Consider the following 55,076-nt stretch of genomic DNA (forward strand, 5'->3'; position numbering starts at 1 on the left):
CTTGAACAACCGTCCGAGGTGACGAAGAGTTATCGGGGTGGTCCTCTGCCTCGGTGGAAGTGTCATCAGTTAAGAGCATGGGCTGTTTAGTTTCTTTTTCCTCATCAAAGAGATTTTTTTGAACAACCATCCGAGGTGGCGAAGAATTATCGGGGTGATCCTCTGTCTCGGTGGAAGCGTCATCAGTCAAGAGCATGGGCTGTTCAGCTTCTTTTTCTTCATCAAAGGAGCTTCCTTGAACAACAATTTGAGGTGGAGAAGAGATATTGGAGTGGTTGTTTGCCTCGGTATAAGCATCATCAGTCACGACTGGTGACTGTTTAGTTTCTTCATCATCAAAACTATTTTCTTGGGAAAAATTTGCTGTGGGTTCTATATCCAGAAACAGTTCAATTTTTTCAAGGATTTCTTGTTGGCCAATCTCATTGATTTTCTGTGGTATTTTCTCATTTTCTTCTAGTATGCTTTTATCTAATGTTAATGCCGCTTCCTCTGTCTCAAAGGTTTTTTCCATAGAGTGTTGTGGCTGTTCTTCTATCATTTCTAACGGTTCTATAGTATTGCTCTTTAAAGCCTGGTGTTTTACAATTTTTATTTCCGAAAGAAATTCTTGTACAACCTCAACGATTTTGGGTGTTGGGCAGGTTCGATAAACACGGTCAAACATCGATTCAACCTCCTTACCTATAGATTTCTTTCATCCTATTCAGTAGGGACTTACTAGGTTATCATAAATAAAAAAAAACTCCTGTGAGGAGGTTCTAATTTCCGGCAGACTTGGTAATTAAGGTAAGATGTTGTTGGACAGCAATAATTTACCGTTTTTATAAAGGGTTACCGGTTGGGATTTAAATAAACCTAGCCCAGTATGATGCCAGATAAGGGAGTTACTGGTAAACCATTGTTCTTTGAAGGTAATAGCAATTATTCGATAGTACAATATAACTTTTGTCTAGTATAATAAAGATAAAATGTAGCAGTAGGTGAGAGAATGGCAAAGGGCAATATTAAAAAGAATCTTAGCGATCAAGAGATGATGGCGGGCTATCAAGAGGACCTAACCTTTGAAAATGCCTGGCTGGAGGAGGAAGCTGTTAGCAAACCTAAGGTGAAGACAGTGAAAAAGGCTGGGGAAAAGGAAAGCGTTAGCTCTTTCTTTACACCGGAGCTCCAAGAGCAAGTGGGGAGGGTCCTGCTGGAGTTAAAATTAGACCTGTATAAACAGGGTATTATCGATTATCGCTTGGAAGTAAGTCGGCAGGGCAACTCAGTGGTTCTCACGGCCGTTAATGCGGTGAGTAAAAAGAAAGACCCAGCAAAAAGTACTGGCAAACGCAGGTAATTTAGGCTGTCGGCCCTTCGGGCTGGCAGCCTAATCCTCTTTTTCAGGATATTTAATGAGAGGGATTCAGGTTTGGTTAGCGAAATTACTGATAGTAAGTAAGAGCCAGTAGGCAGACCCAGTCTTGTAGTTTTTCAAAGGGGGACACTTAGTGAGCCTGAGATTTATTATCGGCAGGGCTGGCAGTGGCAAGAGCCACACCTGCCTGGAACAAATTCAGGAGAAATTACGGTATAGCCAGGAAGGCACCTCCATCATTCTTTTGGTGCCGGAGCAGGCCACTTTTCAATACGAATATATGGTAGCCACCACGCCCGGTCTGAAAGGCACCATGCGAGCCCAAGTATTGAGCTTCCGACGTTTGGCCTGGCGCGTGCTGCAGGAAGTAGGCGGTGCAGCCCGGGCCCATATCGGAGAATTGGGGAAACGAATGGTGCTGCGGCGCATTTTGGAACAGCGCAAATTGGAACTGAAAGTTTTTCATCGGGCAGCCCGGCAGCCTGGTTTTTCCAATAGTTTGGCTACCACCCTAGCCGAATTTAAAGCCTATCGGATCAAACCGGGAGATTTAGAAAGGGGAATTACGCAGCTTGAGGCCCAGGGAGAAGGTACTGCCCTGGATAAACTGCAGGATTTGCACCTGTTATATGGTGACTTGGAGAACTTTTTAGCGGAACGGTTTACCGACCCGGATGATTATCTGAATCTGTTGGCCGAAAGGTTACTTGGTTCTCCTACGGTGCAAGGAGCAGACGTATACATAGACGGTTTTACCGGTTTTACTCCTCAAGAGTACGCAGTCATAGAGGGAATCCTAACCACAGCGCAGAGGGTGCAAATTGCCCTCTGCTTTGACCCGACCCACGTAAAAGTGCCCTGCAGTGAGGAGGAAATGTTTTATCTAACGGTGGAGACTTACAACCGGTTACAGGAGATGGCTGGTTCATTAAGGCTGGAGATGGAACCACCGGTATTGTTAGAGACCCCTGTACCACAGCGTTTTCAAGCTTCTCCTGCCCTGGCCCATGTAGAGAAATACTATTTTTGCCATCCCGCGGCAGCCAATGAGGATCAGGCAGGGATAAAACTGGTGGCTTGTGCTAACCGTCGGGCGGAAGTGGAAGCCGCAGCCAGAGAGATTGTTCGATTGTCCCGGGATAAAGGGCTACGTTGGCGAGACATGGTGGTGCTGTTGCGGGATTTGCAGGAATACCATCATGTTATTATGAATGTGTTTGAGGATTATGACATACCTGTGTTCATTGATCATAAACGATCGGTGCTCCATCATCCTCTGGTGGAGCTGATTCGCAGTGCCTTGGAAACAGCTGTGGAGAACTGGTCCTACGATCCTGTCTTCCGGTACTTAAAAACCGATTTGATCCCACTACTGCAGCGAGAGGAAATAGACCGCCTGGAAAACTATGTTTTAGCGCATGGCCTTCGGGGTTCCCGTTGGATCGATGGCCGGGACTGGACCTATCGCAGAAAATATACCCTGGAGGAAGACCAAGAGTTGTCCGAGCAAGAGGACAAGGAACTCGATCAAATCAACAATATTCGTTATCGGGCCATTGCCCACTTAAAAAACTTTACCACGGCTTTGTCCCAGTCCAAGCAGGTACGGCAGATTACCATCGCATTATTTGAACTGTTGCAAGCCCTCCAGGTTTCAGAAACGCTGGAAGGCTGGGCTAAAGAACTGGAATTGCAGGGATGTTTAAGCGAGGCCCGGGAGTATGCTCAGTTGTGGAATAACGTGTTGCTACTGCTGGATGAAATTGTGGAGGCTCTCGGGGAGGAGGAGATTTCCCTGGAGGAATATTGCCGCGTACTGGAGGAGGGACTGGAAAATCTTAAGCTGGGGATTATACCACCGGGGTTGGATCAGGTGGTGGTGGGTACCTTAGAGCGTTCCCGTAATCCCAACGTCAGGGCTGCCTTGGTACTAGGGATCAGCGACGGAGTGTTACCGGCTCGGTTGTCCGATGAAGGCTTGATTAGTGATTACGAGCGAGAGACCTTACGGGAGATGGGTCTAATCTTGGCTCCAGGTACCCGGCGCAAACTCTTTGATGAGCAGTTCCATATCTATACGGCCTTGACGAGAGCCAGTGAAGAACTGTATCTAAGTTATCCCCAAGCCGATGATGAGGGCAAAGGGCTGGCCCCCTCCCAGGTGATTGCCAGAGTGAAAGAACTTCTGCCCCGGTTGGTAGAACAAGTGATGCCGGTAGAACCTTCGGGAGCCTCCAGGGATCTGGAATTTATCGCCTCTGCCGGACGCAGCATGTCTTATCTGGCAGCCAAGTTCAGGGAAATGAAGACAGGTCAACCAGTGGACCCTATCTGGCAGGACGTCTATTCCTGGTTTACTCGTCAACCAAAGCAGGGTCAACGCTGTGGCAAAATTTTAGCCGGCCTGTATCATGTCAACCAGGAGCCCCGGTTGGCCAAGGGCTTGGGCCAGCGGCTTTACGGCAGCAGCTTAAAAGCCAGTGTTTCCAGACTGGAGAAGTTTACTGCCTGCCCCTTTGCCCATTACCTTTCCCACGGTTTACGGTTAAAGGAGCGTGGGCAGTTTCAATTAGGGGCACCGGATTTGGGTCAATTTTTCCATGCTGCTCTCAAAACCTTTGTGGAACGTATCAAAGAGCAAAATTTGGACTGGGGACAATTGCCCCAGGATCAGGCAGTGGCCTTAACCGGAGAAATTGTCGATGAATTGGCTCCTCGGCTGCAAAACGAAATATTACTGAGCACGGCCCGCCACCGTTATCTAATTAGAAAACTGAAAAGAACCTTGGCCAGGGCGGTTTCTACCTTAACTGAACATGCCAAAAAGGGGAGCTTCCGTCCATTGGCAGTGGAAGTAGGCTTCGGTGAACAGGGAGAACTGCCGCCGCTTAGTATTAACTTGGGTGAAAACGGTGCCCTGCAGATGTCCGGGCGCATCGACCGCATTGACTGTGCCTGGGAGGGTGGACAGCCGTATTTGACCATTATGGATTACAAATCCGGGTTAGCAGACCTAAAGCTTTCGGATATCTACCACGGTTTAAAATTGCAACTGCTCACGTATTTGGATGTGGCCCTAAGAAACGCCGGACAATTGGTGAACCACCCGGCTTTGCCGGCGGCTATGCTTTATTTCGGGGTAAGGGACCCCTTATTTAGCAGTTCCGGTCCGGTGTCAGAGCAAAAGGCAGCGGAAGAAATGCTCAAGCAGTTAAAAATGAAGGGACTGCTGCTGGCCGATCAAGCAGTGATCGGGCTGCTGGACGGCGACCTGGCAGGCACCTCCCTGCTATTGCCTGTTGGCTATAAAAAGGACGGCACTTTTACCAGTGCTTCCAGGGTGATCTCGGAAGAGCAGTTTGCGCAACTAAGAAGTTACCTGCAGTCTCAATTAGGAACCATTGGTCAGCGGATTGTGAGCGGGGAGATTGCCATTAGCCCCTATCAACAAGGACAGGAGAAAGCCTGCCGCTTTTGTGTATTCAAGCCGGTCTGCCAGTTTGATCCTTTGCAGGAAGGTAACCTGTTCCGCTTGTTGACTAACTGGGATGAAGAGGCCATTTGGTCGCTGATCAGGGAAAGTCTGGGTGATAACCATGAGTGATAAAAAATGGACGGATGAACAACAGCTGGCCATCACCAAGCGAGACACTAATTTATTGGTCGCTGCAGCGGCTGGTGCCGGCAAGACTGCGGTTTTGGTGGAGCGAATTATTCAACGCATTATGGACCCAGAGCGTCCGGTTGATGTAGATCAGTTATTAATTGTTACCTTTACCAATGCGGCGGCGGCAGAAATGCGGGAGCGTATTGGTCAGGCGCTGGGCAAGGCTTTGAATGAAAATCCCCACTCCAAACGACTGGCAAAACAACTTACCATGCTAAACAGGGCTTCCATTACCACCTTGCACTCCTTTTGTTTGGATTTGGTACGCCGGTATTTTTACCTGCTGGATTTGGACCCGGCCTTTCGGGTGGCCGACGATATCGAAGCGGAGCTTTTACGGTTGGAAGTATTGGAGGCCCTCTTTGAGGAGCAGTATCATCGGGAAGAAACCGGCTTGTTCACCGCCCTGGTGGATATTTATGGTGGTCAGCGGGATGATAGTAAATTGCAGGATATGGTGCTGGGACTTTATCGTTTTGCCGGCAGTCATCCTGCTCCGAAGGCTTGGCTGGAGCAGGTAGCGGAAAAATTCTCTATCCCTGAGGCAGTGGGCTTGGACCAACTGTCCTGGGTTGATCAGGTTAAGGAAATCCTGGCAGGGGAAATGGGCAGTGTGCTGGGTCTTTTAAAACAATCGGCCTGGCTGGCTAAACAGCCTGGGGGTCCGGCACCTTACAGTACGACGTTGGAGATGAATATAGTTGACCTGGAAACCCGACAGAATTGCCGGCAGGTTGGCTGGGATGAACTGTATCACTCCTTTAATTCCATGGACTGGGGCAAGTTGAAGGCCTGTCGGGGTAGTGACTTTGATGACGGGCTAAAGAAGAAAGCCAAGTCCCTGCGGGATAAAGCTGTGAAAAAATTTGAAGATATGAAGAAAACTTATTTTAGTGCGGAGCCAGAGGTAATTCTGGCAGACTTACGTTCCCTGCATCCATTAATGAAAGAGTTGATCAATCTTACCCGGGAGTTTATGGACAGCTATCAAAAGAAAAAGCAGTCCAAAGGATTGGTGGATTTTGCCGACCTGGAGCACTTTTGTTTGGCTATCCTGCTACAGCAAGATGAATCAGGCCAAGGGATGCCTTCTGCCGTTGCCCAGGAGCTAAAACAAAAATTTGCCGAGGTGCTGGTGGATGAATATCAGGATATCAATGCCGTACAGGAAACCGTGTTGCAACTGGTTGCGAAACAAGATAATCGTTTCATGGTTGGTGATGTAAAACAAAGCATTTACCGTTTCCGACTGGCAGAACCAGGACTCTTTCTGGGGAAATATCTACGCTATAGCGTGTCCGATAACACCGAAGGCTGTCTGATCGAACTAAGTAAAAACTTCCGCAGCCGCTTGTCGGTGGTACAGGCTGTAAACTTTGTTTTCCGGCAGATGATGACTACCTCTGCGGCAGAAATCGATTATAATGACGCAGCTGAGCTAAAATGTGGTGCCAGTTACCCGGAGGTGGCAGAGGTTACCACCGCTGAAGGGGCAGTGGAGCTGCATATTCTGGACCGTAAGGAACTTGCCAAAGAGGATGCGCCTGCTGCCGGGGGTTCAGAGGAACCGGACCTCCTGGGTCGGGAAGACGAGCAAGAGGTCTTGAATAAGGACCAAACCGAGGCCAGACTGGTGGGTCGGCGTATTCTGGAACTGGTTCAGGGGAAAGGTTCTATTAGCCCTCCTCTGACCGTGTGGGATAACCATCTAAAACAGTACCGGACCGTGACCTACCGGGACATTGTTATTTTATTGCGTGCTACCTCCGGTAGGGCCAACACCTTTTCCGAGGAACTGAGAGCCTTAGGCATTCCTTCCTATGCTGAATTAGGGACGGGTTACTTTGAGGCAATGGAAGTGGAGACTTTTCTATCCCTTTTAAAGATCATTGATAATCCTCGACAGGATGTGCCGCTGGTGGGTGTTCTTAGATCACCAATGGTGGGTTTGACAGCCGGGCAGTTAGGAGAAATCAGATTACATTGTAAAAACGGAGATTTTTACGATGCTGTTCTAGCAGCGGCCCAGGCCGCAGATGAAACAGCCAATATAGTAACGGATTGGCTGCAGCGGCTGGAGGACTGGCGTTCCCGGGCCAGACGGGGTCCTTTAGCAGATTTAATTTGGCTGTTGTACCGGGAAACCGGTTACTACGATTATGTGGGGGGGATGGTTGGAGGTACCCAGCGACAAGCCAACCTAAGGGTTCTTTATCACCGGGCTAGGCAGTTTGAAGCCACTGCCTTTCGGGGGTTATTTCGCTTCCTGCGCTTTTTGGAGCGGCTGAAGAATTCCAGCAAGGATTTTGGTGCCGCCCGAGCTCTTAGCGAAAATGAAGATGTGGTGCGGATTATGAGTATTCACAAGAGTAAGGGACTGGAATTTCCGGTGGTATTTGTGGCGGGACTGGGTAATAAATTTAACCTTCGTGATTTAGCCAAAGATATGCTGATGCATAAAGAACTTGGCCTAGGCCCCCAAATTATCAATATGACAACCAAGGTTTCTTATCCTAGTTTACCTAAGTTGCTGTTGCGGCAGCAAATACGGAAAGAATCTGTGGCCGAGGAAATGAGGGTTCTTTATGTGGCTCTAACCAGAGCCAGGGAAAAGCTGGTGTTGGTGGGTTCGGTGGCGGATTTGGCGAAGTCTTTGGAAAAATGGTCTACCCCTGCGGGACAAACCGGTTGGTCCCTGCCTACAGCTGAACTGACATCGGCCAACCATTATCTGGATTGGCTTGGGCCGGCAGTGATGCGGCATCAGGACGGTCAGCATCTGCTGTATCTCACGGGGACCGATGTACAGCCCTTCCCAGAGGTGGCCGCGGACCCCTCTCGCTGGCAAGTTTATTGTACCCATAGTTCAGAAATGCAAAGCCTGTCCCCGGACAACCCTGACCAGATAGCAGAATTGCTGGAAAAAGTGAGGAGCCTATCGCCCCTGGAGCCCTGCGGTCAGCAAGAAGAAATAGAGCGGCGTCTGGGCTGGAGCTACCCCTTTGCCGAGGCAGCAGCAAAGCCTGCCAAAACCAGCGTAACCGAAGTAAAGCGGCGTTTTGCTGAATTGGCCTTGCAGGAAGAAGGAGTTAGCTTCCGACCTCAACTTACGAACAGACCCAGGTTTTTGCAGCAAGATCAGGGCCTAAGTTCTGCGGAAAAGGGTTCTGCTATTCACTTGGTGATGCAGCACCTGACGCTTGGGGCGATCCCTACCGTGGAAGATGTTGCTTGGCTGCTCCGCCAGTTGGTGGAGAGGGAAATTCTCACGGAGGAACAAGCCGCCGTTATTGACCCCCGGTGGATCACCGCCTTCTTCCAAAGTTCCCTGGGGCAGCGGGTGCTGCAAGGAAAGGAAGTACAGCGGGAATTGCCCTTTAGCCTAGCACTGTCAGCAGAGGAAATCTATCCAGAGCTGTCTACCCAGGGTACGGGTGAGTTTGTTTTGTTACAGGGTGTTATTGACTGCCTGGTGGACGAGGGAGACGGCTTGTTGTTAGTTGATTATAAATCCGATGCAGTGAGGCCTGGAGATACGGCACCGGCAGAACGCTATCGGCAGCAAATCAACCTTTACACCCGGGCGGTTGAAGAAATTCTAGGAAAAAAGGTGAAGGAAAGGGCTATTTACCTGTTTGCCAACGGGGAGACAGTGTATTTATAGGATTATGATGCAGAACGATAGCAGAAATGTAATCTTAAAGGCAGCCTATTTATCTCAATTGATTATCCTGCTCTGTGGTCTGGCTGCCCTGTGGTTTTTTTATGTACGACAGGGCACCACTTGGCAGGCCATCTATCAGATGGACAAATTTTGGCTGGTTTTTGGCTATGGCAGTCTAACGGCGGCAGTCTTAGTAGTTATGCAGGTTCTCTTGGTAACCTTGGTACCCCCTCGGTTTCTAATGGATGATGGCACCAATCGGGTGTTATATACCTTTTCTTATCCCAACATCCTTTTATTAATGGGGTTCGGAGCCTTTGCTGAGGAAACGTTGTTTCGGGCTGCTCTACAACCTAAGTTGGGCATTTTTCTAACCAGCGTCTTGTTTGCGCTTATTCATACCCGCTACGTAAAAAAGTGGGTTCTACTGCTGGTTACCCTGATTATGAGTAGCGTGTTGGGCTGGCTTTACGATAAAACCCAGATTATTTGGACCCCCATTTGGGCCCATTTCTTGATAAATGTTACGATGATTTCCTTTGGCAAGAAAGGCTGGTTTGTACCACAGGAGGAACAGGCTAAAGAGGGAGAATAAGTATATGTCCAAAACAGAATTGCATTCATGAGCATGGCCCGTGAGCCATGCTCATGGCTTTCTGGGACCATCGTTTACATGTAATTGAATAGATCACACCAACTTCTGATTTTCAATATACTCTTGGATTATTTCTATAGAAATTATTATTTTCAATTGATTCACTCCGTGAATACGGTAAAATTAGGGATAGTAGGGATGAATAGGGGGGATGGAACATAATGCGGCAGCTCAAAACTTTAGCCACATTAGCAGTGATGGTTGTGTCCTTAACCTTTGCCAATCTGGCTGCAGCGTCTTAGGTAATTGTAGATGGAAAACCTTTGAGTGTTTCGGCAGTTATTGAAAACGGAACAACCCTAGTGCCGATTCGCAGCATTTTTGAATCGCTGCAGGCAGAAGTTACCTGGGATCAAACTACGCAAACCGTAACTGCGGTGAAGGATAATTTTACACTGCAGCTTCAGGTAGGCTCGCTGGTAGCCTTACGTAACGGACAACCTATTTCTTTACAGGTGCCGGGTAAAATTATTGAAAGTAGCACCATGGTACCCCTGCGCTTTGTTTCCGAGTCCCTGGGGGCAGAGGTACGATGGGATGAACCCAGCAAAACCGTAGTGATTCAATCAAAGGATTTGGGAAGTCAGGAAATTATCATACAATCCGCTCCCGAGAATGCAGACCCACTTTACAATAAGATACTCCAGGCTTTGCTGAAAGCTGATGAGAGCATTACCTTTGACACCACGAACCGGAACCAATATGGCAGTACCGAAAAAGTAATCGCAGTGGCTGAAAAAGTTCTGCAGGATCATCCTTATTTAAATCATACGGAATCCTTTGAAATACGCATTAACTCCGGTAATTCACAGCAGATAAAGATTACCTTTCATTATAATTTCCCTTCCCGGGATGTGCGGGAAATGAATCAGGCCGTCGATGAGAAAGCAAGAGAGATTATCAAGCGTGTTATCCAGCCCGGCATGACCGAGCTGGAAAAGGAAAAGGCGCTGCATGACTATGTGGTGCTTAATACCAAATTTGATTACGAAAATTATCAAAAGGGCACCATTGCTAAAGAGTCTTACACCGCCTACGGTGTGCTGGTAAAGGGAGTAGGGGTATGCCAGGGGTATGCCTCGGCGATGTGTAAGCTGCTGCCTATGGTGGGAATTGAGTGTCGCATGATGGTCGGCACCGGCAAGACAGCTAGGGGTGCAGAAGAGCCCCACGGCTGGAACTTGGTTAAAATCGAAGGCCAATGGTACCACCTGGATGTCAACTGGGATGACCCAATACCCGATCAGCCTGGTGCTATACGATATACTTATTTTAATTTGAGTGATCAGGAGATCAAAAAAGATCACAGTTGGAGTGAACAACCGATTACTTAAAATGGATCGCTAACAAAAGGAGTGTCGCAAAACTACCATTTTATGTAGTCAGCGGCACTCCTTTTTTGCCATAAGCTTTAGGCGTGGTTAGTTTAAATAGACACACTTACTCTATTTTGCAAGATTATCTTTTGCTCGTCCGAATGAACTTCCTGCAGACAAAACAACTTATTGACAAACAGCGGCAGCGATGGCTGCACCCGTGCCCGAACCATCCTTGACCAGTACCAGAGAAATATGCCGGGCCTTTTCTTGAAAAATATCTACCAGAGCTTGTTGCATATTTGCTTGGTAATGGGGCATCTTTTCGAATAAAGAGCCATCCACGGCAATAACGTGCTGGTGGCTCAGTTTCGGATCGATGTGCTGCAGTACACCAGCATAAGTAGCTGTGATTAATCTGGCTGAACGGGTACTCACCAGACTGGCTACTGTTTTTAGGGCACTGCATTCTTCTAAAGCAGGCTTGGGGATACGACAATTTTTTTGCAGCCAAGAGCTAATGACAGCTAACTGCGGCGTGCTGTCCTCCAGAAAGTTTGCCAGATCGCGGGTTTTTAAGGAGTAGGGTTGATGGAATACTTGCTTTCCGAAATTGGCAAAGAGTAGGCCTTGTTGCCATAAGTCGAATAAAAGTAAGCGGGCAATTTCTCCTAAATAATGCCCGGCTACCGCCTTCTCCAAGGCTTGTTGAGCGGTTTTTTCACTGCTTTGGTCTAAGACTTTGTCATAGGGAGACAAAAAGAATTTATTAAAATTGCCGGATTCCATATTGATGATCATGGGCTTGCCGGTGGTAGGTTCCCAGGGTTCCAAGTAGCAGGTATTATGGCCGGTGCCGCAAATGGAGCCAATGGTAGCCCGGGGATTTCGGTAGGAAGCCGTTAGCAGTGTACCGGTAGTGTCATTGATGATGGCCACAGGAATCACCCGGTGCAGGTTCGCCCGTTGTAGTGCTGCCTTCAGTAAGGTAGTAATCTCCTGACCTTCCATGCCCGAAGTTTTAATCTCCTTGGTCCAACTAAGCAGGCTGGCCCGGTTAACAGAAAGTTGCTGGCAGGGAAAAGAAAAGGTATGACCCAAGAGGTAAGATTGATTGGTTTCTATCAGTTTGCCGATTTGAGCGGCGATAAAATCAAATAATTCTTCCGCCGTGGCAGAAGGGGAGGTATAGTCGTAGTTAGCTGTAGGATTTTTCAAGGGAAATAGCAGTTGTTCTTTAATTCTTGTTTTGCCTACACCCAGCAATTCAACAACCTGGATACGAATGTTAGTTCCACCAAAATCGATGGTGATGTAAGTGCCTTTTTCTTGACCTGTGGGACTTGGCAGAAAGGATCGGAGCATCTTAAGGCAGCCTTCGCCAGAGAGACCCTTTGTCATTTCCTTTTTAAACTGATCAGCAATTTCCGATAGCTCTGCCGCAGGGGGTAGGAATTGACTGGTTATATTTTGGAGTTTTTCCGCAAGTGAATCATTCATCTAAAGCAGCTCCTATTTGTCTTTTAAAGAGAACACTTTGACTCATTATACCTTGAAATGTTTTTGAAAATTAACCTCAGATAATTTTACCATTTGTAATTCCTTGAAATGATGATATAAAAGTGATATCATATACATATAATTATAATATATTTAGGAGGTATTCAGATGACAGAAACTCAGGCGTTTAAAATGAATGGGTTCCTTGCTTTACTGCTTCTCTTAGCATTACTTGCCGGGTCCGTCTACTTATTTATTAATTTGCAGTTTATTGTTGCTGCATTCATGATCTTTGCCGTGGTTGTTCTTGCCAGTGGCATGCTGATTGTACAGCCAAACCAGGCAAAGGCCGTAACTTTTTTTGGTCGCTACCTGGGCAGTATTCGAGAGGCAGGCATTTGGTTTACAGTTCCTTTCTCTACGAATAAAAAGGTCTCCTTACGGGTACGTAATTTTAACAGTGCTAAGTTAAAGGTCAATGATGTTGAAGGCAATCCGATAGAGATTGCAGCGGTAGTGGTTTTTAAGGTAGTGGATTCAGCCAAGGCTTTATTTGAGGTTGACAACTATGAGCAATTTGTGGAAATACAAAGTGAAACAGCTCTGCGCCATGTAGCGACTAAATATCCCTACGATAATTTCGAAGATATTGGTTATTCACTGCGGGGAAATACCGAAGAAATTGCTGCGGAACTAGCCAGGGAGTTGCAATCCCGCTTGACAGTGGCCGGTGTAGAGGTCATAGAGGCCCGTCTTACACACTTAGCCTATGCCACAGAAATTGCCAGTGCTATGCTGCAGCGTCAGCAGGCATCTGCTATTATTGCAGCTCGCCAAAAGATTGTGGAGGGTGCTGTGGGTATGGCTCAGATGGCCATTGAAAAACTTAGGCAGGATGGTACCGTTGAACTGGATGAAGAGCGCAAGGTAACAATGATTAATAATTTAATGGTGGCAATTGTATCTGAGAAGGCTGCCCAGCCTGTTATCAATGCAGGAAGCCTGTATTAGCAGGTGATATATCATGCCGCCGAAAAAAAGTTTTCCTTTGCGAATAGACCCTAAGCTATATGAACAGTTAGAAAAATGGGCGGCGGATGAATTCCGCAGTGTTAATGCCCAGATAGAATTTCTCCTACGGGAGTCAGTACGGCGAGCCGGCAGACTGTCCAAGGGAGAAACAAAACCTGCCGCTAACAGAGAAGACCATCCATAGACAGACTATAAGGTTACATCGCTAAACACTTCCTGATAAATTAAAAGCCTAGAAAACCTTGAAAAATAAGGTTTCTAGGCTTTACTGTTTTTAAAAAGTTAGCATTATTCAGGCCAAGCTGCCTGAGGGGATTTATTAAATTTGGCATCCCAGATTACATGGAATTTTAAATCGTTCTCTTGGTCAACTTCGCCGGTTATTTTCTTATTGGAAATCATGATATCAAAGGGGATTTTGACATAGTTGTCAAACAACAGTTTACCGGCATCTTCTTTACGAAAAGCGATGGGCAAACGAACTCCATTTTGCCACTTAACAAGCAGCAGGTACATATCCAATTCTGGATCATAAGCCCAGTTGGGTGGAAAATATTCACCACTGGCTGCTTCCAGGGGTTCTGTCCAAGCGGGATTTACCAATACCATGGTGGTACGAGCATATTCTTTACCGTTTTCTTCATAGTTAAGATCGGCCCAGGCCCCAAAATCTGGGCTGTAGGCAGCTCCACCGTATTCTTTAATAATATCAAGTTTTTCCTGTTCTGACATATAAACCCTCCTATTGCACCCTTTATCAATAATTGTCCTTTGGACATTATTCCCATCTTAAAACAATTCAATCTGTGCTGGTTTATTTTTTGCCTTTTCTTCCAATACTCCTTTCAGATCGGGACTTCCTTCCCGCATCCACATTTTAAACCCTCGGGATTGCAGAATGGTGTCAGGGCTTTTGCCGGCAGTCATACCCATAAAGTTGCCATCCAACTGCCAGATATACAAAAAGGCCTTTGAGGAAGAGGGGCTGTATTGGATCTTGGCGATGCACCACTGATTTTTATATTTCCAGTAGATGTATTGTTGATCCAATGACTTGATATCCAAAAAAATTCCCCCTGAAACCTGACATCTATACCAAATTCTCCATAAATGACTAATATCCTGTTTGGTTTATTACATTTTAGTTACGGAGCAGGGGATGGTTTGTAGGGGGGAGAACATATTTAGTAAACTAATGCTATAAAAAACCAATAACAACCAAAATATAAACTAACATAGTAACACCTAAAAGGCTTAAGGCCTATGGCCTAAGGCCCGAAGACATAAATAAAAATAGAACAATGGAGGGACACAAAATGACCATAGAACAGAACATACAAGCTGACCGTTGGGGAGTTAATGTGGAAAGCTTACCGAAATTCTGGGTGGATGCCGAAAAACTCTCTATTATTCAGGATTTAATGTTTTCCGGCATTAATGTGATGTTAACTGGGGACCCTGGTACAGGGAAAACCGATCTAACCAAGAGATTGGCCCAGGCGCATAACCTACCCTTCCACAGAGTAAATGTGGGAGCCATCCGCACTCCCAGGGATTGGTTTGGGCATTGGGAATTTATTGGTGGGCAAACAGTGTTTATTCCATCAGAGTTTGTAGAAGCCATCCAGCGCCCAGGGATCGTGGCTCTGGATGAATTTAACCGGGTTACCCCAGACATTCATAACTCCATCTATACCATCCTGGACCATAACCGTGAAGTCTACATTGAAGAAACGAAACAACATATTTCGGTCCACCCTAAATGTATCTTTATTGCCACGGAAAACCGGGGACGTAGCCATACCGGGACCTTTATGGAAGATACCGCTGTGGGAGACCGCTTCGAAACCATTCAATTGGAGTTGCCTCCAGTAGAAACCATGGCTCACCTATTAGAAGCGGTCTATGGAGCAACTGCAGACCAAGCACTGTTATTATCAAGAATTACTCATAAACTTAACATCTTGTACCATGAAGAGAGTCTTAGTCGTCCCAGTGGCTTCCGCCCAGCCATATCTGCCACGGCCTTATTAAAGAGAGGACAATCCTTACATACTGCTTTGAAATACACCTTTGTCAACCGGTTCTCACCCGAAGGGGGCGTGGACAGTGAACAAACCACTGTGCTCCAAGTCATTCAAGCTTACCTTAAGTGAGCAGTGATATATTAGGCGAATGGTGGTGATCTTGTGGTTGTACCAAATCAAGTGGAAACTTGGAAAAATAAAAGCTTGTCCGACTTTTGGCTTACAGGCAGGGGGTTGGAACAAAACAAAAACGGCATGGGTCAGCCCTATGCCTTGTTTAGTCATAAACTATTAGCTTCGGAAGACACGGATGCCCAGGCTATGGCCATGACTGCCATCCTGGGAGCAGTGTCCAGAGTCATCGATATTGTCCATGGACGCAATAAATTCACGGTTAACTTTAGTTCCAAGGAAGCAAGAACCCACTTTGCTACCAAGCAAATTGCCCTTAGTGCGGAACCATTACTGGAGCCTCCCCAAGGCTATTTAATGCCGGACATCGTGGATGTACTCACAGGCATGGCCCTTCATGAAGCAGCTCACGCCCAGTTCAGTAAACCGGAATACTATACAGAAATGCCAGGGAACCCCTTTATGGCGGTGATCCGCAATGTCGTGGAAGATGTCTATGTGGAGCACTTAACCAGTCTGTATTATCCGGGTTATGCCGGGTACTTTTGGAAATATCGTCGCTATGAATTTGATCTACATCCAGAGAAATGGGCCCATAAACCAAAGAAAGATTTAATGGACAATGAGTTGAATCTACGTGCCAGCGATTTTCTGCTGGTGATGCGGTCCACCAGGGATTATGTTTCCAATGTAGCCCGGGTGAATAAGGTAGCTGAGTTGCTGAAAAAGACGATTTACATTGATAACCCAGTCCGACTGGAAAAATTAAATACGAGAAATGTTTCTAAGAAAATTTATGACGAATTATATGGTAACATGATTCAGCAGGATATAGCCTATTCACTACCCAGTTCTTTGCTGGATTATAATAATCGCGGGAATCACCAGGCGGAACCTGGCAGTACCAACAAAGATAATAAAACCAATATACCCAGCGACCTTCAGAATTTGATTCAGAATATGCGGCAGGAACAATTACAAGTTGCCAATATGGGAGAACTAATGGAAGCGGGGTTGGACCCGGATTATCCTCCGCCACCGCCACCAATGGTGGTTTTCCGTCGGCCCCTCATCGATGAAGGAGCAGCCGAGCGGTATGAGCAGTCCCGCAGTGTCGTAAAACCCTTTGTAATTCGGTTGCGCAACCGCCTAAGCTGGGCTAATACCCGACAGGTAATTAACCAATATCAACTGCCCAGTGGTGAACTGGATGAGGATAGTTTGTATCAGGCAAGCTATTCCAATAAAATATTTCGTCGCACAGAAATCATTAATACCCGTACCCGTAACCTGGATATTGGCTTGCTGGTAGACACCAGTGCCTCCATGGTTTACCCTGCGGGAGAGGGGCTATCAAGGATAGAATTAGCCCGCAACTTGGCAACCTTGTTTGTCGAAGCACTGGAGCCGGTAGATTCAGTGAGAACTTGGGTATTTGGCTTTAATTTAAAGGGCGCGGTTAATATGACAGAATTATATTCACCACAGCTTATGAACAAAGCCCGTCTGGGAATGACCGGTGCCGAGGGGACCACACCTGAAGGCACGGCCTTAAAATATGCTGCCCTTCGCTTACTTTCAGAGGGGCGTGCCCTGGTCCAAAAGGTGCTGGTTGTTATTGCCGATGGCAATCCGAACCCCGGACCGGAGACCAAGTTAGTTAAGGAACAGGTACGGCGATTAAAGTCCCAGGGCTGTAAAACCATCAACATCTTGGTGGGGGATCGACCGCTGGAGTACGGCTATCAATACACTATCCCTTGGACTGACTATTATACCGTTACCACTGAATTCGGTAGGTTACTAAAAAAGTTAGTGGAAGAAGAGTAAGGAAAGTAGTGTGGTACAACTTTTGGGTATTCCTTATGGGTCAATACCTTATAGCCGGAAACAAGGAAGTGTCGCAAAACAGTTGTTTTGCGACACTTCCTTGTTTCCGGCTTATGCTACCCATTCGGTTTGATTGTAACGATAGGATACACCAGATTTTTTATTCAAACGTAAAGTTTTTTGTCAGAATTCATTAGGAGCCAAGTTTTTTGATAACGAAATATTATATTGTCAAGGATTTTTATTAAAATAAAGTTAAATTTTTTTCGAGTGGTTTCTAATACCATTTTTCATAGTTGTTTCTAATTATTTGTCCTCAAAAGAGCTGCAAATTAGTTCTTAATAGGTAATGACAAAGAAAATTTGTCAAACGGCACGTAATTTAGCTTAAATTATAATAATGTAATGAAAACATGCTTTATAGTAAAAATTTTTTTGTTATAAGTGTAAAAAAGTACTTGAAATTAAAAAAACCTTTTGGTAGCATAACCGAAAAGATAATGACAAAGAATATATACTCTATACACAATTTATGATTAGAGATCAAAAAAAACCTGCTTCCGTGAAGCAGGGGAAATGCAATAAAAAATTTGGAATGCTGGTGTTAGGGGGGTGAAGGTTGTGTTTTTTCGCAAGATAACTACCAAGAAAAACGGCAAAGAGTATGTTTACGTAAAACTAATCGAAAACTACCGCCAAGATGGTAAAGTAAAACAGCGGGTTATTGCTAATTTTGGCAGTGTGGAAAACCTTTCTTCAGACCGGATAAATTACTTAATTGCCAGTCTTAAAAAATTGCACAAAGAAATTCAGCCCCAACTAGGTGATGTAAGAATTACAACCAACACCACTTCAACGATCAAAATCATACGAAGTGTGTTACGTCAGTCACCAGTCAACCAGGCAATACAAGAGATATTTGGTCAAAAGGATTATGAATTGATAGAGGCAATCATTTTGAAATCTATCGCTGCCTCGGAAACCAATCAACCCATTCAAGAGGCTTGTAAGAACCTAGGTTTTAAGGCGGGAACTAGCCTACAGTATTATAACACCTTAAAAAGATTGGGTGAGGATAGCAACAGGTTTTCGTTATTAAAAGCGGGTCTAAAGCACTGCCAGGAAAATGAAAACATTCACAAATCAATCGTTATTTACACTTTACAGAGCACCTTTGAAGGAAATTCCTTTGATTACGATCTAACAGGAAATATGTTTTTAACTCAGAGTTTCCAAAAACCAATAACCCTTATGCTAGCCTGTTCAACCGAGGGAGTTCCTGTGGATTACCAATATGCAGAAAATGATGAGGAAGCAATCAAGAAGTTATCCCTATTCGTTGACAGACTTAAAAGTGAATTTCAAGGAAATATTGTGGTTCTAGATGAACATAACTATTTTCCTACAACCATGAGCGGCTGTCTAATAGCAAAACCAATGCCTGAAGCAACAGTAACCCAAAACCAAAACCAGCTGTTCAATGTGGTTACTTATAAGCAGGTTAGCCCAGGGAAAATAAAGGAACTAAAGGCCAAATTAGCAAAGGTTTCGGCAGGATTAGAAAATTTGAAGGCCGATATTCTTCTGGGCAAGTTAACAAAAGAAAGCCATGTTACTAAAAAAGCAGAAAATGTCATTAAAAGTAATCAGTGTGATGAACTGGTGCTATATAGCTACGAGGAAACCACTCATTCATTTCACTATGAAATAGATCAAGCTGCACTCAAGCAAAAACAAGAGTCTGTCATAATGACTCCGTGGATCATAGAAGGCCAAGGCAGAGATATTTCCTTTGAAAAGATACAGGAAGTTCATAGAAAAACAGATCAGTTTGATGTGTTAACTGATCAACTAAAGATTCCACCCATTAATATTTATGTAGACTATCATTATTCGCCGGAAGTTATCTCAGGCCATATCCAGCTTGAGATTCTCAAAACCCAACTTCTTGGCGCAATGAACACTCTGCTTAAAGGGGGTGAGCTATAGAAATAAAATTTTGTCAATATAAATTTCTTCCTTTTCAATTTCGATTGTAGCACCTTTATCGTTAATATTCAATATATCGAGTCATAAAATTAGCTTATTTTTGTCATTACCATGACAAAAAATTTCTTGAGTACCTTTCAGACATGATTAAAAGGGGGTTACCCAGATGCGAGTAGTATATGAAGCCTTAATGTCTGCATCCAGGGCCCATGCCAAATGGGAACTGGAAATGTCCAATAACATTATGAAAAACAGAAAACACTTATTTATTTTAGCTCTTATGATGCTTCCTCTTATTATTCCTGCCATTGGTCATGCAGCAGATTTGCCTTACTTTATTGGTGGAAAAAGTGCCTATGGTCCTTCCCACTATAATCCGACGATGTTTTATGGTTCCATGGCGGTAGGTGTTTGCGCTGGTTTAATTACTGGCTGTATTGGTGCCGGTGGTGGTTTTGTTATCACTCCCGCTTTGATGAGCTTAGGTGTGAAAGGGATTCTGGCCGTTGGTACCGACCAATTCCATATTTTTGCCAAAGCTATTATGGGTACCGTTATTCACAAGAAATTAGGTAACGTTAATGTTGCTTTAGCTATTGCCTTCCTGGTTGGTTCCGGTATCGGTGTAACGGCCGGTGGTACCTTAAACCGTGCCTTGTTCAACGCTAACCCGGTTATGAGTGACTTTGTGATTAGTGCGATCTATGTTGTAATGTTGGGCTTCCTCGGGTTCTATTCAATGTATGATTTTATCAAGAGCAGACATCAAACAGGCGGGGATGTTCATGGTGGTCCTGCAGGTATGACCAAATTGGCTCAGAAACTGCAGGGTGTTAAGTTGGCTCCGATGGTTACCTTTGATGAGGACTTGACTCCTGGTGGACGTAAGATTTCTGGCTGGTTTGTAGCCGTCTGTGGTGCAGTGGTTGGTTTCGCAGCTGCCATTATGGGTGTGGGCGGCGGCTTCCTTACCTTCCCCATGTTCGTATACGGTTTGGGTGTATCCTCCTTTACCACAGTAGGTACTGACATTCTGCAAATTATTTTCACTGCCGGTTACAGCTCCATTGCCCAATATGCTATCTATGGTTATATCTTCTACACATTGGCTATGGGCATGCTGGTTGGTTCCCTACTGGGTATCCAAATTGGCGCGGCTACCACAAAAGTGGTCTCCGGTATTTACATTAGAGCTTTCTATGCTATCGCGATTTTAGCAGGTTTTGTAAACAGAGCCTTTGCTCTGCCAGAAAAAATGGCTCAAATGGGCTACATTCAGATGAATGCTGCCACAGGTAAGCTGCTAGCGGATATAGGTGCCTGGATATTCTTTGGCTTAGTTATCATGTTTGCTGGTTGGATTATCATGAGCTTCATTCGTGGTATCCCCACGCTACGGGCTGAATCTGCCGGTGGTGAAGTAGCTGGCGGGAAAGGAGTGAGCCATTAATGATTAGAGATAGTAAAGCTTTCTTTATCGGGCTGATTATGATGGTTTCCTTTATGGGCATCTATGCTTACATGATGACCCCCTCCTTTGGTAATGGCAGAAACGGTCTGGAATTTGCCGATGATATGTTTAATTCCATTTCCAAAGGTTCGGTACAGGATGTTGTTCAGGGTGAAATTAAGAAGGCAGAACAGTGGAACGGCAACAATATTGAGGTGAATTTAAAAGCTAAGGATGAAGAACAGGCCGAAAGATGGTCTAAAGTTATTCAAGCCGTTGACGGTTCCGAGGTAAATGTAAATAAGGAAGCAGTAATGGTCAAGGCCGATCTGGGAAAAATTCTGGCCAACATTTCCGAAGACTGTATCAATATGTATGATAACAAAGGGGATGTTATACAACAAAAATACGACACTGATCCCCGGGATGCCACCAATAGATGGTACAATATTTCTAAGGCCATTGTCAAAGACTTAGAGAAACAAGAGAAGTTTAAGGAATCCATTGCTATTCAACAATACCAGCAAAAAGTAATTGAACCTGCTTATAACTATTACGGTGTTGATGCTGAAAAAGCGGGTAACAACGCTGGCATCATGACCTTCATGATGGTGTTCTACCTCATTTACACCATGTGGTATGGTTTTGCCATCTACTTCCTGTGCCAGGGGTTAGGCATCACCATGAGTAAGTCAGGTAAAAAGCAAGAAGCATAATAGGTTCTTGCTGTACTTTCATTGATAGAATTTTATTCTTTTTGAAAGTGTCTTGTACTTTCATCAATAGAATTTTATTCCTTTTGAAAGTGAAAAGCGAAGCACCCTCTCTATGAGGGTGTTTTTGCGTTTAGCAAATCAGAAAGTATAAGGGCAAAATAAGGCTGACGCCGAAAACTCTCGGTCCTGGAGAGTAGGGTGTCAGCCAAATTTTTGATGTGAGATAGATGAGATGTTTATTTGTCAATACTATTTTGAAAAATGCTATTAATTATTTGGTTTTTACTATATTATGCATGACTGTGTTCAGGTGATGAGGTGAAAAATCCTGTAAGTTATTGATTTTTAAATGACAAAAGTCTCTTGTCATTTAAGGTATAGTTACCTTTTAGCTAGATATTAGTAATGAAAAACAAATACAAACTAAGGAAATTTTTTATTTTTGTGCAAAAAAGTACTTGCAATTAAAAAACCTATTTGCTAGTATTTGCGCATAACTCAGAGACAAAAATAAGCTCATTTAAAAACAACAAAACAAATAAGTTTATGAAAATAATAGAAAAAATATGGCTATAAATTTTGAGGTGAGGATATGTTTTTTCGTAAGATTACCACCAGAAAAAATGGTAAGGAATATGTTTACGTTAAGTTAATTGAGAATTACCGCACCAATGGTAAGATAAAACAACGAGTAGTGGCAAACTTCGGCAGCCTGGAAAACCTTTCGCCCCACAGAATTACTGATTTGATTACCAGTCTACGGAGACTTTATCAAGAAATTGAAGTCTTACAGGATAAGAAACTGGTGGTTGAAGACTTAATAGATCAAGCATCCGAAATAAGTAAAGAAATAAGAAATCGGAAAGTGCTTGAACCATTTGGGCAGGTGTTTCAGGATGAGCAATATCAGATCTTAGAAGCCTTAATCATAAAATCTTTAGTTGCTTCCGAAATGAATAGCCCTGTAGAGGAGATTTGTCAACAATTGGGGTTGGTAAATGCCGACAGCATTCAATTTTATAATATAGTAAAGATGTTGGGTGAGGATAGTACTAGGCCGCAGGTGATTAAAGCAAGGCTTTCTGATGTGTTAGAAAATGAGAAAGTTAACAAAGTAATTTATATTTACCCACTCAAAAGCACCTTTAAGGGAAGGACTTTTCGTCTTGACCCAACGGGTAATCCCTATTCAAGCGAGAATTACCAAAAAGAGTTTCTGCTATGGTTAGCCTATGATCAACAAGGTGTACCCTTAGATTTCACTTGGCTTGATAAAAAGGAGCAGTTAGCTGAACAGTTAAACCATTTAGTGCAGCGTCTAGAAACCTTATCAGGTAGTCAGGTGATTGTTATGGATCGGGAGGGTGTTCTAACGGGAGCAGAGGTACCGTATCCTATAGCCTGGTTAACGAAGCAAATGCCAAAGGGAGAAGGAGGGACTTCTACCGAAGATCAAGACCACATCTTTCAGGCCACTCAGGTACAGCCTGAAAGTGAACTCAAGATAAAAGAAATGAAAGCTAACCTTGCTAAGGTTGCGGCAGGCATGGAAAATATCAAAGCAGATATTCTGTTAGGAAAATTAAGTAAAGAATCTGCCATTAAGAAAAGAGCCGAAGCAGTCATACGAACCAATAATTGTCAGGACATGGTAACCTGTTTCTTTAATGATACTAATCAAACCCTCCACTATTATATCAAAGATACGATTGTAGAACAAAAATCTACATCCTTAGTAACTACTTCTTGGGTAGTACCAAAGGGAAAACTCAAACATAACATCACAATTCCTAATATCACAATAAAAGCTGATCAGTTTCAAATTATTACCGATCAGCTCAACATACCACCTATCAATTTATACGCAGATTACCATTACTCAAGGGAAGTAATCTCTGGTCATATAGTACTGGAGATTATCAAAAAACAAATAGCTATGGTAACCGAATTACCACAGCAAGGGGGTGATACCCCAGAATAATTTTGTCAATATAAATTTCTTCTCCAAAGACATTTTAACACTACGTCATCTATTATTCAAGGGAAACTATTAGGAATTGATTAAATTTTTTGTCATTACTTTTAAGGCATTATTTTTTAAAGCACCTTTTATGTTCAAATCAGGCTGATGAGGGGGTTACCTGAATGAGAGGATTATACGAGGCTCTAATGAGCGCCTCGAGGGCCCATGCGAGATGGGAAATTGAAATGTCCAATAATATTGTCCGGAGCAGAAAACACTTATTCATTTTACTAGTAATGTGCCTACCCTTTATCATCCCGGCCATTGGCCATGCAGCTGCACTGCCGGACTTTTTAGGTGGAAAAAGTGCTTTTGGACCATCTCACTTTACTCCGGTCATGTTTTATGGTTCCATGGCTGTCGGTGTCTGTGCTGGGCTGATCACTGGTTGTATCGGTGCCGGTGGTGGTTTTGTAATTACACCCGCCCTGATGAGCTTAGGCGTAAAAGGGATTCTGGCGGTTGGTACCGACCAATTCCACATCTTTGCTAAGGCTATTATGGGTACTGTAATTCACAAGAAATTAGGTAACGTAAACGTCTCTCTGGCCATTGCCTTCCTGGTTGGTTCCGGTATCGGTGTAACCGGTGGCGGTTCCCTGAACCGGGCCCTGTTCAACGCCAACCCGGTGATGAGTGACTTTATGATTAGCACGGTTTACGTGATTATCTTAGGCTTCCTGGGCTTCTACTCTATGTACGACTTCTTTAAAACCAGAGGTCAGGTCAATAAAGGAGATGCACACGGTGGGCCGATTGGCTTAACCCCCCTAGCCATCAAATTACAAAAAGTTAACCTAGCCCCTATGATCAAGTTTGACGAAGATATCACCCCTGGCGGCCGTAAAATATCCGGTTGGTTTGTAGCCCTCTGTGGCGCGGTTACCGGCTTCCTGGCAGCCATCATGGGTGTGGGTGGCGGTTTCGTAACCTTCCCGATGTTCGTCTACGGTCTTGGCGTATCTTCCTTCACCACCGTAGGTACGGATATTCTGCAGATTATCTTTACCGCGGGTTATAGTTCCATTGCTCAGTATGCAATCTATGGTTATATTTTCTACACCTTGGCCATGGGTATGCTGGTGGGCTCTCTGTTGGGGATTCAAATTGGTGCAGCTACTACCAAAGTGGTTCCCGGTATTTACATCAGAGCTTTCTACGCTATCGCCATTATGGCTGGTTTTGTCAACAGAGCCTTCGCTCTGCCGGAGAAAATGGGTCAAATGGGGTATATCACCATTAGTAAAGAAACCGGTACTTTGCTCAATAATATTGGTACCTGGATTTTCTTCGGACTGGTGATACTCTTTGCAGGCTGGATTATCCTTAGCTTCATCAGAGGTATACCAACCCTGCGGGCTGAAAGTGCTAAGAGCGATGTGCCCAATGGGAAAGGAGTGAGCCATTAATGATAAGAGATAGCAAAGCCTTTATAATTGGGCTAGTTATGTTGATATCTTTCATGGGAATCTACGCCTATATGATGACCCCTTCCTTTGGTAATGGCAGAAACGGTTTAGAATATGCTGATGATATGTTTAACTCCATCTCTAAGGGTTCTGCCCAGGAGGTTGTCTTAGACGAAGTTAAAAAAGCTGAGAAATGGAATGGCACCAGCATCGATCTGACATTAAAGGGTAAAGACGAAGATCAGGCCAAGCGATGGGCAGAGGCTTTTCAACAGGTGGACGGTGCAGAGGTGCAAGTAAATAAGGAACAAGTGGCTCTGAAGGCCGACTTTGGCAAACTGTTGGCCAATATTTCGGAAGATTGTGTGGCTATGTATGAAAATAAGGGTGATGTAGTGCAAGCAAAATACAACACAGATCCTCGAGATGCCACTAACCGTTGGTACAACATTACCAAATCAATTGGTAAAGAATTAGAAAAGAAAGAACAATTTAAGGAATCCATTTACCTGTCAACCTATCAGAAAAAAGTGATTGAACCCGCCTATAACTACTATGGTGTAGAAACCAAATTTGTGAGTGACAACAAAGGCTCTATGACCTTCCTGCTCCTCTTCTACATGGTCTACACCCTGTGGTATGGTTTCGCTATCTACTTCCTGTGTATCGGGTTTGGTATTACCATGACCAAAGCTACCAAAAAATCCGAAGCTTAATATTCTTCATGTACCTGAACACCCCCTGCCGGGGTGTTTTTTTTACTCTACTTTACCCAATGACTTTCCTGTTGTAAAATGATAAGATAATTGACAATGCCGCCTGATGAAAATCATCAAGGTGGCTTTTATTCTTGGCAAATCGGAAAGTATAAACTTTCTGATTTGCATGAGGGCAAACTAAAGCTTACTTGCCTGTGACCCTTGGTTATGCCCTTCAGGGTACGCCGGCGTCTAAAGACTTAACGTAAGCTAAGTTTTTCTAAAAAAAGTGGATGGTAGGAGAACATGAAACAAACGTATTCATTAAAGGAGAAAGGCAAACAACTGTTGGTAATTTTTCTACCCATTTTAGTTACCCAGTTGGCTTTATCTTCCATGATGTTTTTTGATACCGTAATGTCCGGTAACGCCAGTGCTGTTGATCTAGCCGGGGTGGCAATAGGCTCCAGCATTTGGTCACCGGTTGCCACCGGCATAACCGGTATTATGTTGGCCGTAACCCCTATCGTTAGTCATTTTATCGGTGGTGGTCGACGAGATAAGGTGCCCTTTGCTGTTATTCAAGGGGTATATTTGGCTATTGTCATTTCGCTTTTGATTATTCTCGGTGGTGCTTTAGCCTTACAGCCGATCTTACATAGGATGGAATTAGAGCCAGCAGTGCGGGATATTGCCAGTGGTTATTTATTTGCTCTTGCCTTTAGTATTATACCGTTATTTGTCTATACAGTATTTCGCTGCTTTATTGATGCCTTGGGACAAACCAGGGTAACGATGATAATCACCCTCATTTCTTTACCGATTAATATAACGCTAAATTACATGCTGATTTTCGGCAAATTTGGTTTTCCCCGCCTAGGTGGAGTTGGTGCAGGGGTAGCATCGGCCATTACTTATTGGTGTATCGCTATCATAGCTCTCTTTGTTTTGTGTCGGGTAGAACCCTTTGCAGAGTTTGGCCTACTCAAACGGTTATTTCCTGTTTCACTGTCTGCCTGGCGGGAACAACTGAAATTGGGGATACCTATTGGCCTTGCTATCTTTTTTGAAACCAGTGTTTTTGCCGCTGTAACTTTGTTGATGAGCCAGTTTAACACAGTAACCATTGCTGCTCACCAAACCGCTCTCAACTTTGCCAGTGTTCTATATATGCTGCCATTAAGTATCTCTATGGCTCTAACCATTACAGTGGGATTTGAAGTAGGAGCTAAGCGCTTTCGGGATGCCCAACAGTACGGTCATTTGGGTATCGGCATGGCCTTAGGAATGGCAGTTTGTTGTGGTGTAGGACTGTTATTATGTAACCAACAGGTAGCTCATCTCTATACCAAGGATCCGGCAGTTTTTGAGCTGGCGAAGCAGTTTTTGGTTTATGCTATTTTCTTTCAGCTTTCCGATGCCATTGCTACGCCGGTGCAGGGGGGGCTGCGGGGCTATAAGGATGTAAACGTGGCCTTTTTTGTGGCTTTTTGTTCCTATTGGGTGATCGGGTTACCTTTGGGGCATCTGCTAGCCTCCTATACTTCCTTTGCTGCCTTTGGTTATTGGATTGGGCTCATTGTTGGTTTGGCATGTGGAGCAACGGGTTTGTTAGTCCGCCTGAGGCGAGTGCAACGAAAAAGTATGGCCGTAAATGAATACCTAGTAGCGTAATCTGGTTATTTTATTGATCTTTGCCAAAAGCACTCTTGCCGACTACAATAGACCTATTAGAAAATGGCAAGGTAGTATTTCGGTTATAGTATGTCAAGGTTATGAGGTGGTTCTATGGATTTATTTAGTTCATCCAGAATGAATTTACAGGCCGCTCCTCTGGCTGAGAGAATGCGGCCACGAAGTCTCGATGATTTTATCGGCCAGGAACACATTGTAGGTCAAGGCAAACTTTTGCGCCGTGCCATCGAAGCAGACAAGCTGGGGTCCATTATATTATACGGTCCTCCTGGCACAGGCAAGACGACACTGGCCACCATTATTTCGAAAATGACAAAAGCTAGTTTTGTCAAGATTAATGCTGTATCTGCCGGTGTCTCAGAGATTCGAACCGAGATTAAAAAAGCGGGGGAAAATCTAAAGTTTTATGGTAATAAGACCATTTTCTTTATTGATGAAATTCATTCCTTAAAAAAAGGTGCCCAGCAGGATTGTTTGCTGGAGGCGGTGGAAAAGGGAGAGGTAACGCTCATTGGAGCCACCACCCAGAATCCATACTTTGAGTTAAATGGAGCACTGCTCAGTCGTTCTCGTATCTTTCAACTGAACGAACTAACAGCGGATGATCTGTCACGATTAATAGAGCGCGCTCTACAGGATGAGGCTAACGGGCTGGGCATGTATAAAGTAAGAGTTCTGGAAGCAGCTGTACAACATTTTATTCAAATTTCCGGCGGGGATGCACGAAATATGCTCAACGCCTTGGAATTGGCAGTGCTGTCCACTCCACCGGCTGAGGATGGCTATCGTCAGATCACGCTGGAGGTGGCGGAGGATTCCACCCAGCAACGGTATATCCGTTACGACAAATCCGGAGATAACCATTATGATGTTATCTCTGCCTTTATCAAAAGTATTCGGGGTTCCGATCCGGATGCGGCTTTACACTATTATGCCCGTATGACTGCGGCTGGAGAGAACCAGAGATTTATTGTGCGCCGGCTCATCGTACATGCTTCAGAAGATATTGGCATGGCTGACCCCCAGGCCATGTTGGTGGCTCATGCAGCCTGGAATGCTCTGGAGACATTAGGTATGCCGGAGGCCCGTATTCCCATTGCCCAATGTATTATTTATTTAGCTTCAGCACCCAAGAGTAACAGCGTGATATGTGCAGTTGATGAAGCCTTTGCAGATATTAAGAAAAAACCAGTTGGCCAGGTTCCCCTCCATTTGCGGGATACCCATTACCGGGGTGCAGAGTCCCTAGGACACACCGGGTACAAATATCCCCATAACTATCCAGGGCACCATGTTGAGCAGCAATACTTACCCGATGCTTTAGAGGGAGCTAACTACTACAAGCCCAGTGATCAGGGCAAGGAAAAATTATTAAAAATACCGGGAACTCGAGATATGTCGAAGGAATAAGCGAATCTGTGGAGAATAAATGCAACAGTATCTATAAACGCCTGAAGGAGGCATTCAAGTTGAGCGATCTAACGAACAGTGCAATCAAGATTGCCAAGCGTCAGACACAGTTGGCTTATCTAGATATCAATGAACAAGAGGTTCAGTTGATGGCTTCCCATAAAGATCTGTTTAGTAAGGAAGCGGATCGGGTCGTGGAAGGCTTCTATAAGCACCTGTTAAACTTCCCGTATCTTAAAGAATTGATTAACAAACATAGTACTGTTGACCGTTTAAAGGAAGCACAAAAGAGGTATTTTATTTCACTGTGCGATCCTATTGATGAAGGATATCTAAACCAGAGATTATTTATTGGCAAAAAACACCAGCAAATTGGCTTATATCCTAAATGGTATCTGGGGACTTATCAAGTTTACACAGCCGAAATTCAACGCATTTTAGCCGACCATCATGGCAGCTGCAGCGATGCCTATGCGGAGGCACTGATTGCCTTTATGAAACGCATCAACTTGGATATGCAATTGGCTATTGAAAACTATATTTTAGATCAACTGCAGCAGTTAATTGCTTTTCAGCAAGATATTGGTTCGGTGGCGGAAATTATCGATGATATTGCGGAGCAAACGAATATGCTGTCCTTAAACGCTTCCATTGAAGCTGCCAGAGCTGGTGATCACGGACGCACCTTTGCGGTGGTGGCACAGGAAGTACGCAAACTAGCTGAGCGTTCTTCCCAATCCGCCAAGGATATTGCTCAGATGGTTACTTCCAACCAACAAGCTATCGAAAAAATGAAGAAAGCTGCTGAAGAATAGACTCCGTAAGGGGTCTATTTATACGAGTAGCCCTTTATGACTAAAGTTTTGCTTAATTTTTAAAAAAGGATATAATTTAAATATTGTAATAGAATACCGATGAATCTTGGAGAGGGGGATTACTATGTTTCAGCTATCAGAAAAGGAAGCAGCGTATTTAGATAAAGTAGGCTCAGTAATCAACTATCCTAAAGGACAAATTATTTTTTCAGCGGGGCAAAAGTCCAACGAAGTTTATCTTATCAAAAGCGGTTTAGTTAAAATATACCGTACCGCGGGCGACGGTCGACAAGTATCTGTAGCCATTCGTTATCCCGGCGAATTCATTGGTTTAGCAGAGGTACTCAGCGATTATTCGGAAAGAGAGTATAGTGCAGAAGCCATGGATAATGTTTCTGTATTAATTATCTGGCAGGATGCTTTTAAAAAATTAATTTCTGATTTCCCTGATTTTTCAAGCAAAATGCTTAAATTAATGTGTGACAGATTACGAGAATCCCAGAATACAATTTATGATTTTATCATGAACCCCACCCAGGGTAGACTCGCCCTAGTGCTGCTTACTATGGCAGAGAGAGCCGGCAATGAAGAAAAAAATGGTATGATGAAGGTTAATTTACGAGTTACCCAGGAAGAGTTAGCCTGTGTGATCGGTTCTTCACGGCAAACGGTATCCTCTTTACTAAATCTTTTTAAGGAGGATGGCAGCCTCGTTTATGAAGGAAGAGAAATTGTTGGCATCGATGTAAGGCAATTAAGGACATGGATTCAAGATAGTTAAACGCTTGTAAATATACGAATAAAGCCAAATGAAATCCCGCCGACAAAATAAACGTCCGTCAAAGGACATTTATTTTGTCGGCGGGATTTGCTATTTTACTGTCGCAAAGATGACAGTAATCTGTCTTGGATTCGGTTTTTTCTAGCCAACACCCTTGTTAAAATCATCACATAAGAATAAAACGGTTGTAAGGGGGGAGCTGACAGAAGGGTTATTTGTCAAATTTGTAGGTAAACTAAATAAAAAATAGGGGGTTAAAACATGTCAGACGCTGCTCTTGAGAAAAAAGATTTGAGCACTGTTCCTGATGCCAAAGCAACTGCAAACTCAAAAAATAAATTTGCAATTGCAGGGTTTATTCTGTCTTGGCTGGTATTTGCCGCCATTCTAACCATGGTTCCCACTTCTCAAAGCCTTACTGCCGGCGGTAGAGCTGCCCTGGCTGTGATGGGTTGGGCAACGGTTATTTGGTTATCCAACGGACTTCCGTTAGCAGTTTCCGGACTTATGATTCCCGTGCTATTATCCCTTACTGGTGCAAGTCAAAAGATGCCTGAAGCCTTTAGTGGTTTCACCAATAACGTTACTTTCTTGATTCTTGGTTGCTTTATCTTGGCAGCCATTATGCAAACCACTGGTTTAGACAGACGGATTGCGTTAGGAATTGTTTCTAAAGTAAAGCCCACTGTTGGGGGTGTTTTGAAAGGTCTTATCGGAGCTCACTTGGTAACAGCGGTGTTAGTTCCCGCTACCAATGCCCGGGGAGCCGTATTCCTCCCCATTATTCAAGGTCTTAACAGTTTGTTTGAGAAAACTGGTGAAGGGGCCAGGGCAAGAAAAGTGTTTACCATGGTTGGTATTGGTTTTGCCTCACTAGCTTCTGGGGTAATCCTGTTGCACAGCCACATGTCTAACGTAATTGTAGCTCAAACCATTAATCAAGCTGTCAAAGAGGATGTTATTACCTGGGGAACTTGGGCTTGGATGAACTGGCCGCTACTGGGTATTCTGGTCATCATGTATTATTGGGTTAACTGGGTAATGAAGTCTAAGAACATTGAAGTGCCTGGTGGTATGACAGAAGTGCAGCGCCAAAGAGATGAACTGGGTAAAATGACTACCACTGAATGGATTGTTTTAATTTGCTTTGGTGTCGCCATTTTGCTCTGGGCCACTGAACAAATTCACGGTTATAAAATGGCTTTAGTTGCTCTCCTAGCAGTGATGGTATTATTTATTCCAGGGTTTACCAATCTTAATTGGAAAAAGGTACAATCGAACACTATCTTTGGTACCTGGCTTTTACTGTGCGGCTCTCTTTCCCTGGTAACCGCCTTTGAAAAGACTGGTGTAGACAAATGGATTGCTTCACACTTAGTAGGTTTAGCACCGGCCTGGGGCTGGATTGGGGTAAGTATCTTTATCTGTGTAATTGTCCAGATTAGTCGCCTCGGTATTGTAAGTAACGTGGCAGCTGTGACTTTATTGGCACCCATTATTGCTGCTATGGCCCCCATGCTTGGTTTAAACACCGTAGCATTCACCATGATGGTCTTAAATGTTGACAGTTACGCCTTTGTCTTACCAATCTCTGTAACAGCTTGTTTGATTGCCTACGGTACTGAAGAATTTACCTTTGCGGAATTTGTCAAAGTAGGTGCTCCCTTTACCTTGATGGTAATTCTCTATATGGTTTTCGTGATGTTACCCTGGTATGCCGTAACCGGTTATCCTATTTGGGCACCCATGTAATAATCAAAAGGAGGAAGATCAATGCCAAGAGCCAGTTTACCCAATGCAGTTAATGAAATTGAAGAGGTTCGCATAGATACCGATATTTTAATTATCGGAGCAGGTAACGCTGGTTGCTTTGCGGCCATTGAAGCAAAGCGACAGAATCCTGATTTGCGAGTAACCCTGATGGAGAAAGCCCATATTGACCGCAGCGGTTGCTTAGCCGGTGGTATGGATGCCATTAATACCTACATTAAAAAGGACCGTACCATTGAAGACTTTGTTCGCTGGAGTCGTGCTCAGGCCGGGGGCTTGTTACGTGAGGACCTGACCATCTCCATGGCTGAGGTTTTAAACAAACCTATTGAAGAGTGGGAAGAATGGGGTATGCCCATTAAATACGAAGAAGATGGTGAAGAATATAAAACCCGTGGTAAGTGGGATATTACCATCAGTGGTTCCGAAATGAAGGTAATTTTAGCTGAGAAAACCCGGGAGTATGGCTGCGAAGTGATTAACCGGGTGGTTGCTACCAATTATTTAATGGATGGCGAAAAGGTGATTGGTGCCATCGGCTTTGGTGTAAGGGACGGTAAGATGTATATCATTAGGGCGAAAGCAACTATTATCGCCACCGGTGGGGCAGCTGGTTTGTATAAGCCCTATCAAAACGATGGCAATGATAGCCACCATCAACTTTGGTATGCTCCCTTTAACGTAGGAACTGGTTTCGCTTTGGGTATTCGCCAGGGGGCTGAAATGACCACCTTTGAAATGCGTTGGTGCGCCACCAGAACTAAAGATTTTAATGGTCCCATTGATACTATTTCAGTTGGTTATAAAACTCCCATGATTAACTGCAAGGGTGAACAAATTCTCAAGACCCACTATGCTCACCTGGGCGGCGATGCCGCACCCCGCTTTATCCGAGCCAACGCGCCGATGGATGAGTGGCGTGAAGGACGGGGTCCCTGTTATGTGGATACCACTCACATGACGCCAGAGCAAATCTATGATATGAAGTACGATTACCTAAATGAACGTCCTAGCTATGTGCTGTTCCTGGCCAGTCGGGCCCAAGATTTACAGAAAGATCCGATCGAGATCTACGGTTCTGATCCGTATATTGTGGGTGGGCACACAGCCAGTGGTTACTGGGTTGATGTCAAAAGATCTACCACCTTACCGGGTTTATATGCCTGCGGTGATGTAGCTGGCGGTACTCCCAATAAATTTGTTGGCGGCTGTGCTGCTGAAGGCCTGCTGTCTGCTAAAGCTGCGGTTGAATACGTGGCTGCTACAGAATTGGGTTCTATCAACGAAGAGCAGATCGCCCAGGAAAAAGAGCGGGTTTATGCTCCTGGCTTCCGCCAACTAGTGGTTGGGGATGGTGTGACACCTCGGGAAATGGAAGAAAGATTGCAACGACTGATGGATGAATATGCCGGTGGTGTACACCAGTTCTTTAGAATGAACAAAGAAGGACTGCAATATGCCTTGAGGCACTTAAAAATTATGAAAGATCAGGTGAAGTATCTCATTGCTTCCGACCTACACGAATTAATGGAAGCTCACGAAATAATTGATCGATTAGATGTGGCTGAAGTATTAATCCACCACTTGATGTACCGTGAAGAAACCAGATGGCCAGGCTGGCAGACCCGTGCGGACTTTCCTGAGAAAAATGATCAGAAGTTTGATTGCTTTGTCAACTCCCGTTATAATCCGGCAACCGGAGAAGTGGAAATGTTTACCCGCCCCTACGAACAGATTATCCCAGGCGACCGCTTAAAAGCTTAAGGAATAGGAGGTTTTAGATATGCCGCCAGTAGTATATCAGGAGAAATGCAGAGGTTGTGGCAAGTGTGAAGAAGTTTGCCCCGGAGACTTGATGGAATTAAACGAAGATAAAAAAGCCTTTTGTCGCTCAAGAAGAGATTGCTGGGATTGCATGGCTTGTGTGAAGGCCTGTCAATATGATGCTCTGGAAACAAGAATTCCTTACCAACTGGGCTACTATCCTGCCAGACTTATTCCGAAAATGAAAGAAAAAGAGATTGAGTGGACCTGTATTGATATTAATGGCAAAGTTGATAAGTTTTTAGTGAAAACTTACAACAAGTAACTGGCAACTCCATCTAGATTCGTGATATGATAAATCTAGGTTGAATGTTTTAAACTACAAAATAAAAGACTGTGGGTGCTACGAACACCCACAGTCAAAGTACAACAGTTGCCCTCTAAAGGGCTGGCTCAAGGTTACTGCAAAAGAGTAGACCTCCCGTTGCTTCTAGGCTCAAGGGAGGTCTATTTCTTTCTATTATGCGACAACCTAGCCACGATTAAGATGCCAAAGGTTAGCATCAACATCAAAGCTTCAAATGCTGTCATAGTCTCACCCCCTTTCTACCGGGGATGAGCCAGAACACCCTAGAGGAGCCTTTTCTGTTGTACAGGAATATTACCATAGGGTGCTTGCGCTTGGTTTATCCTTTTAGGAATTCCTGCATAGTCTTTAATTCTGCATGTCTTATAAAGGAGTGACATGATGGCTAAAGTTCTTCGGTGGCCAGGTAAACTACCTGACACTAACAATACCACTAAGCCGAAGAAAAAAGGCTTGGTCGGGTGGCTGGCTAGACTTGTTTTACCGAGCAGTCCAAACGGCGAAATTGACAAAGGCCTGGCCGGAGAATGGAAGGTGGCCACCGCGTTGGAGCGTTACCTGGATGATCGGTGGACGGTGGCGAATAATGTGAAAATCTCCCTGGCTACGGGTAAGGCACAAATTGACCACTTACTCTTTGGTTTCCAGGTTATTTACTGTATAGAAACCAAAAACTGGAATACCGCTGCCTGCAATGAAAGGGGGGAGTGGTTCAGATTCCAGGGGAGAATGTGGCTGCCCCAGGAAAGCCCCGTGGGGCAAAATCAACGCAAGGTGGAGCAACTATCTAACCTTCTTGGGAAGCAAGGAATTACAATACCCATCCAAAATGTGATTGTCTTTGCCAACCCAGGCAAGTTTGATTTTGCTAACGCCAGTTTACCACCCAATACAAGGATTTTTGGTTTGCCTGGGTTTATCGAATACCTTAACCAGTTGCCTCCTCATGAAACGACGTATACCCATCGGGCGGGACAATCACCCGACCCGGCAAACATACTTACATTGATTCGATGAAATATACAGGGTGTCCCTATTCCTCGGTTAAGGACACCCATTCTTCCAGGTAGTTGTCTAAGGCAAACTTCTTTTCACTTAACTCGGAACTCAACTCTAAACAGGAAGTATAATTCTGAGCCACTTCCGGTTTTTCCAGATCTGCTGTGATCTGGGTAATTTTCTCTTCTGTGGCACTAATAAGTTGTTCTAATTCTTCAATTCTTTTTAGGCGTTTTCTTTCCAAACGTTGTTGCTCTTTACTCTCCAGGTAGCTTTGTTTACCCAATTGGGTTTTAGCAAGCTCTTTTTTCTCTGTAGTTTGTGAATTACGTTCGGCTTTCTTTTCTTGATAATAGTCGTAGTTACCTAAAAAAGATTCCGTTCCGGCAGGAGATAACTCAATGACTCGGGTAGCCATTTTATTTAAGAAGTAGCGATCGTGGGAGACAAAGAGGATGGTGCCAGGGTAATCCACCAGAGAGCTCTCTAAAATCTCCCGACTTAAGATATCCAAGTGGTTGGTGGGTTCATCCAGAATCAGCAGATTAGCTTTTTGCAACATCAGTTTAGCCAGAGATAGCCGAGCCTTTTCACCGCCACTTAAATCGCCCACCTTTTTATAAACATCTTCTCCACGGAAAAGAAAGTTCCCCAGTATTGTTCTAACATCTCTTTCATCCATCAGGCGATAGTCATCCCACAATTCATCCAGCACTGTTTTTTGCGGGTTTAATTTTTCCTGTTGCTGAGCATAGTAACCAATGCTCACGTTAGTTCCCTTGCGAAGATAACCCTCTAAAGACGGCAGTTCACCCACAATCGTTTTCAGTAAGGTAGATTTGCCAATACCGTTGGGTCCTAACAGGGCGACACTCTCACCGCGTTCGATTAAGAAATTAATTTTTTTAGCCAAAGCCACACCGGAGTAGCCAACGGCTAGGTCTGAAACCTGTAGCACGTCATTACCGCTTTTTAGTTTAATATCAAAGGTAAAGAATACCTGCTTTTGTTTAGCTGCGGGCCCTTCTATCAGCTCCATTTTTTCCAGTGCCTTGAGGCGGCTTTGGGCTCTTTTGGTGGTGGAGGCCCGAACCATGTTCCTTTGAATAAAATCCTTGGCCTTGGCAATTTCTGTTTGCTGCTGTTCAAATTGCTTTGACAAGGATTCCTGCTGTTGGTTTTTTAAATCGATAAAGCCCGAGTAATTCGTGGGATATGTAGTGGCCCGGCCAAATTCCAATTCAATAATCTTGGTGACTACTTTATCTAGAAAATAACGGTCGTGGGATACCACCAGCACAGCCCCGGAGTAGGTTTGTAGATATTGTTCCAGCCAAGCCAGGGAATGAATATCCAGATAGTTAGTAGGCTCATCCAGAATAAGCAGGTCGGGTTTTTGCAGCAGATTTTTTGCTAAAGCCAAGCGAGTTTTTTGGCCGCCGCTTAACACAGAGATGGGAGAATGGTCATCCACCTCAGGAAAATCTAATCCCTGCAGAACGCCCCGAATCAAGGAGTGATAACTGTAGCCCCCCTGCTCCCGAAAGGTTTCCGAAAGACGATCGTATTGATTTAGTACCCGATGAAACTCTGTCTCGTTAGACTTAACCTGAGAATCACCCATTAATTCTTCCAGTTTTCTTAACTGTTGCTCCAATTCGATTAATGGTTGAAATAACGAGAGCATTTCTTCATAAATCGTTCGGCCGGATTCCAGTCCGCTATCCTGTGCCAGATAACCTAGGGTTAAATTACCGGAGCGCATAAGTTCGCCGGCATCCGGGGTCAATTGTCCGGTTAAAATCTTTAATAATGTGGATTTGCCGGCTCCATTAACACCCACTAGGCCGATTTTTTCATGATCCTGAATGGTTACATTTACCTCATTTAGTATTTGTTTGGCACCAAAGTACTTAGAAATATTGTAAGATTGTAGTAAAATCATAATAAACTCCTCCAATATCTCAGTTTACCCGAAGTATGGTTCTTAGACAAGGCTGAAGAATAATTCAGGGCATACTGATAGAGATAAAGGCTTAGCCGGTTGGGGAGTGCCGGAGAAGGGGGAACGCATGCAAGCAAAAGCACCTTTATGGACCAAGGATTTTATTTTAATTTGTTTAGCTAATTTACTGATTTTTACCAGTTTTTACTTCCTACTACCCACCTTGCCCGTTTTTGTCACAAATGTGTTGCAGGGCGATGAGAGTAATGTAGGTTACGTGATGGGGATTCTTTCCCTTACGGCGGTGTTGGTACGTCCGTTGTCCGGCTATTTACTGGATGTTGCCAGTCGTAAAAAAATCCTGTTTTTGTCCCTGATTGCCTTTTCCTTGGCCATGGGAGCCTATTATTTTGTCACCAGTCTAACGCTGCTGCTTTTATTACGCTTTGTTCACGGTCTGGCCTGGGGGTTTACCACCACAGGGGCGGGAACCATTGCCTCTGATATTGTGCCACCCGCCAGAAGGGGGGAGGGCATGGGGTATTATGGTCTGTCTAATACTCTGGCGATGGCTGTTGGACCCAGCTTGGGTTTGTTGATCTTAGGCAGCAGCAACTTTTCCACTTTGTTTATCGTCAGCTTTGCCATTGCTGTGGCGGCTTTAATGACTATTATGGTCATCCCTTATGAGCAGGGGCCCACAAGCCAAGACAAGGGCAAATTAACTTTCACTAGTTTTTTTGAACCCAAGGTTTTTTCACTTTCAGTGGTAATGTTTTTTACCGCAGTGGTCTATGGTGGTATTGTTTCTTTCATTATTCTTTATGGTCAAGAGATTCAGGTGGCAAATCCCGGTATTTATTTCCTCATTTATGCGATAACGCTTTTGGTGATACGACCGATTGCCGGCAAGAGCTTTGACAAAAACGGCCCAGGAAAGGTGATGGGGCTGGGTTTCCTCGCCATTGCGGGAGCCTTTGTGCTACTCTTTCTGGCCCAGGGAGAGCTGTTATTTGGAGCTTCGGCAGTGGCCATGGGCATTGGCTTTGGGATTGTGCACCCCACCGCCATGGCTATGGCGATTAACCGGGTGGAGCCTTTCCGCCGGGGGGCGGCCAATGGCACTATCTTCAGTGCCTTTGACTTAGGAATTGGTCTGGGCTCCATTTTGTTAGGAATTTTATCTAAATGGGTAGGATTATCCTATATGTATCTGTTCTGTGCATTAATTATTTTGGTGCCACTGGTGTTGTTTTATCTAAAGGATGCCAGGGCAGTGGTTGCTGCCGAGCAACGATAAAACTATGGTATTTTGAATTTGAGGTGATTTAATGTTTCCTAGACTGGATTGGTATCAGGCTATCCCGAAGAGGGTATCGCGTAGGAGATTTAGAGCAGAGCGGCTTTCTGACGAAATAATCTTAGAACTAGACCGCTTGTGCCTGCAGTTTCGTTTTCCCGAAGCCAGGGCGGAACTGGTTTTAGATAATTCCGGGGCCATCTTTAAAGGGGCTGTTGGTTCTTACGGTAAAATTAAGGGTGCCGCAGCCTACATTGCCTTTATCGGAGATATTAGTTTTGCCAATTACCAGGAGAGAGTTGGTTATTTGGGAGAGGGGATTATTCTAGAGGCTACCAACCTGGGGGTAGGTACCTGCTGGGTGGGTGGGTTCTTTAGACCAGAAGTGGTGGCTAGGCAAATCAATATTGATCCTGGTGAAAAAGTATTGGCGGTAACGCCAGTTGGTTTAACAGACCATGACTATTCGTTAGAAGAAAAAATTATGGTTGGTTTTGCCAAAAGCAAGAAAAGAAAAGAACTGGCGGAGCTAACCGAAGGGCTCCCCAGTGTAGAGTGGCCCCCTTGGGTAGAGACGGCTTTGGCAGCAGCTCGCCTGGCACCCTCGGCGGTAAACCGCCAACCCTGGCGATTTGTGGTGAGGCAGGACAGCATCACGATCAAACTGGATTCGGCCCAGGATACATACCATATTGCTAAGAGATTGGATTGTGGCATTGCTATGCTGCATCTGGAATTAGGAGCCATGTCTGCCGGAGTGAGCGGCCAGTGGCAGTATCTCAAAGGGGAAGAAGTGGCGGTTTTCAGAGTGGAAAAAGAGAACCGCTAGTTTCTTCATGAAACTAGCGGTTCTCTTACCCAGTGACAATTTAGTTCAAAGCACACTCAGGTGCGTTAGGATTAATAGTGCATTTAATTGTTCTGTAGGCTTTTACAGTTGGAGCTACAATAAAGTACAGAAACATCATCGTTAACGGATTGACAATAGCTAAATATCTCATTGGGGACCTCCTTTGGTATCTTGTTGCAATTATTATATTATTTTGAATATTTTTAAAAAGTCATTTAATTGACATAGATATGTCACCTTTTTGACATCAAGTACCTTAAGGAACAAGGCGAGATACTGGCAGATATTTGTTATGCCATGACTTTTGAGGGATGCATGATCCAGCCTTGATAGGGATTTTTAAATACTTTGAATTTTGCTTTTTGTATGGCCTATCTTTGTGCAAAAATAAACGAAGAAAAGAGGGAGGCAATATGTCTTTAAAAATCACGGTAGTTACCGAAAATTCCGTAACCAAAAGAAATTTTTTGGCGGAGCATGGACTGTCACTTTTTATTGAAGCCGGTGATTTTAAGCTGCTCTTTGATACCGGACAAGGATTAGCCCTAGAATCAAATATAAAAAACCTGCAAATAGATCTGAGGGAAATTCAGGCCATCGCCTTAAGTCACGGTCATAACGATCATACCGGAGGGTTACAAAAGGTCCTGTCTCTCAGTGGTCCTAAGCCCGTGTATGGACATCCAGGAATTTTTGATGAAAAGTACTCGGTTAACGGGGAAGGGCAGTATAGTCCTAACGGCATACCCTTTCTAAAAGATGAGCTGGAGCAGCTAGGGGCGGAATTTCATTTGCAAAGGGAACCGGTTCAAATAAGCCAAAACATAATCCTTTGTGGTCAGGTGCCCAGAGTAACAGACTTCGAGCATCGTAACCCACATTTTGTGGTAAAAAAGGAAAAACAATATGAGATCGACCCATTGTTGGATGATCAGGCATTATTGATTGACACGGCCAAGGGAATTGTGGTGGTAGTGGGCTGCAGTCATGCGGGTTTAATTAATATTCTACGGTATGCCCGGCAAGTTACCGGTAATCGGCAGATCTATGCGGTGGTAGGGGGAACTCATTTAGTAGCAGCTAACGATGAAAGACTTGACAAAACCATTGCAGAACTAAAGGATTTGCAGGTAGAAAAATTGGCAGTCTCCCACTGCACAGGCTTTCAGGCACAAATGAAATTGAAGGAGACCTTTGGTCATGGCTTTGTCTTAAACAATGTTGGGCATTCTTTCATTGTTAACTAAAAATGGTGCCGGTTGTTGAATTCAACAATCGGCACCATTTTGTAGTAGTAATAGCTTTTTTTTGCGGGGTAAGTTCTTAATGTTCTTTTCTCTGGAAAGGGCTTCACCTTTAGAATAGCCCCTTTCAACATGCACCAATGTCACAGGCAGTCTGCTGCGCGTGTATTTACTGGCTTTACCCTGCTCATGCATTTTTAACCGATGTTCTAACTGATTGGTAATGCCAGTATATAGGCTTTCATCGGCACACTTGAGCAGGTAAACTACATAAGCTGTTGCATCTTCTTGAAGCTTTTCTGCCATGCTAACTCTCCTAGGGGGTCTCTAAGATTATTGTTTATCTTTGATCAGATGTTCCTGCCGAGGACAGGCACCTTTACAATCTCTATAAAAATTATAGCAGGTGAAGAATAACCAACCAACCTGTTTTTGCCCGGTCTCATAATCCATTTTGGGTTCAATGGTAATGACATTATTAATTTTTTCACAGAATTTCTCGGCCATTTAAACGCAACCTCCTTAATTAACTAACTATATACTATGAATTATATTCCATAATTAGTTACAATACAACATTGTTGCTAGATAATTCTAAACACGCATAATTATATTTGGCTTGCCATACTATCACGAATATAATTATAGTTTGTATGTATTTAAAGCCTTTGGTTTGTTAGCAGGAACTTGAGGAAAGATCGAGAACCTTTATAAGTTCAGCTGGGAATTACCATTCCCATTTTTAGACTTGAGGTTCCCATAGGATATAACCCTTGTAGGTCACAGGCAGGTAAACAACCAATTTTTACTAAAAAGTTTAAAAATAGGGTGAAAAAAGTATAATAATTTCTATAAGCTATTATGTTCTGAAAGCGTAAGAACAGAAAGGAACTTGCAGATGATTAGAGTCTCCGGAATAAAGCTATCCTTAGACCAGGATGAGAAAGAAATTAAAAAAGAGTTGATAAAAAAACTTAGGCTTCCAGCCAGGGATTTAATTGAATATAAAATTTTTAAGCGTTCTGTGGATGCTCGCAAGCAGGACCACATTTATTTTATTTATGCCGTAGATGCTGTGGTGGTTCAGGAGGAGAAGCTGCTAAGGAAATTTGCTAGGGACAAAGATGTGATGCCTTCTCCCAACTTGGCATATCAATATGTAAAGACCGGCAGCCATTGCCTAAAACATCGTCCGGTGATTGTTGGCACTGGCCCGGCCGGGCTGTTTGCCGGGCTGCTTTTAGCCAGCATGGGCTACCGCCCTCTGCTGTTGGAACGGGGAGCAGACATAGACCGGCGGACCCAAGCCGTCCAGAGATTTTGGCAAACCGGCCAATTGGACCCCGAGTGTAATGTACAATTTGGTGAAGGGGGAGCGGGTACCTTCTCCGACGGTAAATTGACTACCCTAATCCGGGATCTTCGTTGCCGAAAGGTGTTGGAAGAACTAGTAGCTGCCGGTGCTCCTTCGGAGATCCTTTATTCCCATAAACCCCATGTGGGAACCGACATTTTACGTGAGGTGGTTAAGAAAATTCGCCAGCGCATTATCAGTTTGGGCGGCGAAGTTCGTTTTCAGGCTAAGGTTACCAAATTGTTGGTGGAACAGGGAAAAGTCAGTGGTGTGGTGGTCAACAACTCGGAAACAATTTCTTCAGAAGTGGTAATCTTGGCTATTGGTCACAGTGCCAGGGATACTTTTAAAATGCTTTACGATACAGGGGCTAAAATGACGCCGAAAGCTTTTTCTATCGGTGTAAGAATTGAGCACCCCCAACAGTTAATTGATGAAGCCCAATATAAACAGTTTGCCGGACATGACAAACTGGGACCTGCGGAGTATAAGCTAGCCCATCATGCTTCCAGTGGTCGTTCTGCCTATACCTTTTGCATGTGTCCGGGCGGCGTGGTGGTGGCGGCTGCTTCGGAGGAAGGAGGCGTGGTCACCAACGGCATGAGTGAACATGCCAGGTCTGATCGGAATGCCAATAGTGCACTATTGGTAGGGGTTACACCAGAGGACTTTGCCAGTGATCATCCTTTGGCGGGTATCGAATTTCAACGTCAATGGGAGCAGAAAGCCTTTTCACTGGGGGGAAGCAATTACCATGCTCCGGCTCAACTGGTAGGGGATTTTCTGCTGGATAGGCCCTCCCAGTCCTTGGGTCAGGTGGTGCCTTCTTATCGCCAGGCGGTTACATTGGCTGAGCTAAAACACTGTCTGCCTCCCTATGTAGTGGAAACGCTAAGAGAAGCTATGGTGGAATTTGATAAAAAACTGAAGGGTTTTGCTCATCCAGACGCGGTTCTTACCGGTGTGGAAACCAGAAGTTCCTCCCCCCTGCGGATCGAAAGAAATGAACAAAGGGAGTCTACGATTACCGGACTTTATCCCGCGGGTGAAGGGGCCGGTTATGCCGGAGGGATTATTTCTGCTGCTGTGGACGGTATCCGGATGGCAGAAGCGGTGGCGGAAAAATATCAGCCCTTCAGGGAGGAAGCACATGGCTAAAAGCAAACAAACTAAGGTTCTTGTGGTAGGGGGCGGAGCCGCCGGCTTATTGGCAGCCATTGTGGCAGTTAGAAACGGGGCAGAGGTTACCATTTTGGAAAGAAATCAGCGGGTGGGTAAAAAGATTCTTGCCACCGGCAACGGTAGGTGTAATCTTACCAATGTAGATATGGATATCTCTCACTTTCATGGTACGAACCCGAAATTTGCCTTAACCGCCTTGACTGCATTTGACAATTATCAAAGCATTGATTTTTTTGAAAAACTGGGTATTACACACAAGATTGAGGATCGGGGCAAGGTATTTCCTTACTCCAACCAAGCCTCCAGTGTGCTGGATGTCTTACGGCATGAATTGGAGGAATTGGGTGTGACAACCCTGGTGGAAGCCGAAGTAAAAGAACTGCAAAAAACCAAGAAGGGTTTTCAGATAGCGGTGAAAGGGGGACAAACCTTCTTCGCCGATGCAGTTATTCTGGCTACCGGGGGAAAAGCTGCCCCCAATTTAGGTTCCACCGGCAGTGGTTATCAACTGGCAGAGAGGCTGGGGCATCGCTTGGTTGAACCCTTTCCGTCCTTGGTTCAATTAAAACTAGCGTCTCCTTATCTTAAGCAAATAAAGGGCATAAAATTTGATGGTGAAGCTGAGGTTATTGTAGAAAATAAAAGCAGAGCCAGGGCTACCGGGGAAATCCTTTTCACCGAATACGGTATTTCAGGTCCACCTATCTTTGATCTGAGCCGCTTTGCGGGTTTGGGATTGCAACAAAACAGGAAAGTTTGGCTTAAGGTCAGGATCATTACGCACCTGTCTTCTGTGGAACTGGCGGCTTACCTTCAAAAGCGCTTTGAGGATAATCCGCATAAAACACTGGCCTTTAGTTTTGTTGGTTTTATCAATAAACAATTGGTGCCGGTATTATTAAAAGAGGTGGCTTGCGATGCCAATAAAAAAGCAGCGGCAGTTACCGCCCTGGAAAGGCAAAGGATTGTAGAGATTCTGCAGAATTGGCGGTTTGAAGTGAGCGGGACCAATACCTGGACGGCGGCTCAGGTGACCGCAGGAGGAATTGATGTTAAAGACATCAACCCTTCGACCATGGAATCCAAATTAGTACCTGGCCTATTTTTTGCCGGAGAAATTATGGATATAGACGGTGACTGTGGCGGTTATAATCTCCAGTGGGCCTGGTCCTCTGGCTATTTGGCGGGATTTTATGCGGCATCCTTTGAGAAATGAGAAGTTACCATTTAGAAGTCAGATTATATAGAAATGAAAGGGAGTAGGAATGCCTAGGTTAAAGACTCTTAGACTAAAAATGCCTTTTGGGGCTCGGATGATCAAAACTGCCATTGCGGTTACGGTTTCCTTTTATCTAGCTAAAACCCTTGAATTAAATGCTGTGCTGGCTGCTATTACGGCCGTTATTAACGTGCAGCCTTCTCTCAGCAGATCTCTCCGTAATGCCATAGAACAAATTAGTGTACACATACTAGGTGTTTGCATTGGTTTACTGGTAGGCCACCTTTGGGCACCGGGACCCCTGGCCATGGGGGTGGCTACCCCTCTGGCTATCTGGTTAGCCTTGAGATTCGGCTTTACTGACGCGGTTATGGTACTGATGCCCATGGTGGTAATTTTGAGTTCTCCGGAAGAAGCCTTCCTTACCGAAGCCCTTTATAGGAGTTTGGTTATTTTTATTGGCGTAGCTGCTGGTTTATTGGTAAATGTGCTTGTGGCACCTCCTCACTACCGGGATCGATTATTAGCTAGAATACAACAATTGAACAACCTGTCGGTGGAGTTTTTCTCCCAGTTAGCAGATGGCTTTTTTGAGTTACAGATGATGCAAGAGGAGGAGTATCAAAGCAAACGTGCCGAGGTAAAGAAATTACTTAGTGAAAGCCGCTTGTACCTGGAATTGTGGCAAGAGCAGTTGGGACAAGACAAGACGCCCTATCCCTGGCAAGATCAACTGATAGAAGGCTATATTGATTTTAATGCTAGCCTTTATCATAAAAGCAAAGATATCCATGAGATGACTGGAGCTAGAATTGCTTGGCGGGAACAGATGGGCCATCCTCCGATCACGCCAGAATTTGAGGCTATTCTAGCTATGCTGCAGCACGGAAAAAGGGATTTTCTAAAGTTAAACACTGAGTTACAGGGTAGTTTGTTTGCGGGGCAACCGGCAAAACACTATCCGGTTGATGATGCGTACTGGGCAGAAATGGGTGAGTTTGTGGATGAATGGCACACCAAACTATCCGGGGCCTACTATATGCATGCCTTGTTGTTTTTAGCAGTTGTGGCCAATAACTTAAAGTTTGCCAATCGGGCTACCAAAGAATTTCTTAATACGATACATGAAAACCAAGGTCAAACCTCTTCGAAGATAAGAAAACGGTTAGATACTGGATTGGGAGGAGAGTAAGGGCTTATCTCATGGTAACTTTCTATGCTATAATGGTAAGATAATCTAGCAATCTGGGGGGATGTTATTGAATGCACTGGCCCAAGAGATCCGGAGAAAGCGATTAACTTTTACGGCTGTTTTTATTGTTCTTACCTTGTTATTTGGATTGGTTCAGTGGCAGTGGGAGCAGGGTAATTTATCGGAAAAGGAACTGCAATGGCTCCTCCTGGCCTGGAGATTGTTGATTGGTGTATTATGCTTATGGTTTGGTTATGCCGTGGGTATTCACAAACAAACTGTCTGGTTTATGACGATGCTGGCTGTTTTGCACCAAGTTACGTCCTGGTTGGCTTTATTGTATTTCCTGTATAAGAGCGGTGTTATGTTAATCAAGGCTAAAAAAGGAGCTACTGCTTCAGGGCAAGCCAAAGATAAAGAGTTACTGGCAGAAGGACGTTCTTTAAAAGCCAGAAAATCAAATAAGAAAACAAAAAAATAGTATCCTGAGAGCCTTGCTCAATCAAAAATGCAGCAAGGCTTTTAATTTTAGAGATAATAAGGTTATCAGCAGGCAAACAAGCCAAGTTTTCTACTTTTATGAATGAAACTACCGGCAAATGCACAGTTTATAAAAGTTAATAGGTTTGGAGGCTGGTTATGGATTTCAGAGAAAAGGTAATGGCAGAAAGAAAAATTGGTGCGGCTATTCGACGACACGAGGATATGGAGGAAGCCATTAGGCACCCAAGAATTCGGACCATTTTTTTATTAAACGGCGACATTAATAAGTTGCCGTCCCTGGTCAATCGGGTTAACAAGGCTGGGAAAGTATTTTTAGTCCATGTAGATCTTGTTGAGGGTATTGGTAAAGATGCAGCCGGCATTCATTTGTTAAAAAGAATGGGTGTTGCCGGAGTTGTTACTACAAAATCCAATTTGGTCAAATATGCCAAAGATGAAGGGCTTTTGGTTATCCAGCGCTTATTTATTGTGGACTCAGAATCTTTAAAAACAGGAATTAGGGTTGCTAACAATGTGAAACCCAGTGCGGTGGAAATTTTACCTGCCACGATACCGACCTATGTCGTTAATGATACTAAAAAAGCCTTGAACTTACCGATTCTTGGCGGTGGCTTATTAAAAACGAAGCAAGATGTGACGGAAGCTCTGGAAAAAGGAATTGACTTTATCTCTACCAGTCGTAGAGATCTTTGGGAGATTTAAATTGTTTAAAAATTGATATTTTTCTTGCATTGTGTTTAAGAGCGTTATATAATTTAGCTAATAAAACTTGATACTTGGTTGGAGTTTTGGAGATAACCCCCTTGATAGCTAATACTCTTAGCTGTTTATGGGGTTTATTTTATTTACTCTACCTGGCCGGGAGAGAAGGAGACGGTTCCACTAACATTCCAAAAGAATGTTTAGGGGCCGTCATTATTTTTTTAGGGGCAGGTGATGTTTAAGAGAAGACCTTATCAGGAAACTTTGATGGTTTGTTTACAAGTTATACCCAGTGACATTTTGAAAATATTCTAGTAAATTAGTTGATATTATTGATTCTCGAAAGTAAGGGGGAACAGTAAATGACACCGTTTTTAGCTGAACTTATTGGTACCATGATGCTGATTATTTTTGGTGGTGGCGTGGTAGCCGGCGTCGTTCTAAAAAAATCAAAGGCTGAAAACTCAGGTTGGATTGTCATCACCGTAGGTTGGGGTTTAGCTGTAGCATTAGCGGCTTATAGTGTGGGTAGTTTTAGTGGGGCTCACTTAAACCCCGCCTTAACCATTGCCTTGGCTACCATTGGTAACTTCCCTTGGGCGGATGTGCCCTCTTATATTATTGCTCAAATGATTGGTGCTTTTCTGGGTGGTGTTGTGGTATGGTTGCATTATCTACCGCATTGGCAAGCAACCGAAGATCAAGGGGCCAAGCTAGCTGTATTTAGCACCGCGCCTGCTATTAGAAGTACCTTTGGCAACTTAATCAGTGAGATTATTGGAACCTTTGTGTTAGTGTTAGGTATCTTAGCAATTGGCGCCAATAAATTTGCCGACGGTTTCAATCCCTTTGTTGTTGGTCTCTTAATTGTAGCCATTGGTGTGTCCCTGGGTGGTACTACCGGATATGCCATTAACCCGGCCCGTGACCTGGGTCCCCGTATTGCCCATGCTGTTTTACCCATTGCTGGTAAAGGCAGTTCCGATTGGGGTTATGCCTGGATTCCCGTAGTTGGACCGATCATAGGCGGTGTATTAGGCGGTTTATTCTATAAAGTATTCTTTTTAGCCTAATAGTTCTGTTGCTTCTTACGATAAATCACTAGAGGGAGAGCTGGAGATATGGAGAAAAAGTATGTTTTATCCTTAGACCAAGGCACCACCAGTTGCCGCGCTATTCTTTTTGACCGGGACAGCAATATTGTGGATGTAGCCCAAAGGGAATTTACCCAGATCTATCCCAAAGCTGGCTGGGTAGAGCACAATGCAGAGGAAATTTGGAGTACCCAGTATGGTGTAATTGCCGAAGTGGTGGCTAAGACTGGAATTAAACCCGAAGAAATTGCTTCTATTGGTATTACCAATCAGCGTGAGACGACCGTGGTATGGAACAAAAATACCGGTAAGCCTATCTATAACGCCATTGTCTGGCAATGCCGTCGTACCGCCTCCATTTGTGATGAATTAAAAGCCCAGGGTCTGGAAGAGAAGTTTAGAACCAAGACTGGCTTAGTGATAGATGCCTATTTTTCAGGCACCAAGGTGAAGTGGATTTTAGATAATGTACCGGGAGCCCGTGAGTCAGCCGAGAAAGGTGAACTTCTTTTTGGCACCATGGATACTTGGCTTATTTGGCAACTAACGGGTGGTAAAGTACATGTTACCGATTATTCCAATGCCTCCCGCACCTTACTGTACAATATTCGTGAATTGTGCTGGGATCAGGAATTGCTGGATATTCTGGGTGTACCGGCCAACCTGCTGCCGGCAGTAAAGCCTTCCAGTGAAGTGTATGGTTATACGGAGGCCAATAAATTCCTGGGTTACTCGATCCCCATCGCAGGAGTTGCCGGGGACCAGCAGGCAGCTCTCTTTGGTCAGGCTTGCTATCAACCCGGTATGGCCAAAAACACGTACGGCACCGGTTGCTTTATGTTAATGAACACCGGAGATAAACTGTTTACTTCTCAAAATGGCTTATTAACCACCATTGCTTGGGGTATTGACGGTACGGTTGATTATGCTTTGGAAGGCAGCATTTTCATTGCCGGAGCTGCCATTCAATGGCTAAGAGACGGATTAAAAATATTGGAATCCGCTCCTGATTCGGAATACTTTGCCAGTAAGGTAGAGGATACCGATGGTGTCTACTTGGTGCCCGCCTTTGCCGGACTGGGTGCCCCCTACTGGGATATGCGTGCCAGAGGAGCCATTGTGGGTCTAACCCGGGGTACTACCAAAGAGCATATTATTAGAGCGGCCCTGGATTCCCTGGCCTATCAAACCAAAGATGTGCTAAGTGCTATGGAAGCTGATTCTGGTATAGAGCTACAAGCCTTAAAGGTAGACGGCGGTGCCGTGGCCAACAACTTACTTATGCAATTCCAGGCAGATATCTTGGGGGTTCCGGTGGAAAGGCCCCAGGTTATTGAAACCACTGCACTGGGTGCTGCTTACCTGGCTGGTTTGGCTGTTGGTTTCTGGGAAAGTAAAGAAGAGTTGGCTAAACGCTGGAAGCTGGACCGCAAATTTGAGCATCAAATGGAAGAGGCTAAGAGTCATAAACTATATAAAGGCTGGCAGAGAGCCGTTTCCCGTTCTATGGATTGGGATGTAGAAGAATAACTTTGTATAGATCGGCCACACCACACAATATAAGCTGTGATGGTGTGGCTTCCCCTCACAGCAAGAGGTTTGCCACTAACTTGATATTGGCTTGAGAATAGGAGAAGCCGCACAGTGACAGGAGTTTTTCCTGCTCTTGTGCGGTTTTTTTAACATAGACCCAGAACGGAGGATGCGTGATGGCAGCAGAAAAAGCTCAGGTGGTGGTGATTGGCGGAGGAGCCACCGGAACAGGAATTCTCCGGGATCTTGCCCTGCGGGGTATTTCCGCCATACTGGTAGAGCAGGGTGATTTAGCCCATGGTACCAGTTCAAGATTTCATGGGTTGTTACACAGTGGCGCGCGTTATGCAGTTAAGGACAAAGAAGCGGCTAGGGAGTGTCTGGAAGAAAACATGATTTTGCGCCGAATTGCTCCTAACTGCGTTGAAAATACCGGTGGACTTTTTGTTCAGCTACCGGAGGATAATGCCGAATATGCTGATCAATGGTTGGCGGCCTGTGCTGAGTCTGGTATCCCAACAGAAGAGCTGGACCCTCGGGAGTTACGACGGAACACTCCGGTGTTGCATCACCGGGTTACCAGAGCCTTTATAGTTCCCGATTGTGCGGTGGATGGTTTTCGGGTTTTGTGGAGCAATGTAAACTCAGCCCGCCGTTACGGAGCCAGATTATATACGTATCACAGCCTAACGGGTATCCAACAAAGCAACGGTAAGGTTACGGGTGTAGAACTAACCAATCAGCTAACGGGTGAAAGAAAATACATTGAGTGCGAGATGATTATAAATTCAACCGGCGCCTGGGGCGGAGCCGTGGCAGCCCTAGCCGGCATTGAATTAAATATCATTAAGGATAAAGGGACTCTGGTGGCTTATAACCATAGATTGACCAATCAGGTCGTGAATCGACTACGGCCACCGGGAGATGGTGATATTTTTGTCCCCCACGGTACCATTACGATTTTTGGCACTACCTCCGTAACGGTTAATGATGCAGCCTGCACCAAGCCCGGTCACGGAGAAGTGTTGGATCTGATTAAAATTGGTCAAGAAATGATTCCCGATTTAGAAAATTATCGTCTCATCCGGGCCTTTGCCGGAGTTCGTCCCCTATACCAGGCGGGGAACACTGCCGGTGGCAGGTCTGTTACCAGAAATTTTGCACTAGTAGACCACCAGGAGCGGGATGGTTTGCAGGGTTTTATTAGCATTGTCGGTGGAAAATTTACTACCTTTCGACTGATGGCTGAAAAAACAGTGGATTTAGCGGCTAAACGCCTGGACGTTACCGCCCCTTGCCGTACGGCTGAAGAATCTTTAACCAGCCCTGTGTCTGAGCAATGGTTAGAACGGGGAAAAAGAGTTTTTGGTATACCTGGTGCCAAAAAGGCCGCCGACCGTTTGGGAGATAGTTTTCAAAGGGTGGTGGAAGAAGCAGAAAAAAATCCTGATCAACGTAAGATCTTTTGCGAGTGTGAAGTTGTTAGCCTGGCTGAGATTGTCCATGTAGCCGGAGACGGAGATAGCTTTACGCTGGGGGATATTCGTCGCAAAACCAGAATGGGTATGGGAACTTGCCAGGGCACCTTTTGCAGTTACCGTACACTGGGAGCCTTGAGTGGCTATTCACAATTTGCCGGGAATCACCGGGAGTATTTAACAAAATTTCTGCAAAAGCGCTGGAAAGGAATCAGGCCGGTTCTCTGGGGGCAACAACTCCGAGAAGCTCAACTATCCTCAGCAATTTATTGCTCATTATTTGGTATGGAGAGAATGCTATGATGAAAAAAAATACCGATGTACTCGTGATTGGTGCAGGTCTCTCTGGTTTAATGGCGGCGGCCAAGGCCGTGGCCCAGCATAAAAAAGTCTTGCTGGTGGCCAAGGGCATGGGTGCACTGGGGTTATCTTCGGGATGTATCGACCTTTGGGGCTATCAGATAAACCAGCCGGATAAAGTGTGCACCAATCCTTTGGCAGAAATAGCCAAACTGGTTAGTCACAAGCCCGAACACCCCTATGCCAAGGTTGCGGATGTTTTGCCTGAGAGTATCGATTTCTTCCTACAAATTTGTCACCAAAACAAAATATCGTATCTAAATACCAATCGTAACTGGCAGTTACCCACGGCCCTAGGTACCCTAAGACCGACTTATCTGGTACCCCAAAGTATGGCGGTACCCGACCTGGCAGAGGTTAAGGAGTTATTAGTTGTAGGTTTTCAGGCGTTAAAAGACTTCTATCCGGATGTATTGATTACCAATCTGCAGAAAAATACACCGTTGGGGGCCCATTGTCACCTAAAAACCCTGATGGTAAAGCTAGCTAACCAAGAATTAAATGCCAATACCTTGGCGCACCTCTTAGAGAAGCAAGCTATGCTAGAGCAGGTAATAAGCCAGATAAAACCCCACGTATTGCCTGGTATGGTGGTACTATTCCCACCCGTTTTAGGAGAGCAGCTGGGTCATGAGGTTACTGAAGTTCTTAGCGAAAAATTGGGTTGCTCGGTTTACGAGGTGGCCAATATTCCTCCGGCTTTACCCGGACAAAGGTTACAGAAGGCACTGTTGCATCACCTAAAAACCCAAGGAGTAGAAGTAATTATCGGTTGTCAGGTTACCGATGCCCAGATTACTGAAAAACGTTGCCAGGGAGTGGTAGCGAATAGTAACGGGAAAATCATGGAAATTTCTGCTCAAACCATGGTATTGGCTACGGGCTCCTTCCTGGGAGGAGGACTAACTTCCCAGAGCAATGAGATAAAGGAAGCGGTTTTTGGTTTGCCGGTCAAAGTTTGTCCAGGTAAATGGTCCAGACAGGATTTTCTTTCGCTGGCGGGTCAACCCTTTCATGAGTTTGGTGTCGCAGTGAATGACCAATTACAACCACTGGATGACCAAGGACAAGTACTATTAGAAAATGTATTGATTACCGGAGCCAACCTAGCTGGTTGTAACTATCCCATAGAAAAATGCGGTAACGGTGTCGCTTTGGCCAGTGGTTACAAGGCCGGGAAGTTAGTGGGGGAGGCGGGGAGATAATGACACAGGAAAATAGACTAGCTCTGGATAACTGCATTAAGTGCTCCATCTGTGTATCTCACTGTCCTGTAGCCAAGGTAACGGAGCGTTTTGCCGGCCCTAAACAAAACGGCCCGGATTTGGAACGCTTTCGCCTGGAGGAGCCAGCAGCGGTACACCCTTCCATTGGCTACTGCAGCAACTGCAAAAACTGTGATGTGGCCTGTCCCTCTGGAGTAAGCATTTCTGCGATGAATGCTAAAGCAAAAGGTGAGTATGTGACCCTTCACGGAGCACCTTTAAGAGATAAGATTTTGGCCAGAGTAGAACAAATGGGTAAAGCCTCTCGCCTAGCACCCTCTCTGGTGAACCGGTTGGGGAGAATCAAACCCTTGCGGGTTCTGGGAGAGGCAATGATGGGTGTTAGTTCCGAAATGACGATGCCTACCTATGCAAAGAAAACTTTTCTAGAGATGTTTCAGCCGAAAAAAATAACAGCCAGTAAAGACAAGGTACTGTACTTTCAAGGTTGCTATGTCAATTACAATACACCGGAGGTTGGTATGGCTTTGGCCGCTGTTTTAGCTTATCACGACATTGAGTTGACCGTTGAACCATTTAATTGCTGCGGCTTACCCTTAATTGCCAATGGCTTTTTAGATGTAGCCAGGGAATATGCGCAAAAAAACGTCAGTAAACTCCAACAATATATCGAGCAAGGTTACCGAATTATCACCACTTGTCCCAGCTGTAACCTAACTTTACGCCGGGAGTATCAAGAGCTCTTTGATCTGGACACCAGTCAATTCAATGAGCAGATGATGGATGCGTTTGAATTTTTAAATCTGTTAGATCAACGGGGCGAACTAAAGGTAGAGCTTCAGGAACTTCCTAAACGGGTGGGTTATCACCAACCTTGTCATTTAAAGGCAGCCGGTTGCGGTATTCCTTCCTTAGAGACGCTGCGGCACATTCCGGGATTAGAGGTAAGGGATTTGGATGCCGGCTGCTGTGGCTTATCTGGCAGTTATGGCTTTAAAAAAGAAAAATACCCCATTAGCCAGGAGATAGGCCAGAATATTAGCCGGGCAGTGCAGGAATTGGCTGTGGATCAGGTTATTTCGGAATGCGGCATGTGTCAATTGCAAGTTCACCATGTAACTGGGGCAAAGGTTTATCATCCCATTCAATTACTGGCCGAGGCTTATCATTTAGCATGAAAAGACATTTTGGCAGGTAGCTATTAGCCATTGCGGTTTTTGCTGTCATATTCTTTCTATTTGGTGGCACAATAGGTAAAAAGAGAAGGTTTGGAGGCCGCCGTGACAAAGCTTACCTATGATGATATTTTTAAGGATCTTGTAAAATCTGCTTATGACGGAAAATTAGCAGAGGGAATCCAGCAGCTTAAGCAACAGGGCGACGACAGGATCGAGGAATACATTCACTATGCCATTGGTGGAGGGGACCCAGGCCGGGTTGTTTTTAAGGTTAAAAATTGTGGCAACAACTGTGGCTGCACAGATGCCAATGGGGATTGCCAGGTATCCTGCCTGATGGAGGCCATCGAGCGGGACGAATCGGGTAATGTAGTGATTAACGGCAGTATCTGTACTGACTGTGGAGAATGTGTGAACAACTGTCAGCACGATTGTCTGGTAGATAAAAAAGAATTTATTCCCTTGGTAGAAGTATTAAGGAATCGCAAAGTGCCGGTATATGCCATCATTGCTCCGGCCTTTATTGGCCAGTTTGGGGAGGAAGTAACTCCGGGCAAAATGCGGGCCGCCTTAAAAAGGCTGGGCTTCTATGGTATGGTAGAGGTCGCTTTGTTTGCAGATATTTTAACTTTTAAAGAGGCCTTGGAGTTTGATGCCCATGTTCATCGAGAAGGAGACTTTGTCTTAACGAGTATGTGTTGCCCTATGTGGGTGTCCATGGTGAAAAAGGTGTATAGCAAGCTAGCAACGCATATTACCCCATCTGTGTCACCGATGGTAGCTTGCGGACGGGGCGTTAAGAAACTGCATCAGGATGCTAAAGTAGTCTTCATCGGGCCTTGTATTGCCAAAAAAGCAGAAGCTAAGGAGCCGGATGTGCGGGATGCAGTGGATGTAGTGATTACCTTTAAGGAATTACAGCAGATCTTTGAGGCAATGGGCATTAATCCCAAAGATATGCCAGAGGATGAAAAAGAGCATTCCTCCACGGCTGGCAGAATTTATGCGCGTACTGGTGGAGTTAGCAAAGCGGTAGCGGATACTCTCAAAAGAATCAGACCCGATAAGCAAATTCAGATTAAAGCTATACAGGCCCACGGTGTGAAGGGTTGCCGCCAAATGCTGCAGGATGCCTTAGACGGTAAAATCACTGCTAATTTTTATGAGGGAATGGGTTGTTTAGGAGGCTGTATAGGTGGGCCCCATGTTTTAATTGATCCTGGCCAGGGAACAGAGCTTGTCAACAGTTACGGTGAAGAGGCTTCCAGCCTAACGCCTGCTGACAATAAATATGTGCTAACATTGCTGAAGAGTTTAGGCTTTGATGAGATCGAAGATTTATTTGATGAAGAAAAGGCCAAAATCTTTAGCAGAAGGTTTTACGATAAATAACTAGATTCGGGGACGGTTCTTAACTAAATTTGAGATAATTCGACAAAAATGCTGGGGTCTGACCCCAGCATTTTTTTATGTGCGCCCGGCATGGGCGCAGTCTAAAGGGTGAAAGTCCCTACGGGTTGATAGTGCCAAGCACATAGCCAAGGGCAAGGATGTCCACCGTGAGGTGGAATCTGAAGGAAGCCGGAGGCAAACTTCTGGTCTGACGAACAGAAATCACATCAGGCAATGTAAGCTGGGTAAGGTTG

45 protein-coding genes are annotated in these 55,076 nt (G+C 44.7%); 37 read left to right on the forward strand and 8 right to left on the reverse strand.

What is annotated here, in order from left to right; all coding sequences use genetic code 11:
* The coding region (locus BUA78_RS20295) for a hypothetical protein (RefSeq protein ID WP_175549046.1) at positions 1-667 on the reverse strand (667 nt) is incomplete at its 3' end.
* 324 nt (positions 668-991) lie between these two features.
* On the opposite strand from BUA78_RS20295, the gene BUA78_RS15770 reads away from it, so the two are divergent.
* From BUA78_RS15770 to BUA78_RS15790, 5 genes are all read left to right on the forward strand, one after another.
* On the forward strand, positions 992-1,342 hold the full coding sequence (locus BUA78_RS15770) for a hypothetical protein (RefSeq protein ID WP_072916445.1): 351 nt from the start codon (positions 992-994) through the stop codon (positions 1,340-1,342).
* 151 nt (positions 1,343-1,493) lie between these two features.
* Entirely contained in the window at positions 1,494-4,964 is a 3,471-nt protein-coding gene (gene addB, locus BUA78_RS15775) for a helicase-exonuclease AddAB subunit AddB (RefSeq protein ID WP_072916447.1), read from the forward strand.
* Positions 4,957-8,691: a helicase-exonuclease AddAB subunit AddA gene (gene addA, locus BUA78_RS15780; protein ID WP_072916449.1), complete on the forward strand. Its 3,735-nt coding sequence runs from the start codon at positions 4,957-4,959 to the stop codon at positions 8,689-8,691. The genes addB and addA overlap by 8 nt, the downstream gene beginning before the upstream one ends.
* A gap of 4 nt (positions 8,692-8,695) precedes the next feature.
* Complete coding sequence (locus BUA78_RS15785) at positions 8,696-9,286, forward strand: CPBP family intramembrane glutamic endopeptidase (protein ID WP_072916451.1); 591 nt, start codon at positions 8,696-8,698, stop codon at positions 9,284-9,286.
* Between the two features lie 305 nt (positions 9,287-9,591).
* Positions 9,592-10,680, forward strand: a complete 1,089-nt coding sequence (locus tag BUA78_RS15790; protein WP_420795521.1) for a stalk domain-containing protein — start codon at positions 9,592-9,594, stop codon at positions 10,678-10,680.
* A 168-nt stretch (positions 10,681-10,848) separates the two neighbouring features.
* Here BUA78_RS15790 and BUA78_RS15795 read toward each other — a convergent pair whose 3' ends face one another.
* Positions 10,849-12,162, reverse strand: a complete 1,314-nt coding sequence (locus BUA78_RS15795; RefSeq protein WP_072916454.1) for a hexokinase family protein — start codon at positions 12,160-12,162, stop codon at positions 10,849-10,851.
* A 168-nt stretch (positions 12,163-12,330) separates the two neighbouring features.
* Here BUA78_RS15795 and BUA78_RS15800 point away from each other — a divergent pair, with 168 nt between their 5' ends.
* Entirely contained in the window at positions 12,331-13,173 is an 843-nt protein-coding gene (locus BUA78_RS15800) for an SPFH domain-containing protein (protein WP_072916457.1), read from the forward strand.
* Positions 13,174-13,186: 13 nt separating this feature from the next.
* Positions 13,187-13,378: a type II toxin-antitoxin system antitoxin gene (locus tag BUA78_RS15805; RefSeq protein ID WP_072916459.1), complete on the forward strand. Its 192-nt coding sequence runs from the start codon at positions 13,187-13,189 to the stop codon at positions 13,376-13,378.
* A gap of 104 nt (positions 13,379-13,482) precedes the next feature.
* Here BUA78_RS15805 and BUA78_RS15810 read toward each other — a convergent pair whose 3' ends face one another.
* Both BUA78_RS15810 and BUA78_RS15815 read right to left on the reverse strand, forming a co-directional pair.
* Complete coding sequence (locus BUA78_RS15810) at positions 13,483-13,926, reverse strand: hypothetical protein (RefSeq protein WP_072916461.1); 444 nt, start codon at positions 13,924-13,926, stop codon at positions 13,483-13,485.
* A 57-nt stretch (positions 13,927-13,983) separates the two neighbouring features.
* Entirely contained in the window at positions 13,984-14,259 is a 276-nt protein-coding gene (locus BUA78_RS15815) for a hypothetical protein (RefSeq protein WP_072916464.1), read from the reverse strand.
* A gap of 251 nt (positions 14,260-14,510) precedes the next feature.
* On the opposite strand from BUA78_RS15815, the gene BUA78_RS15820 reads away from it, so the two are divergent.
* The 15 genes from BUA78_RS15820 to BUA78_RS15890 all read left to right on the forward strand — a co-directional run bounded on the left by BUA78_RS15820 (position 14,511) and on the right by BUA78_RS15890 (position 34,028).
* A complete protein-coding gene (locus tag BUA78_RS15820; protein ID WP_072916466.1) occupies positions 14,511-15,350 on the forward strand; it encodes an AAA family ATPase in 840 nt (279 codons plus the stop codon).
* A gap of 33 nt (positions 15,351-15,383) precedes the next feature.
* Positions 15,384-17,183, forward strand: coding sequence for a vWA domain-containing protein (locus tag BUA78_RS15825; RefSeq protein ID WP_072916468.1), 1,800 nt, complete (start codon positions 15,384-15,386; stop codon positions 17,181-17,183).
* 621 nt (positions 17,184-17,804) lie between these two features.
* The gene (locus tag BUA78_RS15830; RefSeq protein WP_072916470.1) at positions 17,805-19,172 is read left to right on the forward strand and encodes a hypothetical protein; all 1,368 of its coding nucleotides are present in this window, start codon (positions 17,805-17,807) and stop codon (positions 19,170-19,172) included.
* 166 nt (positions 19,173-19,338) lie between these two features.
* The gene (locus BUA78_RS15835) at positions 19,339-20,622 is read left to right on the forward strand and encodes a sulfite exporter TauE/SafE family protein (protein ID WP_072916474.1); all 1,284 of its coding nucleotides are present in this window, start codon (positions 19,339-19,341) and stop codon (positions 20,620-20,622) included.
* Positions 20,622-21,338: a hypothetical protein gene (locus BUA78_RS15840; protein WP_072916475.1), complete on the forward strand. Its 717-nt coding sequence runs from the start codon at positions 20,622-20,624 to the stop codon at positions 21,336-21,338. Before BUA78_RS15835 ends, BUA78_RS15840 begins: the two co-directional genes overlap by 1 nt.
* Positions 21,339-21,930: 592 nt before the next feature.
* Entirely contained in the window at positions 21,931-23,319 is a 1,389-nt protein-coding gene (locus BUA78_RS15845) for a hypothetical protein (protein ID WP_072916478.1), read from the forward strand.
* Between the two features lie 164 nt (positions 23,320-23,483).
* Positions 23,484-24,770, forward strand: coding sequence for a sulfite exporter TauE/SafE family protein (locus BUA78_RS15850; protein WP_072916480.1), 1,287 nt, complete (start codon positions 23,484-23,486; stop codon positions 24,768-24,770).
* Positions 24,770-25,486, forward strand: coding sequence for a hypothetical protein (locus tag BUA78_RS15855; protein ID WP_072916482.1), 717 nt, complete (start codon positions 24,770-24,772; stop codon positions 25,484-25,486). The genes BUA78_RS15850 and BUA78_RS15855 overlap by 1 nt, the downstream gene beginning before the upstream one ends.
* A gap of 288 nt (positions 25,487-25,774) precedes the next feature.
* Positions 25,775-27,142: an MATE family efflux transporter gene (locus BUA78_RS15860; protein ID WP_072916486.1), complete on the forward strand. Its 1,368-nt coding sequence runs from the start codon at positions 25,775-25,777 to the stop codon at positions 27,140-27,142.
* 114 nt (positions 27,143-27,256) lie between these two features.
* Complete coding sequence (locus BUA78_RS15865) at positions 27,257-28,573, forward strand: replication-associated recombination protein A (protein WP_072916489.1); 1,317 nt, start codon at positions 27,257-27,259, stop codon at positions 28,571-28,573.
* Between the two features lie 59 nt (positions 28,574-28,632).
* Positions 28,633-29,388: a globin-coupled sensor protein gene (locus BUA78_RS20900; protein WP_072916491.1), complete on the forward strand. Its 756-nt coding sequence runs from the start codon at positions 28,633-28,635 to the stop codon at positions 29,386-29,388.
* A gap of 124 nt (positions 29,389-29,512) precedes the next feature.
* On the forward strand, positions 29,513-30,169 hold the full coding sequence (locus tag BUA78_RS15875) for a Crp/Fnr family transcriptional regulator (RefSeq protein ID WP_072916493.1): 657 nt from the start codon (positions 29,513-29,515) through the stop codon (positions 30,167-30,169).
* Between the two features lie 261 nt (positions 30,170-30,430).
* Entirely contained in the window at positions 30,431-31,921 is a 1,491-nt protein-coding gene (locus BUA78_RS15880; protein WP_072916495.1) for an SLC13 family permease, read from the forward strand.
* Between the two features lie 21 nt (positions 31,922-31,942).
* Positions 31,943-33,703 (forward strand): adenylyl-sulfate reductase subunit alpha, encoded by a 1,761-nt coding sequence (locus BUA78_RS15885; RefSeq protein WP_072916498.1) that lies wholly within the window; start codon positions 31,943-31,945, stop codon positions 33,701-33,703.
* Positions 33,704-33,722: 19 nt separating this feature from the next.
* A complete protein-coding gene (locus BUA78_RS15890) occupies positions 33,723-34,028 on the forward strand; it encodes a 4Fe-4S binding protein (RefSeq protein ID WP_072916501.1) in 306 nt (101 codons plus the stop codon).
* Between the two features lie 182 nt (positions 34,029-34,210).
* Here BUA78_RS15890 and BUA78_RS21110 read toward each other — a convergent pair whose 3' ends face one another.
* Positions 34,211-34,294 (reverse strand): putative holin-like toxin, encoded by an 84-nt coding sequence (locus tag BUA78_RS21110; RefSeq protein ID WP_420795522.1) that lies wholly within the window; start codon positions 34,292-34,294, stop codon positions 34,211-34,213.
* 157 nt (positions 34,295-34,451) lie between these two features.
* Between BUA78_RS21110 and BUA78_RS15895 the strand changes: the two genes are divergently transcribed.
* Positions 34,452-35,087 carry a nuclease-related domain-containing protein gene (locus tag BUA78_RS15895; RefSeq protein WP_072916503.1) on the forward strand — a complete coding sequence of 212 codons (636 nt, stop codon included), beginning with the start codon at positions 34,452-34,454 and terminating at the stop codon, positions 35,085-35,087.
* A gap of 16 nt (positions 35,088-35,103) precedes the next feature.
* On the opposite strand, the gene BUA78_RS15900 is transcribed toward BUA78_RS15895, so the two are convergent.
* On the reverse strand, positions 35,104-37,014 hold the full coding sequence (locus BUA78_RS15900) for an ABC-F family ATP-binding cassette domain-containing protein (RefSeq protein WP_072916505.1): 1,911 nt from the start codon (positions 37,012-37,014) through the stop codon (positions 35,104-35,106).
* Positions 37,015-37,141: 127 nt separating this feature from the next.
* Here BUA78_RS15900 and BUA78_RS15905 point away from each other — a divergent pair, with 127 nt between their 5' ends.
* The 3 genes from BUA78_RS15905 (at position 37,142) to BUA78_RS15915 (ending at position 40,411) form a co-directional block, all read left to right on the forward strand.
* Entirely contained in the window at positions 37,142-38,314 is a 1,173-nt protein-coding gene (locus BUA78_RS15905; RefSeq protein ID WP_072916507.1) for an MFS transporter, read from the forward strand.
* 31 nt (positions 38,315-38,345) lie between these two features.
* Entirely contained in the window at positions 38,346-39,143 is a 798-nt protein-coding gene (locus tag BUA78_RS15910; RefSeq protein ID WP_072916510.1) for a nitroreductase family protein, read from the forward strand.
* Positions 39,144-39,577: 434 nt separating this feature from the next.
* Positions 39,578-40,411 carry an MBL fold metallo-hydrolase gene (locus BUA78_RS15915; RefSeq protein WP_072916511.1) on the forward strand — a complete coding sequence of 278 codons (834 nt, stop codon included), beginning with the start codon at positions 39,578-39,580 and terminating at the stop codon, positions 40,409-40,411.
* Between the two features lie 21 nt (positions 40,412-40,432).
* On the opposite strand, the gene BUA78_RS15920 is transcribed toward BUA78_RS15915, so the two are convergent.
* A complete protein-coding gene (locus tag BUA78_RS15920) occupies positions 40,433-40,714 on the reverse strand; it encodes a GIY-YIG nuclease family protein (RefSeq protein ID WP_072916514.1) in 282 nt (93 codons plus the stop codon).
* Between the two features lie 27 nt (positions 40,715-40,741).
* Positions 40,742-40,915, reverse strand: a complete 174-nt coding sequence (locus BUA78_RS20300; protein WP_175549047.1) for a hypothetical protein — start codon at positions 40,913-40,915, stop codon at positions 40,742-40,744.
* Positions 40,916-41,306: 391 nt separating this feature from the next.
* Here BUA78_RS20300 and BUA78_RS15925 point away from each other — a divergent pair, with 391 nt between their 5' ends.
* From BUA78_RS15925 to BUA78_RS15975, 11 genes are all read left to right on the forward strand, one after another.
* Positions 41,307-42,920 (forward strand): NAD(P)/FAD-dependent oxidoreductase, encoded by a 1,614-nt coding sequence (locus BUA78_RS15925; RefSeq protein WP_072916516.1) that lies wholly within the window; start codon positions 41,307-41,309, stop codon positions 42,918-42,920.
* Complete coding sequence (locus BUA78_RS15930; protein ID WP_072916518.1) at positions 42,913-44,160, forward strand: BaiN/RdsA family NAD(P)/FAD-dependent oxidoreductase; 1,248 nt, start codon at positions 42,913-42,915, stop codon at positions 44,158-44,160. The genes BUA78_RS15925 and BUA78_RS15930 overlap by 8 nt, the downstream gene beginning before the upstream one ends.
* Before the next feature lie 49 nt (positions 44,161-44,209).
* Positions 44,210-45,355, forward strand: coding sequence for an FUSC family protein (locus tag BUA78_RS15935; RefSeq protein WP_072916520.1), 1,146 nt, complete (start codon positions 44,210-44,212; stop codon positions 45,353-45,355).
* Between the two features lie 61 nt (positions 45,356-45,416).
* Positions 45,417-45,836, forward strand: coding sequence for a hypothetical protein (locus BUA78_RS15940; RefSeq protein WP_238456853.1), 420 nt, complete (start codon positions 45,417-45,419; stop codon positions 45,834-45,836).
* 158 nt (positions 45,837-45,994) lie between these two features.
* A complete protein-coding gene (locus tag BUA78_RS15945) occupies positions 45,995-46,561 on the forward strand; it encodes a glycerol-3-phosphate responsive antiterminator (protein ID WP_072916524.1) in 567 nt (188 codons plus the stop codon).
* Positions 46,562-46,923: 362 nt separating this feature from the next.
* Entirely contained in the window at positions 46,924-47,634 is a 711-nt protein-coding gene (locus BUA78_RS15950; protein ID WP_072916526.1) for an MIP/aquaporin family protein, read from the forward strand.
* A gap of 48 nt (positions 47,635-47,682) precedes the next feature.
* Complete coding sequence (glpK, locus tag BUA78_RS15955) at positions 47,683-49,185, forward strand: glycerol kinase GlpK (RefSeq protein ID WP_072916529.1); 1,503 nt, start codon at positions 47,683-47,685, stop codon at positions 49,183-49,185.
* A 179-nt stretch (positions 49,186-49,364) separates the two neighbouring features.
* Positions 49,365-50,969: an anaerobic glycerol-3-phosphate dehydrogenase subunit GlpA gene (gene glpA, locus BUA78_RS15960; RefSeq protein ID WP_072916530.1), complete on the forward strand. Its 1,605-nt coding sequence runs from the start codon at positions 49,365-49,367 to the stop codon at positions 50,967-50,969.
* Positions 50,966-52,231 (forward strand): anaerobic glycerol-3-phosphate dehydrogenase subunit GlpB, encoded by a 1,266-nt coding sequence (glpB, locus tag BUA78_RS15965; protein ID WP_338011630.1) that lies wholly within the window; start codon positions 50,966-50,968, stop codon positions 52,229-52,231. The genes glpA and glpB overlap by 4 nt, the downstream gene beginning before the upstream one ends.
* Positions 52,231-53,430, forward strand: a complete 1,200-nt coding sequence (locus BUA78_RS15970; RefSeq protein ID WP_072916532.1) for an anaerobic glycerol-3-phosphate dehydrogenase subunit C — start codon at positions 52,231-52,233, stop codon at positions 53,428-53,430. The genes glpB and BUA78_RS15970 overlap by 1 nt, the downstream gene beginning before the upstream one ends.
* A gap of 102 nt (positions 53,431-53,532) precedes the next feature.
* Positions 53,533-54,822 carry a [Fe-Fe] hydrogenase large subunit C-terminal domain-containing protein gene (locus BUA78_RS15975; protein WP_072916533.1) on the forward strand — a complete coding sequence of 430 codons (1,290 nt, stop codon included), beginning with the start codon at positions 53,533-53,535 and terminating at the stop codon, positions 54,820-54,822.
* The last annotated feature ends 254 nt before the right edge of the window (positions 54,823-55,076 follow it).

The sequence above is a fragment of the Desulforamulus aeronauticus DSM 10349 genome (genome assembly GCF_900142375.1).
Lineage (GTDB): Bacteria > Bacillota > Desulfotomaculia > Desulfotomaculales > Desulfotomaculaceae > Desulfotomaculum > Desulfotomaculum aeronauticum.

Excerpts from the sequence above, each read along its gene's own strand:
- BUA78_RS15880 (WP_072916495.1), top strand. The coding sequence starts at position 30,431 with ATGTCAGACGCTGCTCTTGAGAAAAAAGATTTGAGCACTGTTCCTGAT.
- addA (WP_072916449.1), top strand. The coding sequence starts at position 4,957 with ATGAGTGATAAAAAATGGACGGATGAACAACAGCTGGCCATCACCAAG.
- glpA (WP_072916530.1), top strand. The coding sequence starts at position 49,365 with ATGGCAGCAGAAAAAGCTCAGGTGGTGGTGATTGGCGGAGGAGCCACC.
- BUA78_RS15855 (WP_072916482.1), top strand. The coding sequence starts at position 24,770 with ATGATAAGAGATAGCAAAGCCTTTATAATTGGGCTAGTTATGTTGATA.
- BUA78_RS15890 (WP_072916501.1), top strand. The coding sequence starts at position 33,723 with ATGCCGCCAGTAGTATATCAGGAGAAATGCAGAGGTTGTGGCAAGTGT.
- BUA78_RS15835 (WP_072916474.1), top strand. The coding sequence starts at position 19,339 with ATGCGAGTAGTATATGAAGCCTTAATGTCTGCATCCAGGGCCCATGCC.
- BUA78_RS15905 (WP_072916507.1), top strand. The coding sequence starts at position 37,142 with ATGCAAGCAAAAGCACCTTTATGGACCAAGGATTTTATTTTAATTTGT.
- BUA78_RS15795 (WP_072916454.1), bottom strand. The coding sequence starts at position 12,162 with ATGAATGATTCACTTGCGGAAAAACTCCAAAATATAACCAGTCAATTC.
- BUA78_RS15970 (WP_072916532.1), top strand. The coding sequence starts at position 52,231 with ATGACACAGGAAAATAGACTAGCTCTGGATAACTGCATTAAGTGCTCC.
- BUA78_RS15910 (WP_072916510.1), top strand. The coding sequence starts at position 38,346 with ATGTTTCCTAGACTGGATTGGTATCAGGCTATCCCGAAGAGGGTATCG.
- BUA78_RS15865 (WP_072916489.1), top strand. The coding sequence starts at position 27,257 with ATGGATTTATTTAGTTCATCCAGAATGAATTTACAGGCCGCTCCTCTG.
- BUA78_RS21110 (WP_420795522.1), bottom strand. The coding sequence starts at position 34,294 with ATGACAGCATTTGAAGCTTTGATGTTGATGCTAACCTTTGGCATCTTA.
- BUA78_RS15860 (WP_072916486.1), top strand. The coding sequence starts at position 25,775 with ATGAAACAAACGTATTCATTAAAGGAGAAAGGCAAACAACTGTTGGTA.
- BUA78_RS15900 (WP_072916505.1), bottom strand. The coding sequence starts at position 37,014 with ATGATTTTACTACAATCTTACAATATTTCTAAGTACTTTGGTGCCAAA.
- BUA78_RS15935 (WP_072916520.1), top strand. The coding sequence starts at position 44,210 with ATGCCTAGGTTAAAGACTCTTAGACTAAAAATGCCTTTTGGGGCTCGG.
- BUA78_RS15945 (WP_072916524.1), top strand. The coding sequence starts at position 45,995 with ATGGATTTCAGAGAAAAGGTAATGGCAGAAAGAAAAATTGGTGCGGCT.
- BUA78_RS15850 (WP_072916480.1), top strand. The coding sequence starts at position 23,484 with ATGAGAGGATTATACGAGGCTCTAATGAGCGCCTCGAGGGCCCATGCG.
- BUA78_RS15950 (WP_072916526.1), top strand. The coding sequence starts at position 46,924 with ATGACACCGTTTTTAGCTGAACTTATTGGTACCATGATGCTGATTATT.
- BUA78_RS15785 (WP_072916451.1), top strand. The coding sequence starts at position 8,696 with ATGATGCAGAACGATAGCAGAAATGTAATCTTAAAGGCAGCCTATTTA.
- BUA78_RS15920 (WP_072916514.1), bottom strand. The coding sequence starts at position 40,714 with ATGGCAGAAAAGCTTCAAGAAGATGCAACAGCTTATGTAGTTTACCTG.
- BUA78_RS15800 (WP_072916457.1), top strand. The coding sequence starts at position 12,331 with ATGACAGAAACTCAGGCGTTTAAAATGAATGGGTTCCTTGCTTTACTG.
- BUA78_RS15885 (WP_072916498.1), top strand. The coding sequence starts at position 31,943 with ATGCCAAGAGCCAGTTTACCCAATGCAGTTAATGAAATTGAAGAGGTT.
- BUA78_RS15875 (WP_072916493.1), top strand. The coding sequence starts at position 29,513 with ATGTTTCAGCTATCAGAAAAGGAAGCAGCGTATTTAGATAAAGTAGGC.
- BUA78_RS15930 (WP_072916518.1), top strand. The coding sequence starts at position 42,913 with ATGGCTAAAAGCAAACAAACTAAGGTTCTTGTGGTAGGGGGCGGAGCC.
- BUA78_RS20300 (WP_175549047.1), bottom strand. The coding sequence starts at position 40,915 with ATGGCCGAGAAATTCTGTGAAAAAATTAATAATGTCATTACCATTGAA.
- glpB (WP_338011630.1), top strand. The coding sequence starts at position 50,966 with ATGATGAAAAAAAATACCGATGTACTCGTGATTGGTGCAGGTCTCTCT.
- BUA78_RS15915 (WP_072916511.1), top strand. The coding sequence starts at position 39,578 with ATGTCTTTAAAAATCACGGTAGTTACCGAAAATTCCGTAACCAAAAGA.
- BUA78_RS15840 (WP_072916475.1), top strand. The coding sequence starts at position 20,622 with ATGATTAGAGATAGTAAAGCTTTCTTTATCGGGCTGATTATGATGGTT.
- BUA78_RS15925 (WP_072916516.1), top strand. The coding sequence starts at position 41,307 with ATGATTAGAGTCTCCGGAATAAAGCTATCCTTAGACCAGGATGAGAAA.
- BUA78_RS15810 (WP_072916461.1), bottom strand. The coding sequence starts at position 13,926 with ATGTCAGAACAGGAAAAACTTGATATTATTAAAGAATACGGTGGAGCT.
- glpK (WP_072916529.1), top strand. The coding sequence starts at position 47,683 with ATGGAGAAAAAGTATGTTTTATCCTTAGACCAAGGCACCACCAGTTGC.
- BUA78_RS15820 (WP_072916466.1), top strand. The coding sequence starts at position 14,511 with ATGACCATAGAACAGAACATACAAGCTGACCGTTGGGGAGTTAATGTG.
- BUA78_RS15845 (WP_072916478.1), top strand. The coding sequence starts at position 21,931 with ATGTTTTTTCGTAAGATTACCACCAGAAAAAATGGTAAGGAATATGTT.
- BUA78_RS15895 (WP_072916503.1), top strand. The coding sequence starts at position 34,452 with ATGGCTAAAGTTCTTCGGTGGCCAGGTAAACTACCTGACACTAACAAT.
- BUA78_RS15805 (WP_072916459.1), top strand. The coding sequence starts at position 13,187 with ATGCCGCCGAAAAAAAGTTTTCCTTTGCGAATAGACCCTAAGCTATAT.
- BUA78_RS15770 (WP_072916445.1), top strand. The coding sequence starts at position 992 with ATGGCAAAGGGCAATATTAAAAAGAATCTTAGCGATCAAGAGATGATG.
- BUA78_RS15940 (WP_238456853.1), top strand. The coding sequence starts at position 45,417 with ATGTTATTGAATGCACTGGCCCAAGAGATCCGGAGAAAGCGATTAACT.